The organism is Streptomyces sp. NPDC048288 (genome assembly GCF_043201555.1).
GTDB lineage: Bacteria > Actinomycetota > Actinomycetes > Streptomycetales > Streptomycetaceae > Streptomyces.
On record NZ_JBICZD010000001.1, the window covers coordinates 706484 to 761016 of the forward strand.

Consider the following 54533-nt stretch of genomic DNA (forward strand, 5'->3'; position numbering starts at 1 on the left):
TCGCCGGTGTCGTCCGGCGGTGCCTCGGCGAGCCCGCCGTACGCGCCCTCGCCGACGGCCTGGCCCGCGGTCATCCGCCGGGCCGCGGCCGTCCAGTCCTTCAGCAGCTGGACGAACCCGTCCCGGTCGTCGGTCTTCACGTCGAACGCGGCGAAGTGCAGCCGGTCCTGGACGGCCGTGGCGATCCCCGCCTGGTGGGCGCCGTGGAACGCGACGGCGCCACCGGTCTCGGCGGCGGCCGGGTCCATGTCGTCGCCGGCCTGCGCCATCGCCACCGCGCCCCCGGCCACGGCGGCCCCGAGCGCCAGCCCGGCCCCGCCCCAGCCGATGACCGCCCGGCGCGAGGGAGTCGTGTTCTCGCTCATCTCCCGGCCCCTACTTCACCACGGCCGCGGCGAGCTTCGACAGCGGCTCCGCGAGGGCGTTGACCGCGTCGGACAGCTCCTTCTGCTGCTCCTTGGTGACCTTGTCGTACGACACGAAGTCGTAGGACGTCTTGTCCGTCCGGTACTTGTCGAGCAGCGTGTTCAGCGCGGCGAACTGCTTGTCCAGCTCGGTGGTCAGGGCCTGGTCGTTCTTCTGGGCGACCGGCTTGAGCAGCTCGTACGCCTTCTGCGCGCCCTCGACGTTGGCCTTGAAGTCGCTCAGGTCGGTGTGGGAGTAACGATCCTCCTCACCGGTGACCTTGCCGGTGGCGACCTCGTCGAGGAGTTCCTTGGCGCCGTTGGCCATGGAGGTCGGGGTGATCTCGGCCTTGCCGACCCGCTTCTGCCAGTCCTTCAGGTCGGTGACGAGCTGGTCGGCGAGGGTCGCCTCGGTGGCGCCGATCTTCTTGTCCGCCCACAGGGACTTCTCCAGGCGGTGCCAGCCGGTCCACTTCTGGCCCTCTTCCAGGCCGTCGGCGCGGGTGTCGGTCTTCGGGTCGATGTCACCGAAGGACTCGGCGATCGGCTCGGTGCGCTCCCAGCCGAGCCGCGAGGGGGAGTAGGCCTTCTTGGCGGCCTCCAGGTCACCGGCCTTGACGGCCTTGGCGAAGACCTCGGCGAGCGGGACGGTGGCGTCGGCCTGCTCCTGCGCGTACTCGCGGTAGTCGGCGACGGCCTTGTCGAGCACCGGGTTGCGCTTGGCCACGGTGCCGGAGCCGGTGACGGTCAGCTTCTGCCGCACGCCGTGCCCCTTCATCCCGGGCCGGCAGGCTATCTCGTACGACCCCGCCTTCACCTCGGCGGTGAGCGTGTACTTCGTCCCCGGCCCGATGTTCTCCTTCTCGGACACGATCCGGTCGTCCGGGAAGAGGATCTCGACCTCGGTGGCCTTGGAGCCGGTGTTCTCGATGGCGAGCGTGACGTGCCCGGCGGGAACGGACTTGGTGGACGTCTCGCACTTCGAGTCGGCGGCGGTGACCTTGATCGCGTCACCGTCCTTGGCGTCGCTCTTCGCCGTGCAGGCCGAGAGGGCGGTCAGAGCCGCCGCGGTGGCGGCGGCGGTGACGGTGAGTCGGACGGCACGCATGCGGGCTCCCAGCGAGGGTGATGGTGTGGTGAGGCTGGCCTAACTTACCTGAGGCTTACCTCACTCATACCCGTGCGGGGTGTGATTCACCAGACACAGAAAGATCACAGGCACGGCTTGATCTCGACGGCTCAAAATCGACGCCAAGGAGAGGTAAAGGAAAGGTCAAGCGCGTCGCTTCGGTGCGACGACGACCGCCCCGGTCCGCGGATGCGGGAACACCTCGACCGGCTGTTCGTAGACCTCCGACAGCAACCGCTCCTCGAAGACCTCGGCGGGCGGGCCGACGGCGGCGACCCGACCGGCGCACAGGATCGCGACCCGGTGCGCGTAGGCGGCGGCGAGCGCGAGGTCGTGCAGCACCACGACCACCGCGTCACCGGCGTGCGCCCTGTCCCGGCAGAGCCGCAACACCAGTTCCTGGTGCTTGAGATCGAGCGCGGCGGTCGGTTCGTCGAGCAGCAGCAGCGGCGCGCACTGCGCGAGCACCCGGGCGAGCGCCACCCGGGCCCGCTCACCGCCGCTCAGCGCGGAGAACGGCCGCACGGCGAAGCCGGCCACCTCCGTGGCCGCCATCGCCTCACCCACGGCCCGTTCGTCCTCGTCCGGTGTGGCGGTGACATGCGGCGCCCGCCCCATCCGTACGACGTCCTCGACCGTGAACGGGAACGACAGCACGGCCGCCTGCGGAAGAACGGCCCGCCGCAACGCCAGCTCCGCCACGGTCCACTCCGCGACGCCCCGACCGAACAGCCGCACCTCCCCACCCCCGCCCGCCACATCCCCGGCAAGCGCCCCCAACAACGTCGACTTCCCCGCCCCGTTGGGCCCCACCAACGCCAGGACCTCCCCGGACCGGGCGTCGACATCCACACCGTCGAGGACCGGCCGCCCCCCGAGACTCACCCGCAACTCCGCGGCCTCGACGAGAACTTCACCGGGGGCGGGGCGCGGGGGCGGCACGGGGCGAGAACGGAGGAGTCTCATGAGACAGCCCCTTCGGTCGACGAGAAAAGTGAGCGGCGAACTGCTGACGGCGTGAACTGCAGCGCCCCGTCAGGGGCGCGGGGAACTGCGCGATCGGCCACGACGGCGCGGCACTCGGCGTCCGACCGGAACCGGCAACGGCGCGACCCCGTCGGAATCGGCGTGGGGCTCATGCCCAACCCCCCTGTCGGCGGCGGGTTCTGTGGAGGAGCCAGAGGAAGAACGGGCTGCCGAGGAGGGCGGTGAGGACGCCGAGGGGGAGTTCGGCGGGGGCGGCCACCGTCCGGGCGGCGAGGTCGGCGGCGAGCAGGGTCACCGCTCCCAGCAGCGCACTCCCCGGTATCAGGAACCGATGCCCCGGCCCCGCCGCCATCCGCAGCAGGTGCGGCACGACCAGGCCCACGAAGCCGATGATCCCGGAGACGCTCACCGCCGCCGCCGTGAGGAGGGCGATGACCAGGACCAGGGTGAGCCGCAGGCGTTCGACGTCCACCCCCAGATGACGGGCCGGGCGCTCGCCGAGGGAGAGCAGGTCGAGACGGCGGGCGTACCAGGGGGCCAGGCCCAGACCGAGGACCGCGCACGGCAGTACGGCGAGCACCTTCGGCCAGGTCGCCTGCGCGAGCGAGCCCAGCTGCCAGAACGTGATCTGGCTGACCGCCGCCGTGTCCGCGAAGAACAGGAACAGGCCGATCAGCGCCCCCGCGAACGCGTTCACCGCGATCCCCGTGAGGATCAGCGTGACCACCTCCGTACGGCCCCCGGACCGGGCCGTCGCGTACACCAGCAGCACCGTCCCCAGCCCGGACACGAACGCGAAGACGGACACCGTCCAGTTGCCGAGGAAGTCCACGCCGAAGGCGATCGCGGCCACCGCCCCCACCGCAGCCCCGGAGGAGACCCCGATCACCCCCGGCTCGGCGAGCGGATTGCCGAACACGCCCTGCATCAACGCGCCCGCGCAGCCCAGCGAGGCACCGACGAGCAGCGCGAGCACGATCCGGGGGAACCGCACGTTCCACAGCACGGACTCGGGCACCCGGCCGAGCGCCGTACCGCCGAGACCGACCCGGTGCAGGACCGAGCCGAGGACGTCGGCGGTGGGAACGGGGTACGCGCCCAGGCCCGCCGCCACCGGCACCAGGACGAGCAGGACGACGACCAGCCCCGCCGTCAGCAGCCGGCTCCGACGCGCCGTCACCGCGCGTCCTCCCCGTACAGCTGCGCCACCACCGACCTGAGCACCTGGTCCGTCCGCGGCCCGTAGTTGAGCAGCACCCCGTCCTCGACCGCCACCACCCGCCGGTTCATCCCGGCCGGTGTCTGCGCCACCCCCGGGATCTTCACCAGCCCGTCGATCCCGCCGACCGATTCAAGTCCCTTGGTCATGACGAGGATCGCGTCCGGCGCGGCCTTCGCGAGCGCCTCGGTGGTGATCGCGGTGAAGTCCTTCGACAGGCCCGACTCGGCCCCCGCGTCCACCGCGCCCGCCGCCTCCAGGAGCGAGGTGGCCCCCGAACCCTTCCCGCCGATCAGATACACCGACGCCGAGCCGCGCAGATACAGGAACGCGACCCGCGGCCGCCCGCTCCCGCCCTCCCGCGGAACCTCCTTGCGTACGGCGGCCATCCGCGCCTCGGTCCGCCGTGTCAGCTCCGTCCCCGCCGCCGGGACGCCGAGCGCGCCGGCCACCGCCGCGATCCGCGGGCCCACGTCGTCCAGCCCCTGCGCCGGAGCGACGACCAGCACCGGCACGCCGGCCTCGCGGATCTGGTCCACGGCCTCCTCGGGGCCGGACGTGGTCTCGGCGATCACCAGGTCGGGCTTGAGGGAGAGCACGCTCTCCGCGGAGACGTCGTGGTTGCGGGTGACGACCGGGAGCTTCGCCGCCTGCCGGAAGGTCGCGGTGATGTCCCGGGCGACCACCCGGTCGCCGAGCCCGAGCGTGAACACGATCTCGCTGAGGCTGCCGGAGAGCGGCACGATCCGCCGCGCCTGGCGGACCGTCACCTTCCTGCCGTCGGCGGAGGCGACGGTGACCGGGAGTTCGGGCGCCGGGGTGTCCGTGAGTGGCTCGACGCGGTCGGCGGTGGCCGCCTTCGTCGCCGTGGTCGTGGCCGCCGTCGGTGCCGAGCCCCCGCACGCGGTCGCCGTCAGGGTGAGGGCGAGCGCACAGACCAGTGCTCCCGCCAGTCGAGTGCGCAAACGTCGCACGGTCCCGTCCGTTCCTCTCGGTCGCTGGAGGTCGCCTTCCCGGCGACCCGACGTATAGCTTAGGTTAGCCTTACCTAAACTCGCGTCGTCTCCGGAGGACCCCCATGCCCTCGCGCCTTCGTGCCCTGGTCACCGTGGTGTGCGCGGCCGTACTGGCCGGCCTGCTGCTCCCGGTCACCGCCGCGCACGCCGCGACCCGCACCGTGCAGGGCGGCCGGCTCGACTGGGGCGTGAAATCGTCCTTCCAGAGCTATGTCACCGGGCCGACAGCGAAGGGGAGTTACTCCCTGACCGGCGGCGCGGCGACCGTGGGCAGCAGCCAGTTCCGCTTCCCCTCGGCGACCGGCACCTACGACGGCGCCACCGGCGCGTTCACCGCGTCCTTCGCCGGCGGGGTGCACTTCGTCGGACACCGGGAGAGCGACGGCACCTACCAGCTGGACCTCACCCTCGGCCGCCCCACCGTCCGGATCTCCGGCTCGACCGGCACCCTCTACCTGGACGTCACCAGCAAGGCGAAGGGCACCGGGACGGTCACGACGTCCTCGCAGGTGCCCTTCGCCTCCCTCGCCCTCGGCGGGATCGACATGCGGGGCGGCGGCACCGCCGTCGTCCTGAACGACGTGCCCGCCACCCTCACCTCCCAGGGCGCCAGGTCCTTCGCCGGCTACTACACCGCCGGCACCGCCCTGGACCCGGTGAGCCTGGCGGCGGACGTCGAACCGGCGGCCACGCCGACGCCCACACCGTCACCGACACCGTCCCGTTCGGCCACCCACAAGCCCACCGCGAAGAACTCCATCGAGGACGGCGCCGTCGACTGGGGCGTGCGCCGCACCTTCCGGGAGTACGTCACCGGCGACATCGCCCGCGGCAGGTGGACGCTGTCCGGCGGCGCCGAGGACGGCGGGGCGCTCTTCCGCTTCCCCAAGGGCGAAGGGACCTACGCGAAGGGCGAGTTGACCGCGCGCTTCACCGGCTCGCTCCGCTTCACCGGCGAGCAGGGCCTCGACCTGAGGCTCAGCGCGGTGCGGGCCACCGTGCGGGACGGCGAGGGCACCCTCTACGCCGATGTGGCGAGCGCGGACTTCACCGGCCGGCAGGTCCCCCTGGTCACCTTCACCGCGAAGGGCCTCAAGGCCACCGCCGGCCTGGTGAAGCTGACGGAGGCCCCCGCGAAGCTCACCGCCCGGGGCGCCAAGGCCTTCGGCGGCATGTATCAGGCGGGCACCGCCATGGACCCGGTCTCCCTGGCCGTCGCCCTCACCGCCGACGCCCCGCTGCCCGCCCTGCCCGACCTGGGCAGCGCGGCCGACGAGACGGAGACACCCGCACCGAGCCCCACCTCGGCGCGGCCGGTGGCGAGCGACACCGCGGCCCCCGCCGACGCCGGCACCCCCGTCCTGCCCATCGTCCTCACCACGGGCGCCCTGCTGGCCGCCGCCGCGCTCTTCGCGGTCGCCGTCCGCCGGCGCCGTACCCGACCGGCGGCCGGGCCCGCCCCCGCCGACGAGGACTGACCCACCCGGGGACCCGCCGGGCCCCCGGACCACCCATGAGGAGCCACATGCCCGTCACCACCGCCCCCAGAAAGCTCGCCCTCGCCGCCGCCGTCGCGGTCACCCTGGGAGCCGGCGCGCTCACCGCGGCGACCGCCGCCTCGGCCGCCGGAACACCGCTCAGCGGCTACGAGTTGACCTGGGGCATCAAGCAGTCGTACCGCACCTATGTCACCACCTACGCGGCCGGCACCTTCACCCCGGCGGACGGCGCGAGCCAGGCCGCCGGCAACGGCGCCTTCACCTTCACCCAGGGCACCGGCGGCTACGACTCCGACACCCACACCGTGGACCTCGCCTTCCAGGGCAGCCTGCGCATCGTCTCCCAGGCGCACGGCTTCGACCTCACGCTCTCCGACGTCCGGTTCGACAGCGGCGCGGCGGAGATCACCGCGGACGTGACCAGGAACGGCACCACCACCGACGACGTCCCGCTCGCCACGGTCACCGTCACCCGCGCGATGACGGACATGACGACCACCCTCACCAAGGAGGCGGCGGACGTCTTCGGCAGCGCGAGCTACGAGGGCGCGGCCGGCGACCCGCTCACGGTCGCCCAGAAGACAACGGAGTCGCAGTCCCCGTCGGCCACTCCGTCGACCACCCCGTCGGCGTCCGCGTCCCAGAGCGCCTCCCCGTCGGCCTCGCCCTCCACCTCCGCCTCCGCTTCCACCTCCGCCTCCCCGTCGGCCACCGGGACGGAGCAGACCCCGGCCGAGGGCGACATAGCCGACGGCACCCTCACCTGGGGCGTGAAGGAGTCCTTCCGCACCTATGTCGTCGGCAGCGTGGCCCAGGGGAGGATCACCACCTCGGGCGGGGCGAGCCAGGCCGCCGGCAACGGCGCGTTCACCTTCGCCGACGCCACCGGCGACTACGACACCGACGCCGGCACCCTCTCCGCCGCCTTCGACGGCGCGGTCACCTTCAAGGGCCACGAGAGCAACGGCACCTACGGCCTCGACCTCACCCTCGGCAACATCCGCGCGACCCTCGACGGCGGCAGAGGCGCACTGACCGCCGACGTCACGAGCCTCGGCACCACGACCGAGGACGTCGAACTGGCCGACCTGAAGACCGACTCCGCCGCCCTGACCCCCACGGACGACGTCATCACCCTGGACGACGTCACCGCCACCCTCACCGACGCCGGCGCCAAGGCGTTCAGCGGCTACTACACGGCCGGCACCGCACTCGACCCGCTGGACCTCGCCGTCGCCCTCACCGACGAAGCCCAGCTCCCGTCCGGCGACTCGACCGCCACTTCCACCCCCACCGCCACCACCTCGGACGCCTCCGGCTCTGCCGACGGCGGAGGCACCGGCTCCACGACCGGAGGCACCGGAGCCACCGGCGACGCCCTCGCCTCCACCGGCTCGTCCCTCCCCGCGACCGCCCTGGGCACGGCGGCCGCGGTCACCGTGGCCGCGGGCGCGGGCGTGGTGTACGCGATGCGCCGTCGTCGTACCGAGGGATAGTCCGCCGGATGCTTCAATGCCCCCGTGACTGATTACGACGTGCTGCGGGTCTTCTGCGCGGCGAACGGCGGGTACGGCAACGAGCTGGGCGTCGTCCGGGACGGCTCGGTGCTGCCCGAGCGGGAGGACCGGCAGGCGCTGGCGGCGAAGCTCGGGTTCAGCGAGACCGTGTTCGTGGACGACCCCGAGCGCGGGGTCGTCGACATCTACACCCCCACGCTGCGGCTGCCCTTCGCCGGACACCCCTGCGTCGGCACGGCCTGGCTGCTGGACGTGCCCGAACTGGTCACACAGGCCGGGGTGGTCGGCGCCCGCCTCGACGGGGAGTTCAGCTGGATCGAGGCGCTCCCGGAGTGGGCCCCGCCGCGCACCCTGCGCCAGTACGGCACGGCCGCCGAGGTGAACGCGCTGCCGGTGCCGCCGTCGGGGGAGTGGATCTACGCGTGGGCGTGGGAGGACGAGGCGGCGGGCCGGGTCCGCGCCCGCGCCTTCCCCGGCCGTGGCGACGGCATCGACGAGGACGAGGCGACCGGCGCGGCGGCGCTGCTGCTCACCGCGCAGCTGGGCCGGGCCCTGAACATCACCCAGGGCAGGGGCTCGCAGATCCTCACCGCACCCCAGCCGTACGGCTGGGTGGAGATCGGCGGGCGGGTCCTCCTGGAGGGCGAGGAGCGGCAGCCGGGGGCCGACCGCTGGTGATCAGCTGGTGACCGACTTCTCCTGCTGCCGCCCGCGCTTCACGTAGTACCAGGTCATGTTGGACGACAGCCCCGTCAGCAGCACCCAGACCACACCGATCGGCCAGCTGCCCTGGACGAAGGAGACGACGGCGGCGACGACGGCGAGGACGCAGACGGCCAGGGCGTAGAGGGCGAGGCGGGGCATAGGGGCCGCTTTCTCATGACTGGGGGGACACTGATGGCGTCCACCAGTGTCCCCCATCCGCTCAGACGTCCGTGACGCGGAGCCCGGCGTGTGCCTTGTAGCGGCGGTTGACCGAGATCAGGTTCGCGACCAGGGACTCCACCTGGTGGGCGTTGCGCAGCCGTCCCGCGAAGACACCGCGCATCCCGGGGATCCGCCCGGCCAGCGCCTGCACGATCTCGACGTCGGCCCGCACCTCGCCGAGGACCATCACATCGGTGTCGATCTCCGCGATCTCCGGGTCCTGGAGCAGTACCGCCGAGAGGTGGTGGAACGCGGCCGTGACCCGCGAGTCCGGCAGCAGCGCCGCGGCCTGCTCGGCCGCACTGCCCTCCTCCGGCTTGAGCGCGTAGGCGCCCTTCTTGTCGAAGCCGAGCGGGTTGACGCAGTCCACGACGATCTTGCCGGCCAGTTCCTCGCGCAGCGACTCCAGCGTCTTGCCGTGCCCGTCCCACGGCACGGCGACGATCACGAGGTCGCTGCGGCGGGCGCACTCGGCGTTGTCGGCGCCCTCGACACCGTGCCCGAGCTCGTCGGCGGCGGCCTGCGCGCGCTCGGCGGCCCGGGAACCGATGATCACCTTCTGGCCGGCCCGGGCCAGCCGGTAGGCGAGGCCCTTGCCCTGCGGCCCGGTGCCGCCGAGCACGCCCACGACCAGGCCGGAGACGTCGGGCAGGTCCCAGGGGTCCTTGGCGGGGGCGGGCGCCTTGTCGGCCGCCGGCTGCTGTGCACTGTCGGTAGAGGTCATGGGCCGACTCTACGTCCGGGCCGACGGCCGTACCCGGTCAGGTGAGCCGGTTCACCGGCACCCGCCGGAACGTGATCGTCGTGTACGCGCTGAAGTCGCCCGTCTCGTACAGGAGCCCGACGGTGGCCGCGTCGACCCGGGTCAGATCGGAGTAGGCGGCGGGCAGTCCGTCCACGGTGTACGCGGACCGCCAGGTGGTACCGCCGTCGGCGGAGGCGCGGATCGTCATCAGGGCGCGGGCGGCCGGATCGCCCGGCCCGGAGTACAGCAGCACGTCCGGGTCGCGCAGTTGCAGCACGCTGGCCTCGCACACGGGCGCGGCGAGCCCCGCCTGCGGCCGGAACGGCTTCACCAGCGTCCGCCCGCCGTCCTTCGAGTGCGCGTCGGCCCGGTTCCCCGGCGAGGGGGAGTCGTTGCGGGTGTTGAAGTAGACGCGCCCGTCGGGAAGTTCGGCGGCGGTGGTCTCATTCACATTGACGTACCCGTTGGTGTTCTCGTCGAGGTACCCGAGATACCAGCTCTCACCGCGGTCGTCGCTGAGCAGGCAGTGCCCGCTGTTGTACTTCCCCTCGGTCCCGTTGTCGGTCCCGGCCGGCGGCAGGGTGTGGTTGCCGGGTACGACGACCCGCCCCGACCGCAGCTGCAGGGCGTGCCCCGGGGTGGTGGCGTACCACCGCCACCCGGCCTTCTTCACGGACCTGGTGATCTCCACCGGAGCCGACCAGCTCACCCCGTCGTCGTCACTGTGCTGCACCCACACCCGCCGCCCGTCGGCGTCCGACACCTGCCCGCGCAGGATCGCGTCCTCGGTGGCGGACGCGGCGTTGCGCACATGCACCAGCAGGATCCGGCCGGTGTCGAGCACGACGGGGGCCGGGTTCCCGGCGAGATCCGTCCCGTTGCTCGCCGCGACCTGGAGCGCCCCCCAGGTACGCCCGCCGTCCCCGGACCTCTTCAGCACGACATCGATGTGCCCGTGATCGGCGGCGGAGTCGACCCGCCCCTCACAGAAGGCGAGCACGGTGCCCGCCCGGGAGACCACCACCGCCGGGATCCGGAAACTGGCGTACCCCTCTTTGCCCGCGCGAAAGGGAATGCTTGCTTCTACGTCGCTCATGGGCCGCCTTCTCCCCGGGTCGGGCGAATTCGGGGTGAACTCCGCGTCACGAGTGGTCGATTGCGGCAGTATGCGGGGGCATGGACGCCGTACGGGTCGCGTTGCTGCGTGAAGTGCTCGCCGGGACCGAGTGGTTGGGGGCGACGCGGAGATTCGCGGGCGCACTGCGCGGGTCGGTGGTCGGTCATGGCGGGGGACTGCTGCTGCTGGGCACCCCGGACTACGAGCCGTGGCATCTCGCCGCGCACCTGGTGGACGAGGCGGCGTGGTCCGGTACACCGGAACTGGCGCCGACGCTCGTGCGGCACGGCGCCCGCCCCACCGACCCCGCGCACCTCGCGGTCGGCCCCGGCCGCATCGAGGCGGCCCGCCGGGGTGAGACGCTGCTGGTGGTCGCGCCGGGGGAGACCGAAGCCCTGCTGGAGCGGGTCCACACGGCCCGCCGGGCCGGCGTGACCGTCCTCGCCCTCTCCACCGCCACGGACGACGCGCTCACCGCGATGGCCCACGAGACCCTCGCCGTCCCCGAGGGCGCGGAACTCGACCTCGACACGGTCCAACACCTCGTCAGCGCGGCCACCGGCGAGAACGGCCCCTCCCCCCGAGGCCGCCGCCGCTTCCGAGACCGCCTGACCCGCCTGGCCGAAACAGTGACGGCCCCGCCTCCGCCGCCCTGGTGAGGCAGCCGGCATCCGTGCCCCGCCCCACTCCTCACCTCGCCTCTCCATGAACCGAGTCGGGTGGGTGGGTGGGCGAAAAGGGTTTGCTGGGGTGGAGGGCAGGATTCAACATGGGTCGGCGTGAGTAGCCGTCTTCTGCCCGACCTCGCCCCCTGGCACGCCTCCGCCGACTTCCGGCGGCTGTGGGTCTCCGGGCTCGTCAGCAACTTCGGGAGTTTCCTGACGTTCGTCGCGCTTCCGGTGCAGATCAAGGACCTCACCGGTTCCGCCACCGCCGTAGGAGCCATCGGCGCCGTCGAGCTGCTGCCGCTCATCCTGTTCGGGCTGTACGGCGGCGCCCTCGCCGACGCCCTCGACAAGCGCACGCTGATCGTGTGGACCGAGGCCGGTCAGGGTCTGCTCAGCGCGGGCCTGCTGGTGAACGCCCTGCTGCCGCACCCCGCCGTCTGGCCGCTGTACGCCGTCGCCGCGCTCTCCTCCGCCCTCGGGGCGGTCCAGCGCCCGGCGCTCGACTCGCTCTGGCCGAGGATCGTCGCCCACGACGACCTGCCGGCCGCGGCGGCCCTCAACTCGTTCCGCTGGACGGTCGGCGGCGTCGCGGGCCCCGCCGTCGCCGGCCTGGTCGTGGCGTACGCGGGCCTCGGCTGGGCCTACGGCGCCGATCTCGTCACGTTCCTGGTCTCCGTCGTCCTGATCGTCCCCATCGCCGCGTCCCCCGCCGCCCACGAGGCCGCCCGGCCCTCCCTCCGCTCCATCGCGGAAGGCGCCCGTTACGCCTGGGGCCGCAAGGAACTCCTCGGCACCTACGCCGTCGACCTCGCCGCGATGTTCCTGGCGATGCCGCTCGCCGTACTCCCGTTCCTGGCCGACGACTTGCACGCGGAGTGGTCCCTGGGCCTGATGTACGCGAGCCTTCCGGCCGGGGCGCTCGTCGTGAGCCTCGTCAGCGGCTGGACGTCCCGCGTGCACCGGCACGGGCGGATGGTGGTGCTGGCCGCCGCGCTGTGGGGCCTCGCGATCGCCGCCGCCGGCGCCGTGGCGAACGTATGGCTGGTGCTGCTCTTCCTCACCGTCGCCGGCGGCTGCGACATGGTCAGCGGGATCTTCCGCGGCATCATGTGGAACCAGACGATCCCCGACGAACTGCGCGGCCGGCTCGCCGGGATCGAGCTGCTGTCGTACTCGGTGGGTCCGACCCTCGGCCAGGTCCGGGCCGGTGGCATGGCCGGTTGGCTGGGGGTGCGGGCGTCGGTCGGCGCGGGCGGCCTGTTCTGCACGGGCGCGGTCGGCCTGCCGGCCCTGTGCCTGCCCGCCCTGATGTCGTACGACGCGCGGACCGACGAACACGCCGTACGACTGCGCGCCCGGCGCACCGCCGCGGCGGCGGCCACCACCACCGAAGCCGCCCCCACCCAGTCCTGATCAGTCCTCGTCCGTGGCGTCCCCGGCCGGCGCGTCGTGCCACTTCGGGTCGTTCTCCCACTGGAGGTTGCGCTCGCGCGCGATCTCCATCGCGTGCTCGGCCTCCTCACGGGTGGCGTAAGGGCCGAACCGGTCCTTGGCGGGGCACTCGGGGCCCTCCTCGACCTTCTTGTGCTCCAGGCAGTAGTACCACTCGCCCGCCTTCGCGACGGTCCGCTTCTTGAACAGGGCCATGACCGGCTCCTTTCGCCATCCACCCTGTCTTTCGCGCAGGGTGCCCGGTCCTTCAGGGCCGGGGTGGATACCCGCTCCCGCGGAGCGGAATAAGGATAAGGGAGTCCTCGCCAGGGCGATTCCTCGTTTCCGTGTACAGGCCTGGGGGCGGTCTCGAATGGTTGGCGGTCAGGAGATTCTCTGGGGCGGGTATGTGGGTCACCCTCACGGGTGATGTTGGTCGATTGCGTGCGCGGATGGGGAACGTGGTGGCTAGCTTCGTGGCATGTCGCGTTTCCGGACGTGTCCGACGCCTGTGCAGGCGGAGCACATGCTGCTGCACTGTGCACACGCTCGGTACGTGTGGAATCTGGCGGTGGAGCAGCACGCCCACTGGAAGCCGGGCCGCAGGTCCGCGCCGGGCTTTGCGGAGCAGTGCCGCCAGCTCACTGCAGCCCGGCGGGAGAACGAGTGGCTGGCTGCCGGGAATGCGGATGTGCAGCAGCAGGCCCTGAAAGACTTCGCCACGGCCAGGAACGCCCGTCCGTGTCATCGGCACCGAACGGGTGCCCGAGTATGGGCCGGATGGCCAGCCGAAGCTGAACCCGAAAACCGGTAAGCAGGTCTTGGGCCGCTCCGCGGTCGTGCAGAAGCTGAACCGACGGTGGGCCCAGGTGAAGGTGCCCGGCTGTGGCTGGGTCCGTTTCCGCCTCAGCGCCAAGGGCAAGGGCGGGCGGCTTCCCGCTGCGAAGACGTTCCGGGTGACCTTCCGTAACGGGCAATGGCATGTGGCGTTCGCTGTCATTCCCGAGCGGGTCGATACGTCGGCGGTGACCGGGGTCATCGGCATCGACCGCGGCGTGAAGATCACTGCTGCCCTCTCGGACGGCCGGAAACTGACCTGTCCGCAACTCACGGTCAAGGAGCGGGCACAGATCCGCAAACACGAGCGCCGTGCAGCTCGGGCTCCGAAGGGCAGCGCTCTCAAGGCTGCCGCATACGCGAAGGTCACCGAGCTCAAGGCGCGTGGGGTGAACCGGCGCAAGGACTGGTGCGAGAAGACCAGCACCATGCTCGCCCGGACCTACGAGGTTATCCGGTTCGAGAAACTGAACATCAGGAACATGACCCGCTCGGCGAAGGGAACTGTCGAGCAGCCGGCCAGGAATGTCCGACAGAAGGCGGGGCTGAACCGGGGGATCCTCGCTCAGGGGTGGGGCCTGCTGAGACGGCGCACGGAGCAGAAGGCTCCGGGCCGGGTCGAGGACGTTCCCGCGCCGTACACATCTCTGCGGTGCAGTGCCTGCGGGTGGATCGAGAAGAAGTCGCGCAAGAGCCAAGCCGACTTCGTCTGCGTGTCCTGCGGGTTCACCTGCAACGCGGATGAGAACGCGAGTATCAACGTCGCGGCAGGACAGGGCGGGGTCCCTCGCCCCCGACGTTCAGTCGGTGCCGGAGGGGTGACAGCGGCCACCAGCCGTTCGAGTGCCCGTGAACCTCAACCCACCCGGGTTGGAATCCCCCTCTTTTGAGGGGGAGGATGTCAAATGTTCCCGCATGCGCGCTGGTTAGACTCGCTGGCATGTCTGGCCAGTCGCTGCTCGTACCAGGGGAGCTCTCTCCCACCCGTTCGGTACCCGGAAACATCCGCCGCCCCGAGTACGTCGGCAAACCCGCGCCGACCCCGTACACCGGGCCCGAGGTGCAGACCCCGGAGACCATCGAGGCGATGCGGATCGCCGGCCGTATCGCCGCGCAGGCGATGGAGGAGGCCGCGAGGATCATCGCGCCGGGTGTGACGACGGACGAGCTCGACAAGGTGGCGCACGCCTACATGTGCGACCACGGGGCCTACCCGTCCACGCTCGGCTACCGCGGTTTCCCCAAGTCCCTGTGCACCAGCCTCAACGAGGTCATCTGCCACGGCATTCCGGACTCGACGGTGCTCCAGGACGGTGACATCGTCAACCTGGACGTGACCGCGTACATCGGCGGGGTGCACGGCGACAACAACGCGACCTACCTGGTCGGGGACGTCGACGAGGAGAGCCGGCTGCTTGTCGAGCGGACCCGGGAGTCCCTGGACCGGGCGATCAAGGCGGTCAAGCCGGGCCGGCAGATCAACATCATCGGCCGGGTCATCGAGTCGTACGCCAAGCGCTTCGGGTACGGGGTGGTGCGTGACTTCACGGGGCACGGGATCAACTCGTCGTTCCACTCCGGGCTGATCATCCCGCACTACGACAGCCCGCACGCGACGACCGTGATGCAGCCTGGGATGACCTTCACCATCGAGCCGATGCTGACCCTCGGGACGCACGAGTACGACATGTGGGACGACGGCTGGACGGTCGTCACCAAGGACCGCAGGCGCACCGCGCAGTTCGAGCACACGCTGGTGGTGACGGACTCCGGCGCGGAGATCCTGACCCTGCCGTAGCCCACTGACGCCAGGCCCGCCCGCTCCTCGGGGGCGGGCCTTTTTCAGGTATCTTTTTACCGACACGATGTCGGTAACTTTACCGACGAAGCGTCGGCAAGGCCATTGACTTAGGTAAGGCTTACCTTAGAGGATGTTGCCCATGGACTCGTTCTCGACACTCATCCGCACCGCGTCCCACGAACAGCACGTGGAGGCGGAGACCTCGACGTTCATGAGCGATCTGCTGGGCGGCCGGCTCGGCGTGGCGGCGTACGCCCGCTACACCGAGCAACTCTGGTTCGTCTACGACGCGCTGGAGAGCGGCGCGGCCGGGCTGCTGGCCTCGGACCCGGTGGCCGGGCCGTTCGTGCGGCCGGAGCTGCACCGGCTGGCGGCGCTGGAGCGGGACCTGGCGCATCTGCGCGGGGCCGGCTGGCGGACGGGTCTCACCGCGCTGCCCGCGACGGAGGAGTACGCGGCGCGGGTGCGGGAGTGCGCCGAGCGGTGGCCCGCCGGCTACGTCGCCCACCACTACACCCGCTACCTCGGCGACCTCTCCGGCGGCCAGATCATCCGCGACCGCGCGGAGCGGACCTGGGGCTTCGAGCGGAAGGGCGACGGCGTCCGCTTCTACGTCTTCGAGGACATCGCCAACCCGGCCGCCTTCAAGCGTGGTTACCGCGAACTGCTGGACGCGGTCGACGCCGACGACCTGGAGAAGCAGCGGGTGGTGGCCGAGTGCAAGCGGGCGTTCGCCCTCAACACGGCGGTGTTCCGGGAACTGGGCGAGGAGTTCCCGCTGTCGGCGTGAGGGTCAGCCGGCGGCCGAGCAGTAGTCGTTCGTGCCCTGCCAGAAGCGGTAGAGGTCCTGACCGCAGTACTGCGAGAAGTTGTCGACACCCAGCCCGCGCAGCAGCGCGTCGATCACGTCGAAGAACGCGCTGTTGATCGACGGCACCCACAGCAGCGCGAAGACGAACAGCAGGCCGAACGGCGCGAACGGCTCCACCTGGCGCTTGACGTTGTACGACAGCCAGGGCTCGATCACGCCGTAGCCGTCCAGGCCCGGCACCGGCAGGAAGTTCAGGATCGCGGCCGTGACCTGGAGCAGCGCGAGGAAGGCGAGGGCGAAACGGAAGTCGGCGGGGACGCCGTCCAGCGCGTCCAGCCAGAAGGGGGCGGTGCAGACGCCGGCGAACAGCACGTTCGTCAGCGGACCGGCGGCCGAGATCAGGCTGTGCCGCCAGCGGCCCCGGATCCGGCTCCGCTCGATGAAGACGGCGCCGCCGGGCAGGCCGATCCCGCCCATGATCACGAACAGCACCGGGAGCACGATGCTCAGCAGCGCGTGGGTGTACTTCAGCGGGTTCAGGGTCAGATAGCCCTTCGCGCCCACGGTGATGTCCCCGCCGTGCAGGGCGGTGCGCGCGTGCGCGTACTCGTGCAGGCACAGGGAGACGATCCAGGCCGCCGTCACGAACAGGAACACCGCGACCCCGGGCTGCTCGGCGAACCCGGTCCAGGTGGCCCACCCGGTGACCGCCGTGACGGCGAGGATCCCGACGAAGACGGGACTGATCCGCCGGTCGCTGGGGCGGCGGGCGGTGGTGGCGGTCATGGGCGGGGCTCCTGGAGGGCTGGGGGGTCGACGCGGGTCCGACCGACCGTACCTGGCGCGGCGGAAAAACGCGCCGGGTGCTGGGGAAATACCTCTCGGCGCAAGTGAAAACGGTTCGCGACGGGCGTTCGGTTCCCGGAGGCTGGTGCCATGCCCCTGCTGAAGGTGTTCTACGAGGACTGGCAGATGGAGTGCTGCGGCACCCCGTTCGCGGTGGGCGACGAGGTGTCCTGGGCACTCGTCGCGTACGGCGCCCGGGCCCGGCGGGAGAACGCCGGGTACGGCGCCGAGGCCCGGGTGGAGAACCACGGCGGCCCCGGCCTCCCCACCACCGGCCGGGTGCACGCCCTCGCCCTGGTCCACGAGGAGTTCCGCTTCGACGCCCCCGAGCCGGTGCCGGAAGAGCCGGGGAAGGGGGAGGGCGGCCTCGTCCTGCGGAGCACGGGACGCGGTCTGGAGGCGGTGCCCGGGACCCTCACGACGGTTCCCGCCGACCGCTGCCCGAAGTGGTTCGGCGAGACCGACCTCGGCACGACGGCCGGCGGGCGCCGAGTCCGCCGCACCTGCGGCGCCCTGATCACCCTCGACACCCCGGACACCACCCACGTCCTGCACCCCTGACGCTCCCGGACCGGGCTCCCGACCCTCGCGGGCGGGCTTCCGACCCCCGTGGCCGGGCTCCCGACCCTCGCGGGCGGGCTTCCGACCCCCGCGCCCGGGCTCCCGACCCCCGCGCCCGGGCTCCCGACCCTCGCGGGCGGGCTCCCGTCCCCCGTGGGCGGGCGGCGACACCCCCGTCGGCGAAACCCCGTGACCGTCACCGGCGTCCCCAGGGACAATGGACCCCGTGCGCTACCGGATCCTCGGCACCACCCAGGCACTCCGCCCCGACGGCACGGCCGTCCCCGTGGGCGGGGCGCGGCTGCGTGCCCTGCTGACCGTGCTCGCCCTGCGGGCGGGGCGCGGGGTGCCCGCCGGGCTGCTCGTCGACGAGGTCTGGGGCGACGAGCCCCCCGCCGACGCCAGCGGCGCGCTGCAGGCGCTGGTCGGCCGGCTGCGGCGGGCGCTCGGCGCGGACGCGATCGACTCCACCGAGGGCGGCTACCGGCTCGCCGCCGCCCCCGACGACGTCGACCTGCACCGCTTCGAGCGGCTCACCGGCGAGGGCCTGCGCGCCCTCGCCGACGGCGACCCCGCCAAGGCGGCCACCGTCCTCGACGACGCCCTCGCCCTGTGGCACGGCCCGGCCCTCGCCGACCTGCCCGACCGCACCGCCGAGGCCGCCCGCGTCGACGTCCGCCGCCTGGACGCGCTGCGGGCCCGCCACACCGCCGCCCTCGCCCTCGGCCAGGCCGAGCAGTCCCTGCCCGAGCTGACCGCCCTGTGCGACGCCCACCCCCTGGACGAGCCGCTCCAGGCGCTGCGCCTGCGCGTCCTTCACGGCACCGGCCGCACCGCCGAGGCGCTGGCCGCCTACGACGCCGTACGCCGTCTGCTCGCCGACCGGCTGGGTTCCGACCCCGGTCCTGAGCTGCGGTCGCTGCACGCCGAGCTGCTGGACCCGGCGCCCGCGGTGGCCGCCGAGGCCCCGGCCCGGCCCGGCAACCTGCGGGCCCGGCTCACCTCCTTCGTCGGGCGCGAGGCCGACATCGAGGCCATCCGGGGCGACCTCGGCTCCGCCCGCCTGGTCACGCTGCTCGGGCCCGGCGGGGCCGGCAAGACCCGGCTGTCGCAGGAGGCCGCCGAGACCGTGCGGTACGCCGCCCGGGACGGGATCTGGCTGGCCGAGCTGGCCCCCGTCGACGACCCGGCCGCCGTCCCCGAGGCCGTGCTCAGCGCGCTCGGCGCCCGCGAGACCGTGCTGTACGGCGCCGGCGCCGAGGGCATGCGGGCCGCCGCCGACCGGCACGACGACCCGGTCGGGCGGCTCGTCGAGCACTGCGCCCGGCGCCGGATGCTGATCGTCCTCGACAACTGCGAGCACGTCGTGGACGCGGCCGCCGACCTCGCGGCCCAGCTCCTGGAACGCTGCCCGGACCTGACGATCCTCGCCACCAGCCGCGAACCCCTCGGCGTGCCGGGGGAGTTGCTGCGCCCGGTGGAGCCGCTGCCCGGGCCGAAGGCGCTCCGGCTGCTCGCCGACCGGGGCGCCGCGGCCCGGCCCGGCTTCACCGTCGACGCCGACGAGGAGACCGCGGCGGCCTGCGCCGAGATCTGCCGCCGCCTGGACGGACTGCCCCTCGCCATCGAACTGGCTGCCGCCCGGCTGCGGATGCTCACCCCGCGCCAGATAGCCGACCGGCTCGACGACCGCTTCCGCCTGCTCACCTCCGGCAGCCGTACCGTGCTGCCCCGCCAGCAGACCCTGCGCGCGGTCGTCGACTGGTCCTGGGACCTGCTCGACGCCGGCGAACGGGACGTCCTCGGCCGGCTCTCCGTCTTCGCGGGCGGCTGCGACCTGGCCGCCGCCGAGGCCGTCTGCGGCCCCGCCGCCCTCGACGCGCTCGGCTCCCTGGTCGACAAGTCCCTGGTGGTGGCGGCCCCTTCGGCCGGGAACGGCGAGATGCGCTACCGGCTCCTGGAGACCGTCGCCGAGTACGCCGGCGAACGCCTCGACGAGAGCGGTGAACGGGCCGCCGCCGAGCGCGCCCATCTGACGTACTACCGCGAACTCGCCCGCACCACCGACCCGTTGCTGCGCGGCCCCGGCCAGCGGGCCGCCATCGCGCGGTTCCAGCTGGAGTACGAGAACCTGCGCACCGCCCTGCGGCACGCGGTGGCCGTGCGGGACGAGCAGGAGGGGCTCTGCCTGCTGCACTCCCTGTTCTGGTACTGGCAGTTGCACGACCAGCGCATCGAGACCCGCACCTGGTGCGCCGACGTGATGACCCTCGGCCCCGACCCCTACGCGGCACCGCTCCGCCGCGCCGAACCGGTCTGGCGGCGCTGCACCGAGGCCCCGCCGCCGTACACCGGCGAGGTCCTCGAAGAGGCCCGGCGCGGTCTCCATCTGGCCCATCTGGCCTGCATGGACACGGAGCTGGACATCTGGCAGACCCCCGAGGCGCAGGCCAAGCTGCGGGCCGTCACCGAGGCCTACGAGCCCGGCCTGCCGCAGACCTGCCGGGCCCCCGGCATGTTCTGGATCTTCGCCGTGATGCTGACCGGCGGCCTGGACCGGCTGCGGACCGTCCTCGACGCCGCCGTCGACACCTGCCGGCGGACGCCCGGCTACGACTGGGAGCTGGCCGCCTCCCTCGCGATGCGCGGCAACCTGCTCGCCAACCACATGGCCTGGGCGGGAGACGCCACCCGCGACGCGGACGAGGCACTGGAGCTCTTCGAGCGCCTCGGGGACGACTGGGGCGCCGCCGAGGCCTTCTCGGCGCGGGCCGAGTCCCGGGAGCGCCGGGGCGAGTACCCGGCGGCGGCCGCGGACTACGAGGCCGCCATCGAGCACGCCGCCCTGCTCGGCGCCCGCTCCCAGGTCGCCGTGCTCAACGCCCGCCTCGGCAGCGTGCTGATCGAGTCGGGCGAGAGCGAGCGCGGCGAACGGCTGCTGCGCGAGGTCATCGCCGAGAACGACGTGCTGAGCAACGAGGCGATGCCCGCCGCCCGGCTCTTCCTCACCTCGTGGCTCCTGCTGAACGGCCACCTCGACGACGCCCGCGAGCAACTCCGGCTGCTGCGCCACGAGTTCAAGATCGCGCACTTCGTCGTCTTCGACGCCCTGATCCTCACCCAGGAGGCCTGGGCGGACGCCCTCGACGGCCTCTCCGGGGCGGCCCTGGACAAGATCCGGCAGGCCCTGCTGCTCGCCGCCGACCCGCTGAGCGAGGCCATCACCCCGCATCTGCCGTCCGTCTGCATGACCGTCGCCGCGGTCGCCCTGGCCGGTGCCGACGGGGGCACCCGGGCCCGGGACGCCGCCCGCTGCCTGGGCGCCGCCGCCGCCCTGGTGCCGGCCGGCCATGTCGCCGTCGGCATGGAGCGCACCACCCGCGAACGGGCGGAGGACCGGGTCCGGGCCGCCCTCGCCGACGACGGGGCCTACGCGTCCGCGTACGCCGAGGGCGGTGACCTCTCCCTCGTGGAGGTCACCGCCCTGATCTGACGAGTGTGCCGGTGAACGTCAGCTCTTCGTGCGGAACTTGTGGATCGCGTACGGTGCCGCCACCGCCGTGATCGCCACCGACCAGCCCAGCGTCACCCACAGGTCGTGCGCGACCGGGCCGCCCACCATCAGTCCGCGCGCCGCGTCGGCCAGCGTGGACAGCGGGTTGTAGTCGGTGAAGGCCTGCAGCCAGCCCGGCATCGAGTTCGTCGGCGCGAAGATCGACGAGCCGAACTGCAGCGGAAACAGCACCAGGAACCCCATCGCCTGCACGGACTGCGCGTTCTTCAGGATCACGCCCAGGGTGAGGAACACCCACATGATCGACGAGGCGAACACCGCGGACAGGCCCACCGCGGCGAACAGCCCGGCCCAGTGGGTGATGTGGAACCCGACCAGCACGGCGACGATCATCAGCACGGCCGTCGCGAACAGCATCCGCACCAGCTCGACCGAGATCTTCGCGAACAGCACCGAGCCGCGCCCGATCGGCAGCGACCGGAACCGGTCCATCACACCGGAGTTGAAGTCCTGGCTGAAGCCGGTGCCGACCCCCTGCGAGAGCGTCATGCTCATCATCGCGATCATGCCCGGGATGACGTACTGGACGTACCCGTCCTGACCGCCGCCGAGCGCCTGCCCGATCGAGCCGCCGAAGACGTACACGAACAGCAGCGTGAACACGACCGGCATCAGGATCGCGTCGAACATCGACTCGGGGTCCTGCCGGATCCACAGCAGGTTGCGGCGGATCAGGGCCCCGGTGTGCCGCAGGTGCCCGCGTAGCGGGATACGGCCGTCCGCGGCATGGGGGGCGGTTGCGGTGGCGGCGCTCATACGGCGACCTCCTGGCGGTCGTCGGCGGGCGTGGCGTCCTGCGGGGCACTGGCGCGGTGGCCGGTGAGGGACAGGAACACCTCGTCCAGGCTGGGCAGTTCGGTGGTGATGGAGCTGATGGTGATGCCGCGCGCGGTGACGGCGCCGACCACGGCGGTCAGCTGCTCGTCGCTGAGGATCGGCACCAGCAGGGTGCCGCTCTGGGTGTCCACGGTGGTGGAGGCGAGCCCGGTGATCCCCAGCTCGTCGATCATCGCGGCGAGCGGCCGCATCTGCAGCGGATCGACCGGCCGGACGCGCAGCGTCCGCCCCCCGACCTTCGCCTTCAGCTCCTCCACCTTGCCGTTCGCGATGACCTTCCCGTGGTCCACGACGGTCAGTTCGGTGGCGAGCTGCTCGGCCTCCTCCATGTACTGGGTGGTGAGCAGCACGGTCACCCCCTCGCCGACCATCGTCTTGACCTCGGCCCACACCTCGTTGCGGGTGCGCGGGTCGAGACCGGTGGTCGGCTCGTCCAGGTACAGCACCTGGGGGTGGCCGATCATCGAGGCGGCGAGGTCGAGCCGGCGCCGCATACCGCCGGAGTAGGTGGAGGCCGGCCGCTTGGCGGCGTCGGTCAGCGAGAACCGCTCCAGCAGCTCGTCGGCGCGGGCCCGGGCGTCCTTGCGCGGCAGGTCGAGGAGGCGCCCGATCATGTACAGGTTCTCCCAGCCGGGCAGCTTCTCGTCGACCGAGGCGTACTGCCCGGTCAGGCCGATCACCCGGCGCAGCTGGCGGGGCTGGCGCAGCACGTCGTACCCGGCGACGGTCGCCTCGCCGGCGTCCGGCTTCAGCAGCGTGGACAGGATGCGCACCAGGGTCGTCTTGCCGGCCCCGTTGGGTCCGAGGACCCCCATCACGGTGCCCTCGCGGACGTCCAGATCAACTCCGTCGAGCGCCTTGGTGTCGCCGTAGTGCTTCACCAGCCCCCGAACGGTCACGGCGTTGTTGTCGTTTCGCGTCATGGGAAGAACCGTGCCAGGCCGTACCGACAAACCGCCGACAGCCCGCCTACACCCCGGCCGACAGCCGCCGACAGCCCGGCGACACGGACGGGGGCGTACCTTTCACGGCGTGACCACACTCGCGGCCCAGGCCATCACCACCGACCGGCTCGACCTGCTGCCGCTGCGCGTCGACCACGCCGAGGAGATGGCCGCGGCGCTCCGCGACCCGGCCCTGCACGCCTTCACCGGCGGCACACCGGACACCCCCGAGGCCCTCCGCTCCCGCTACCGGCGCCTCACCACCGGCTCCCCCGACCCCGCCGTCTCCTGGCTGAACTGGGTGATCCGCCTCCGCCCCGACTCCTGCCTCACCGGCTACGTCCAGGCGACGGTCGACGGCCCCGTCGCGGAGATCGCCTGGGTGGTCGGCACCCCGTGGCAGGGCCGGGGCATCGCCACGGAGGCGGCCCGCGCCCTCACCGACTGGCTCACCCGGCAGCACGTGCCCACGGTCATCGCCCACATCCACCCCGACCACCACGCCTCGGCCGCGGTCGCCACAGCCGCCGGCCTGCTCCCCACCGACATCCGCCAGGACGGCGAACTCCGCTGGACCCGACCCGCACCCCACTGACCCCGAACGGCAGCCGGCCCGCCGACGGGGGAAGATCGGCGGGCCGGCCTCGGTGTTTCCACAGTGGCTCTGGACAGCACCCCGAAGGACACGCCCCGAAGGACGCGCCCCGAAGGACGCGCCCCGTAGGGGCGCGGGGAACTGCGCGACCAGCCACGACGAAGCCGTCAGCCGAAAGACGGCCCATCGCGGCTCTACCTCAACGGCGTGCTCAGTGGACGGAGTGCTCCTCCAACGGGAACCCCCCGCCCACGACGTCCTCGGCGTACGCCCTCGCCGCGTTGCCCATGACCTCGCGCAGGTCCGCGTACTTCTTGACGAACTTCGGCACCCGGCCCGAGGTCAGGCCCAGCATGTCGGTCCAGACGAGAACCTGCGCGTCGGTGTCGGGACCGGCGCCGATGCCGACCGTCGGGATGTGCAGCACCCGGGTCACCTCGGCCGCCAGCTCCGCCGGAACCAGTTCGAGGACGACCGCGAACGCGCCCGCGTCCTGGATCGACTTCGCGTCGCGCAGCAGCTGCTGGGCCGCCTCCTCGCCGCGGCCCTGCACCCGGTAGCCCATGGCGTTGACGGACTGCGGGGTCAGGCCGATGTGCGCCATCACGGGGATGCCGGACTCGACGAGGAGCCGGATCTGCTCGTGGGAGCGCTCGCCGCCCTCCAGCTTGACGGCGCCCACGCCGGCCTCCTTCACCAGCCGGGTCGCCGAGCGCAGCGCCTGCACCGGGCCCTCCTGGTAGGAGCCGAAGGGCAGGTCGCCGACGATCAGGGCGCGCTGGGTGCCGCGGACCACGGCCGCCGACAGCATCGTCATCTCGTCGAGGGTGACGGGCACCGTCGACTCGTACCCGAGGTGGCAGTTGCCCGCCGAGTCGCCGACCAGGAGGACCGGGATCCCGGCCTCGTCGAAGACGGAGGCGGTCATCGCGTCGTACGCGGTGAGCATGGGCCACTTCTCGCCGCGTTCCTTGGCGAGGGCGATGTCGCGGACCGTGATGCGGCGCGTGCCCTTACCCCCGTACAGCGTCCTGCTGCCGTCGGAGGGGCTGTTCTGCACAGTCTGGGCAGCCGAAAGCTGCGTCATGACAACGGCTCCTAACAAGTCATCTCGAGGCACCCTCACGGTGTCCCCGGACCGGTTCCATGGTGGCACTTCGTGCCCTCCTCGGCCAGGGGACCTCCGTGTGATCCATCGGTCATCGACGTTCGGCCACGGTGGCCCCGGCATGTCGCGTTGCGTAAGGTCTGGGTAAAGGAATTCAGATACGAGACGGTGCCGTATTGAAATGGGCCTAGGCTCGTCGGCATGACAACTCCTGCCGACCACGCTCCGCCGGGCCCCCGGATACCCGAGGCGGTGCACCGCCGCCGCTGGGCCATCCTCGGCGTGCTCATGCTGAGCCTGCTGATCGTGGTGCTCGACAACTCGATCCTGAACGTCGCGGTCAAGACCATCTCCACCCCGGCGCCGACCGGCCTCGGCGCCACCCAGAGCCAGCTGGAGTGGGCGATCAACGCCTACACCCTGGTCTTCGCGGGCCTGCTGTTCACGGCCGGTCTCGTCGGTGACCGGCTCGGCCGCAAGAAGGTGCTGATCGGCGGCATCGTCGTGTTCGGCATCGGGTCCGCGCTGGCCGCCGAGTCCGGCTCGGCGGACCAGCTGATCGGCTACCGCGCGCTGATGGCCCTCGGTGCCGCCTTCGTGATGCCCGCCACCCTCGCCGTCCTGATGAACGTCTTCGAGCGGCAGGAGCAGCCCAAGGCCATCGGCATCTGGGCCGGCGGTGTCGGCCTCGCCATCGCCATCGGCCCGATCACCGGCGGTGTGCTGCTCGACCACTTCTGGTGGGGCTCGGTCTTCCTCATCAACGTCCCGATCGTGATCATCGCCCTGGTCCTGATGATCTGGCTGGTGCCCGACTCGCGCGACCCGCGCCCGGGCCGCCTCGACCCCGTCGGCGTGGTGCTCTCCGTCGTCGGTCTGGTGCTGCTCGTCTACGGCATCATCAAGGGCGGCGAGCTCGCCGACTTCACCGACGCCAAGGTGCTCGCGACCATCTTCGCCGGCGTCGCGGTCCTCGCCGGCTTCGTGATCTACGAGAAGCGCAGCGACCACCCGTCCCTGGACGTCACCTACTTCAAGAACAAGGTCTTCTCGGCCGCCATGGCCGCCATCGCGCTGGTCTTCTTCGCGCTGATGGGCGTGACCTTCTTCTCCGTCTTCTACACCCAGAGCGTGCGCGGCTACTCGCCGCTGCAGTCCGGTCTGCTGCTGCTCCCGCTGGCCGTCGCGCAGATCATCTTCGCGCCGCGGGCCCGGCTGGTCGTCGACCGGATCGGCAACAAGGCCACCACCACGGGCGGCCTGGTGCTGATCGCCGCCACCCTGGGTGCCTTCGCCACCTTCGAGGCCGACACGCCGATCTGGATCCTGGAGGTCGTCTTCTTCCTCATGGGCCTCGGCATGGCGCACATCATGACGCCGACCTCGGTCGTCATCATGCAGGCGCTGCCCCGCGAGAAGGCCGGCTCCGCCTCCGCGCTCAGCAACACCTTCCGCCAGGTCGGCGGCGCCCTCGGCATCGCCGTGCTCGGCTCGGTGCTCTCCACGTCGTACCGCAACGGCATCGAGGGCAAGCTCGGCGCGCTGCCGCCCGGGCTGCGCGACACGGCCGGCGAGTCCATCGAGGCCACCCTCGGTGTCGCGAGCAGGCTCGGGGCGCAGGGCAAGGCCCTGGTCACGCCCGCCAATGACGCCTTCCTGCACGCCATGCACCTCACCGCCCTGTGCGGCGCGGGTGTGGCGCTGATCGGCGCCGTGGTCGTGGCCCTCTTCCTGCCGGGCCGGCCGCCGGCCGGTCAGCAGGGCGAACGGGAGCAGGAGTTGGTCGTCGCGGCGGAGTGAACCGCCGCGCGGTGACGGGGGGGATCGACGGGGATCGACGGGGGATCGACGGGGGATCCACGGGGGGAGGCTTCGGCTGCGGGAGAATCACCCGCAGCCAGTGAGAGGACGGTATGACGTGACGCTTGCCGACAGCGGCCCGCGGTCCGTGGGTCCGGCCAGGGGCCGCCCCCGCAGCGAGGCGGTGGAGATCGCCATCCTGGAGGGGGTGATGAAGCTCCTGGAGGACGGCGTTCCGCTCGGTGAGCTGTCGATCGAGCGGATCGCGCGGACCGCCGGCGTCGGCAAGGCCACCATCTACCGCCGCTGGAACGGCAAGGACGAGCTCTTCGTCGACGTGATGCGCGCCGCCGAGCCCCCCGACCCCGAACTCCCCGGCACCTCCATGCGCGACGACCTCGTCGTCCTGCTCGAATCGCTGCGGCAGCGCGGGCTGATGAACCGTTCGTCGGCGATCCTGCACAACGTCTACGCCCAGATGAAGAGCAGCCCCCGCATCTGGAAGGCCTACCACACCAACGTGGTGAACCCCCGCCGCGAACTGGGCCGGCAGGTGCTGATGCGCGGCCAGCGCAACGGCGAACTCCGCGCCGACATCGACATCGACCTGGCCAACGACATGTTCACCGGCCCGATGCTGCTCAGGGCCGTCCTGCGCCCGGACGCGGAACTCCCCGAGGGCCTGGCCGAGCAGATCGTGGACGAGGTGCTGGCCGGCCTACGGCCCGTCAGCACGCCCACCGGTACGGCCGTCGGCACACCGGAAACGCCGGCGGAGCCGTGAGCGGGAGTGTGCGCGTTTCGTCACAGTGCTGGCCGGACCGCCGGTAACCGGAACCCCGACCATCGGCTTGTTCGTCCTCGTCTTCCGTACGGCCGTCATGGGACGGCGGGAACGGAGCCGATCATCCCCTAGGGTCGTATCCCGGGGGACGACGGTGTGCACGGCAGGTTGTGAGGCAGACGGTATGGCGCAGCAGGCGTACATGACGGAGACGGACAACGGCGGCTCGGGACCCGAGCGTCGAGGAGACCGGTTCCGGCGCCTGGTGAACCGCTTGCTGTCCGGCTGGCGCGACGATCCGCGGATCTGGCGCCGGGGCATCGTCACCGGCGCGGTGGCGCTGCTGCTGGCCGGTGTGCTGCTGCTGCACTCCCGCATCCCCAACGCCGTCGGCAACCTCGGCAGTCTCACCGAGACGTTCCTGCCGTGGCTGGGCCTGCTGATCCCGGTGCTCTTCCTGATCGGCGTGGTGCGCAAGTCGGCGACGGCCCTGATCGCCGTGCTGCTCCCGTTCATCGTCTGGCTGAACATGTTCGGCGGACTACTCACCGACAAGGCCGGCACCGGCGGCGACTTCACGGTGGCCACGCACAACGTCAACGCCGAGAACCCCGACCCGGCCGGTACGGCGACGAGCCTCGCCGCCTCCGGGGCCGACGTGGTGGCCCTGGAGGAACTGAAGGCGTCGGCCGTACCGACGTACGAGAAGGCGCTGGCGTCGACGTACAAGTACCACGCGGTCGAGGGCACCGTCGGGCTGTGGAGCAAGTACCGGCTGACCGGGGTGAAGGCCGTCGACATCAAACTGGGCTGGGTACGGGCCATGCGCGCCACGGTCGCCACGCCGGACGGCCCGCTCGCGGTGTACGTCGCCCATCTCCCCTCCGTCCGCGTGAAGATGAACGCCGGGTTCACCGCCCGGCAGCGGGACAAGAGCGCGGACGCGCTGGGCGAGGCCATCGCCGACGAGAGCCTGCCGCGGGTGATCCTCCTCGGCGACCTCAACGGCACCATGAACGACCGCTCCCTCAACGCCGTCACCTCGCAGCTGCGTTCCACGCAGGGCGCGGCGGGCAGTGGGTTCGGGTTCAGCTGGCCGGCCTCGTTCCCGATGGCCAGGATCGACCAGATCATGGTCAGGGGCGTGGAGCCGGAGAGCTCCTGGACCCTGCCGCGGACCGGCAGCGATCACCTGCCGATCGCCGCACGTGTGAACCTGACCACATCGGGTTCGTAAAACCCGCTGGTCAGCGAGGCGTCTTCGCCCTTGTAAGGACAATCGGACACCGGGTCGTAACCTGCCGGAATACTGGAGCTGGGACACTTTGTTCCGTAGCTGAACTTAGAAAGCACGGAACCCCGCGAACCCCGCTCCCCGAAAGGCAAAGCCCTTCATGCCCCTGGCCCTGCTCGCCCTGGCCGTCGGCGCTTTTGGTCTCGGCACCACCGAATTCGTGATGATGGGGCTGCTGCCCGACGTCGCCGACGACCTGCACATCTCGATCCCGACCGCCGGCCACCTGGTCTCGGCGTACGCGCTGGGCGTCGTCATAGGCGCCCCGCTCCTGGCCGCGCTCACCGCGCGCCTGCCCCGCCGCACGGTCCTCGTCTCCCTGATGGGCCTGTTCGTGGCCGGCAACGCGCTCTCGGCGCTGGCCCCCGGCTACGACTCCCTGCTCGCCGCCCGTTTCCTCAGCGGCCTCCCGCACGGCGCGTTCTTCGGCGTCGGCGCGGTCGTCGCCACCGGCCTGGTGGCCCCGGAGCGCAAGGCCCGCTCGGTCTCCCTGATGTTCATGGGCCTGACGGTCGCCAACATCGCGGGCGTCCCGGTCGCCACCCTCATGGGCCAGCACCTCGGCTGGCGGGCCACCTTCCTCGGCGTGAGCCTGATCGGCGTCGCGGCGATGGCCGCGGTGTACTTCCTGATCCACCCCACGCACACCCCGGCCCCCGCCTCCGGCCTGCGCGGCGAACTCACCGCCCTGCGCTCCCTGCCGGTCTGGCTGGCCCTCGCCACCACGGTGGTCGGCTTCGGCGCCCTCTTCTCCGCGTACAGCTACATCACGCCGATGCTGACCCACTCCGCCGGTTACGCCGAAGGCAGCGTCACCCTCCTCCTCGCCCTCTTCGGCGTCGGCGCCACCATCGGCAACCTCGTCGGCGGCCGCCTCGCCGACCACGCGATGCGCGGCACGCTCTTCGGCGGCCTCGCGTCCATGGTCGCCGTCCTGCTCCTCTTCCCGGTCCTGATGCGAACGGAGTGGAGCGCGGCCCTGGCCGTCGTCCTGTTGGGCATCGCGGCCTTCATCACCGGCTCGCCCCTCCAGCTCATGGTCATGGAGCGCGCCGCCGCGGGCCCCTCCCTCGCCTCCTCCGCCAACCAGGCCGCCTTCAACCTCGCCAACGCCGGCGGCGCCTGGATCGGCGGCGCCGCCCTCGCCGCAGGCTTCGGCGCCACCTCCCCGGCCCTGGCGGGCGCCGCCCTCGCGATCCTCGGCCTGGGCGTCGCCGCCGTGGCCTTCGCGGTGGACCGCAGCCGGACGATTCCGCCCACCGGCCGCGAACGCGTGATCGCCTCGCACGTCCCGGAGGCCGCGGAGCCGGTGCACTCCTCCTGACGGCCGCATCCCGGCCGGGTCGCCCATGCGCCCCGGCCGTCAAGGCGCAGGCGGGATGTTCACCTTCGGGTGAAGCCGTTCGGACGGGCCGCCGACGATCCGATCAGCCCACGATGATGCTCTCGACGTCCGCCCCCGGGAGACACGCCATGCCCGCCGAAGTCATCGAGCAGCCCTCCGACGACCGATTCTTCTCGCTCGCGGCCATCGCCGACGAGATCATGGAACGGCATCCGGGCTACCGAGTCGAGATCATCGGAGGCCACCTCCTCGTCACCCCGTTGCGGGATGCTCGGCATGCCTGTGTCCTGACCGACCTCATGTGCCTCTTCATCGCGGCGGGGCTGCACGATGGCGACGCCGAGGTCCTCCAGAACGTCGGCCTCTGGCTGCCCACCGGAGCCGAGGACTACGCCATCCCCGACCTCGCGATCGTGGACGCCGACATCGACGACCACCTCGTCGAGAACAACGCCTACGACCCGGTCTGCTTCCGTCTCGTCCTGGAGGTCACCTCCAGCAACTGGAAGGACGACCTGAAGACCAAGGCCTTCGCCTACGCCCAGGCCAAGGTTCCGGTCTACGTCATCGTCGACCGCAAGCACCAGCGCGTCCACGTGCTCACCGATCCCAGCGGCGAGCAGTACGAGCACCACCGTCCGTGCTCGCCCGGCGAGACCGCCACGCTGCCCGCGTCGATCGGTGCCCAGGTCACCCTCGATGTCGACCAGATCCTCAAGGCCGCACAGAAGAAGGCCGACTGACCGTCGGCCGCGTCGGCTCAGCTCGCGTCGGCGTGCCGCAGCGTCTGCCGGGCCTCGTCGAAGACCTTGGTGAAGGCGCGCAGCTTGTCGTCGTCGCCGGTCAGGCCGGCCCGGTTGGCGCGGGCCCGCTCCCAGTACCGGCGCCCCTCCTCGGCGGCCAGCAGCGCCGAGGCCTGTGCGTGGAGCTGGTGCCGGGACATGGCGCCGATGCGCCACTGCAGCTCCCAGGCGGTCACCTGCGCCTCGAAGAACAGGTGCCGGCGCGCCTCTTCCCCCTCCGAGCCGCCGAACTGCGGCCCCGCCGCGGCCCGGGCCAGCTCCGGATCGGCCGCGGCGGCCTTCAACAGCTCCACCTGCGTCTGCAGCAGAGTGGCCCGCAACGTCTCCCGGTGCTGCTCGCGGCGCTGCACCGACAGCATCAACAGGACAGCCACCCCGGCGGCCGCCAACAGAGCGAACAGAATCGGCACGACAACTCCCCCCGGAGCAACGGCAATTGCGCCGATACTCCAGGCCGCCCCCACCGACGGCAACCAGAGTCCCGCTTCCTTCCCCGAACCCTCACAACCGTGTGCCCGCGCCGGTCCCGTCGTCGTAGCCCGTCCTCTGGCCAGGCGCAGGCGTGTGGCCGCATCATGCCTTCATGGCCGCCAGACGTCTCCGGTTGTTCGCATCCAAAGCCCTGTCGATCTGGGCTGCCTGCCTGGCGGGGGTCGCTTTGGCCGACGGAATCTACTGGGTCCGGCATCACCACCTCCCCGACGCGTTGACCATCCGCATCTCGATCGCCGGGTCGGCACTCGTGGCCGTCGTGGGCACCGTGAGCGCCATACGTCGCATGAACCGCAGGGACCGCGCCTGAAGAATCGGCGCCGCCGCCCGGGCCCCCTTCGTCGCCTCCCTCAAGTGGCGCAACGCAAAGGGGCGTGAGGCCCTGTGCGGACCTCACGCCCCTTCGTTCAGCGGGTCAGTGCTTGGTGTTGCGGTACGAGGTGACGTAGCCGCCGGCCGGGGTGCCGACGCCGGTGACGTCGTCGTAGCCCTTGACCGCGGACAGGGAGCTGTCCTTGCCGAGGCTGCGGACCGAGGTCAGCAGGCCGTCGGTGGCGTCGTAGCCGTTGGCGAAGTCGACGCGGGCGACGGCGAGACCGGAGCCGGTCGGGTTGTCGGTGACGTCGTGGTAGGCCTTGGTGCCGTACTTGGAGTAGATCAGCGGGTTGGCGAAGCCGATCGCCTTGCCGCCGCGCGCCTCCTGGGCCAGGGCCTGGACCGCGGCGATGACCGGCGCGGCCAGCGAGGTGCCGCCGATGCGGTACTCGCTGTACGCCTCGGTGCCGTCCGCCTGGGTCTGGGTCTGGCCGACCTTGAAGCCCGTGTTGGGGTCGGCGATCGCCGAGATGTCCGGGACCACGCGGTTGCCGGTGGTGCTGTTGGCCTTCGCGAGGGAGTCCGGGACGACGCCCTTCTGGTAGTACGGCTCGGTCACCGTCTTGCTGGTGCCGCCGCCCGCGCCCGAGGTGAACGCGCCGGGGAAGTTGGTCCAGCTCTTGCCGTCGGTGGACAGCGAGGCCTTCTCGGTGCCCCAGCCGGTCTCCCACAGGTACTTGTCGCCCTTGCCGACGGCCAGCGAGGTACCGCCGACCGCGGTCACCCAGGCGGAGTTGGCCGGGGTGTCGACCTGCTTCGTACCGGTGTTGGCGACCTCGTCGCCGTTGTCGCCGGAGGAGAAGTAGAAGCCGATGCCCTGCACCGCGCCCAGCTGGAAGACCTGGTCGTAGGCGGCCGCGATGTCGGGGGTCTCGTTGCCCTCGATGTCGCCCCAGGAGTTGGAGACGATGTCGGCCAGGTGGTTGTCGACGATCTTGCTGAGGGAGTCCAGCAGGTCGCTGTCCATGCAGGACGCGGCGCCCACGTAGGTGACGTCGGCGTCCGGCGCGACCGCGTGCACGGCCTCGACGTCGAGGGTCTCCTCGCCGTACCAGCCGGAGGCGTCGCACTCGTCGGCGCCGGTGTTGGTGTAGTTCGCCGGGAGCACCTGGTGCAGCTGGCTGGTCTTCCAGGCCGCGTCGCCGTGCGCCTTGGCGTAGGTGCCGGCGTCGTAGGCGATGGTCGGCGAGGCGAACGCGTCGGTGATCGCGACGCGCACGTGCTTGCCGGTGTAGGAGCCGGCGCCGTAGGCGGCCCGCAGCTGCTTGCCGGTGTAGCCCTGGACGGCGTACGGGATCTTCGAGCCGTACGCGCTCGGCAGCGAGGTCGCGACGTTCGAGCCGTAGTACGACGAGAACGGCCCGGAGTTCTTGAACACGCCGGCCGGGGGAGGCAGCGTGTCGTCGTGGGTCGCCTTGTGCGGCGCGTTGTCCAGGCCGGTGACGGTCAGGACGGCGGAGCTGACGGAGGCCGGCACCGACGCGGTCTTCGCCGGGGCGCGGTACGTCTTGGAGCCCTTGGCGTAGTTGTGCAGCTGGGTGCCGAACGCCTGCTCGACGGCGGAGACGTCGCCGGAGACGGCGATGTAGTGCTGGGTGACCTCGGTGACCGTCAGGCCGGAGGCGGTCAGCCAGGACTTGACGGCCTTCACCTGGGCCTTGGTGGCGCCGTAGCGGGCCTGCACCTGCTGGGCGCTGAGGTACTTGCCGTACAGCGGCGAGCTCGGGTCGGACACCGCCTTCGCGTAGGCCGCGAGGCCCTTGGCGTCCTGGCCGGCCAGGTAGACCCGGGCCTTGACCTGCGCGCTGTTGCTGGTGGCGCCCTTGTCCGCCTTGGCCGTGGCCCAGGTGGGCTTGGTGCCCTTGAGGGTGTCACGGGCCGGGTTGTCCGCGGCGTGCGCCGCGGGTATGCCGAGCGCGAGCGCGCCGGCGATCATCGGCAGTGTCGCTGCCATGCTCACGCTGGCCCGCACCTTGGCACGGTTGGATCTCATACTGCCCCCTGCTATGCGGTTCGTCGCATGGAGTGGTCGGTCGCGCGTGATCACCAGGAGGCCAGCGGCGGAACGGCCCGTGAATCGATCACGCGGTGGACGTCACTCTTTCGGTGAACTGTTCATGCCAGGGGAATGAAAGAGCCAAGGAAACCCCAAGTGGGCCTTTATTGGGGGTCTTTGGCCGGTTTTCGGTCGCACGCCGAACGTTACGGATTGATTGCGATTGTCGGCAGGCCCTTGCGGTGCCGTTAAGTCGACAAATCCCCCCGGTTGTACGGCCGTTGTGCGCCCGTTCAGTCGCGCGGCTTCGCGCCCCGCTCCTTCAGCATCTGCTTCATCGTCGCCAGCTCGGACTGCTGCGCGTCCACCATGCCCTGCGCGAGGTTCTTCTCCACCTCGACGGTGCACTTGGCCACGCATCCCTCGGCCATGTGGATGCCGCCCTTGTGGTGGTCCGTCATCAGCTGCAGGTAGAAGATCTCCGCCTGCTTGCCGTTCAGGGTCCCGAGCTTCTTCAGCTCCGTGTCGGTCGCCATGCCCGGCATCAGCGAGCCGTCCCCGCGCTCGGGCATGTCGCCCATGCCCATCCAGGACATCGGCGGCTTCGCCGACACCTTCGGCAGGTCCCACAGGTCCAGCCAGCCCAGCAGCATGCCGCGCTGGTTGGCCTGCGTCTGCGCGATGTCGTAGGCGAGCCGCCGTACGTCCGTGTCCGTCGTGCGGTCGCGGACGATGTACGACATCTCCACGGCCTGCTGGTGGTGGACCGCCATGTCCCGCGCGAACCCCGCGTCGGCCCCGTCCGCGCTCGGCACGCCCTGGCCGGAGCCGCCCCCGTCCTCGGCGACCGCGTAGGTGATCGCACCGGCCGCGACCAGCACGGCCGCCGTGGTCCCGGCGATCCAGCCGATGTGCTTCCTCACGTCACATCGTCCCGCCGGTGCAGGAGGCGCCCGGCTCCGGGGTCTGCTTGCCCTGTACGTACGTCTCGAAGAACTTCGCGACCTTCGGGTCGTCGGCGCTCGTCACGCTCAGCTGGTGGCCCCACGCCGACAGCTCGATCGGGGAGGTCTGGTTCGTGTACGGGCTCATCAGCGAGTACGGCGTCTGCTTCACCTTCGCCGCCAGCGTGTCCACGTCGGACTTCTTCGCCTTGTCGGTGTACGTCACCCAGACCGCGCCGTGTTCGAGCGCGTGCACGGCGTTCTCGTCCTTCACGGCCTTGGTGTAGACGTTGCCGTTGCAGTTGAGCCACACCGGGTTGTGGTTGCCGCCGACCGGCGGGTGCATCGGGTACTTCACGGTCCCCGTGACATGGGTGCGGGAGAGCTTGCCCGACCAGGTGCGCACGCCGTCGCTGCCGGTGGTGAAGTGCCCGGAGTCCCCGGAGCTGCCCTTCGCGTCACTGGAGCTGTCGCTCTTGTCCGACTGCGAGTTGACGAGCACCACACCGCCGACGACGAGACCGGCCACGACCACGACGCTCGCGCCGATCGTCAGCATCCGGTTGCGCCGCTCACGGGCCTGCTCCGCGCGACGCATCTGCTCTATGCGCGCCTTGCGTTCGGCGCCGGCGGCCTTGTTCTTCGCGGAACCCATGAGGTGTGTCCTTCTGGGGGAAAGGGACGTGGACGGTGGGGCTCGCTGATCGTAATGGGGGAGATGGGGCCAGTCGTAGGGAGGGCACAGGAAAGAGCTGGAAAGACCTGCGAATCGACAGGAAACCGATAATTTGAATCACGGATGCGCATTACCTACGCTGGCCGTCATGAGGCTGTTGCGCTCCACCGACCTGGCTCTGCGTCTCCTGATGCGGCTCGCCGTAGCGGGCGAGTCCAGCCCGACGACCCGCGAGGTCGCGGCGGACATGGACGTGCCGTACACGCACGCCGCGAAGGTGGTCGCCGAACTGCAGCACCTCGGGCTGGTCGACGCCCGGCGCGGCCGGGGTGGCGGGCTCACGCTGACCGAGAAGGGGCGTACGGCCTCGGTGGGGGCGCTGGTGCGGAGGTTCGAGGGCGACGGTGACGTCGTCGACTGCGACGGCACCGCGACCAACGCCACGCCCTGCCCGCTCAGCTCCGCGTGCCGGTTGCGCGGGGCGCTGCGGCGGGCCCAGGAGGCGTTCTTCGCCTCGCTGGACCCGGTGACGGTGGCGGACATGGTGGGGGAGCCGACGGGGGCTTTGCTGCTCGGTATTTCCAGGCGGCCGGGGTTGGTCTAGCGCCTGCCGGGGTGCCGCGGTCTGCCGTCTGGCGGGTGCGGCGCCATCGTGGTTTCTCGCGCAGTTCCCCGCGCCCCTGGCGGGGCGCCGAAGCTTACGCCGCTGCCAGCCAGAGGTCCGGGCCGAACACCTCGTAGTGGATGTCGGCCGGGGAGACGCCCTTTTCGATCAGTTGGGTGCGGACCGCGCGCATGAAGGGGAGTGGGCCGCACAGGTACGCGCGGGTGCGGGGTGCGATGTCGATGTCGGTGAGATCGACCAGGCCGGTGCGGGTGCCGGGCTCGGCGTCGCGCTCGTAGAAGAGGTGGACGGCGGTGTCCGGGAGCTTCGTGGCGTAGGTGTCGTGGTCCGCGCGCAGGGCGTGGTCGGCGGGGGAGCGGTCGCCGTGCACGACCGTCACCGGGGCGTCGTGGCCGTCGGCCGCGAGCGCGGCCAGCATCGCGACCATGGGGGTCACGCCGATGCCGGCGGAGGCGAGCAGCAGGGGGCGGTCGCCGCTGTCCTCGATGACGAGGTCGCCGTACGGCTCCGACAGCTCCACGACGTCACCTTCGCGCACGTGTGCGTGCAGGTGCCGGGAGACCTCGCCGTCCACCTTGACGCTGAACTGGCGGACCGACTCGCCCGGCGCGCCGGAGAGGCTGTACTGGCGTATCTGGCGGGCGCCGTCGGGAAGGGCGACGCCCACGGAGACGTACTGCCCGGCGCGGAAGCCGCGCACCGCAGCCCCGCCGTCCGCCGGCCGCACCCGGAAGGTCACGACGTCGGCGGTCTCCACGACCCGCTCGACGACCTCCCAGGGCCGCAGGCCGGGCTCGCCGCTCTCCTCGTACAGCCGCTTCTCGATCGCGATGAGCGCGTTCGCCATCAGCCAGTAGACCTCGTCCCAGGCGGCCGCGACCTCGGGGGTGACGGCCTCGCCGAGCACCTCGACGATGGCGGCGAAGAGGTGCTCGTGGACGACGTCGTACTGCTCGGGGGCGACCCCGAGGGAGGCGTGCTTGTGGGCGATGCGCCCGAGCATCGCGTCGGGTCGCTGGTCCGGGTGGTCCAGCAGGTGCGCGGCGAACGCGGCGATGGAGCCGGCGAGCGCCTGCCGCTGGGTGCCGGCGGCCTGGTTGCCGCGGTTGAAGAGGTTCTTCAGCAGGTCGGGGTGGGCGGCGAAGAGCCGGGCGTAGAAACGCTCGGTGATCTCGCCGATGGCCGCGCCGACGGCGGGGAGGCTGGCGCGGACGGTGGCTGCGGACGGCTCGGACAGCATCGGGGCTCCTTGTGGCTCGACCGAACGGATCGGCTGGTGTCCACGCTAGTAAAACTTGCATCTGAGATTCAAATTTAAGAGCCGTGGCGTCCGTCACCAGGAACTGGGATCGGCCATTACGGATACGGCCGCGAGCAGGCAAGATGGGCGGCAGAGCGGTACACCTGCCGTACGGGAGCCGTTCAGGCCGAGGACGCCGGTGCGATCAAGGTCCGCAACGCGCATGAAATGCTGTTGTGGTGTGATGCTCGGGTGCCCGACCGCTCTCCCGTGGGACCGGGAGCAGGCGGCCTGACCAGCAAGGATGGGGAAGCGGAAGATGGACAAGCAGCAGGAGTTCGTGCTCCGGACCTTGGAGGAGCGCGACATCCGGTTCGTACGCCTGTGGTTCACGGACGTGCTGGGCTTCCTCAAGTCCGTCGCCGTGGCCCCGGCCGAGCTGGAACAGGCCTTCGACGAAGGCATCGGCTTCGACGGCTCGGCGATCGAGGGCTTCGCCCGGGTCTACGAGTCCGACATGATCGCCAAGCCGGACCCGTCCACGTTCCAGGTGCTGCCGTGGCGCGCCGAGGCCCCCGGCACGGCCCGGATGTTCTGCGACATCCTGATGCCCGACGGCTCGCCGTCCTTCGCGGACCCGCGGTACGTCCTGAAGCGCGCCCTGGCCCGCACCTCGGACCTCGGCTTCACCTTCTACACCCACCCCGAGATCGAGTTCTTCCTCCTGAAGGACCGCCCGCTCGACGGCTCGCGCCCCACCCCCGCCGACAACTCCGGCTACTTCGACCACACCCCGCAGAACATCGGCATGGACTTCCGCCGCCAGGCGATCACCATGCTGGAGTCGATGGGCATCTCGGTCGAGTTCTCGCACCACGAGGGCGCGCCGGGCCAGCAGGAGATCGACCTGCGGTACGCGGACGCGCTCTCCACGGCCGACAACATCATGACGTTCCGGCTGGTCATGAAGCAGGTGGCGCTGGAGCAGGGCGTCCAGGCGACGTTCATGCCCAAGCCGTTCTCCGAGCACCCGGGCTCGGGCATGCACACCCACCTCTCCCTCTTCGAGGGCGACCGCAACGCCTTCTACGAGTCGGGCGCGGAGTTCCAGCTCTCCAAGGTCGGCCGGTCCTTCATCGCGGGCCTGCTGAAGCACGCCGCCGAGATCTCGGCGGTCACCAACCAGTGGGTGAACTCCTACAAGCGCATCTGGGGCGGCTCCGAGCGCACGGCGGGCGCCGGCGGCGAGGCCCCCTCGTACATCTGCTGGGGCCACAACAACCGCAGCGCGCTGGTCCGCGTCCCGATGTACAAGCCCGGCAAGACCGGCTCGGCCCGCGTCGAGGTCCGCTCCATCGACTCCGGCGCCAACCCGTACCTGGCCTACGCCCTCCTCCTCGCCTCCGGCCTCAAGGGCATCGAAGAGGGCTACGAGCTCCCGCCGGGCGCCGAGGACGACGTCTGGGCCCTCTCCGACGCCGAACGCCGCGCCATGGGCATCGAGCCCCTCCCGCAGAACCTCGGCGAGGCCCTCACCCTCATGGAGCGCAGCGACCTGGTCGCCGAGACACTCGGCGAGCACGTCTTCGACTTCTTCCTGCGCAACAAGCGCCAGGAGTGGGAGGAGTACCGCAGCGAGGTCACCGCGTTCGAGCTGCGGAAGAACCTGCCGGTGCTGTAAGGGCAGGTCAGGGCGGGTCTTGTTAATGCGACACGCAGGGCCGACGGTCACGGCACCGTCGGCCCTGTCTTCGTCTCGATGACTCTGGGCCGTGCGTGGGCCGTGAGCCTCGGCAGTACTGCGCGACCGTCGCCTTCGGCTCGCGTGTGGCGGCGTGTGCGCAGAGACCCCGTCGAGTCTCTGGCTTGTATGGAGCGCACGCCGGCGCCGCGAAACGCGAGCACGTTTCCGCGCCCCCCGCCGCAGGGAACATTACGCCAGGAGTGTAGAGCGTTGGGGGTTGAGTGGGAACGCTTATTTTCGGGATTATAGCGTCGGCGGCGGCGCTTGCGACGATCCTGTTTTCTGCGCTGCAAACCAGGTCATTAATCCAGCAGACGGAAATTAACAACGGGATTTCTGCCGCATCGGCTATCTATAACAGCATTGAACGACTGCATAATATCGGCAGTCTCCTGTTTCAAGATCCTGGCATCGTGAAATATTTCCATGAGGGCGCCCCTATGCCTCCTGAAGGTGATGAAGAGCGGGCCAGGGTACTGATTATTGCCCGCATGTATGCTGATTGCATGGATTACGGGTTGATGATCAAAAATCTCGCACCAGAAGTAGGCGCTTACGACTGCTGGGACGCGTACGTACAAGGGCGACTAGCTTCATCGCCTGCTATCACTTACGTGGTTTCCAAGGACAGGGCGTGGTGGCCCACGCTGGCGTCGTGTGTCCAGCACCTATTGCCACCCGGCCCATAGCATCTATGTGGCGGCCCAGAGGTTCAGTAACCCCGGATTCGTTGCACATCCGGGGTTACTGGTTTCATAGGGCGCGGCATTATTTCGAGTAGATTGCGCCTCGGTCCCCTATCGCAAACTGTCAGGTGCCGTCCGTCCGAGGCCGTCGCGTGCTGGAATGGCGCCTTCGTAAAGGCCGTCCACGGCTGTCCGGGCTCGTGCATCACTGCTGGGCATGAGGTGTGTGTAGACCCGGAGCGTGAATCCCGGATCGTTGTGTCCGAGGTAGTTACTCAGGGCCTTGACGTTCTCGCCAGCGTCCAGCAGGACCGAAGCATAGAAGTGCCTGAGCGCGTGCATGCCGTGCTCCCGAGCGGCCTGATGGCGCTCGCCCGGCTTCGGCTCCGGTATCACCCCGGCCGCGACGAGAGCGGGCTTCCAAGCGCGGTCGTTGAAGTCGGTTCGCCGTACCGCGCCCGCACCGTCAAGGCGGGTGAACAGCAGCTGCCGCGTCACCCGGCGGCCGTCCTTCCGGAGCCACGGCAGGGTGACCGAGACCGGCGGGAATGCCTTCACGTGGCTCTTGAGGACGTCCGCCACGCGATCGGGCAGGGGAACGTCACGGAGCTTGTTCCGCTTCGGCGGACCGAACACGAGACCTCCGGTCGTCACCTTGACCTGGTTCACGATGTGCAGCCATCCGGAATCGAAGTCGATTTCGTCGACGGGTAGCCCGAAGATCTCCCCTTGCCGCAGGCCGCATCCCGCCCCGAGGTCGACCGCTGCGCGGAAGCGCTCCGGCAGTGCCTCCCGGATGCCGAAGACGCGCTCAGCCGTCCACGGCACTACCCGGCCGGTTCCCGGCGCAGGAGGGCGTACGGACTGCGCACGACACGGGTTCTTCAACAGGTGACCGTCATCGACGGCCGCATTGAGGATCGTCGACACGTTGTTGTAGATCACCCGCCGGTACGACGACGCGGGTACGGCCCGTTCCAGCTCACTCAGCCAGTCCCGAATGTGTTCCGGCTTGAAGGAACCGAGAGGGCGCGTCCCGATATAGGGGATCGCATGACCGCGAACCGCAGAGGTGACCGTCTCGCGGGTCGTCAGGTCGGTGGTCTGGGTGCTCAGCCACTTCTCGGCGTACTGCCCGAATGTCGTCCGGCCGGCGGCCGGGTCCACGTAAGTGCCGCTGTCCATATCGGCTTCCGTCTTCGTCAGCCATTTTTCGGCGAGCCGCTTCTGTCCGTCGGGGAAGCTCTTGGACTTCTCGGTGCCGTCGGGGCCGATGTACCGAGCCCTGTAGCGCAGACCGGTGCCGTAGCGGTCGCTTTTGACCTTGAACTCTTTGCCGTTCGCGTCTTTCTCGGTCTTGTACCAGCGGTCTTGGATGTGGCCTGCCATGTGGCGGCGGTCCTTTCTCGAAACGCAGCAGGGAGAGCCGGGGGCCCTCCCTGCTGCGTGCGGTGATTGTTCGGCTATGCGGCTTCGTGCTCGGCGTTTTTGCGCTGAACGATGTAGGCGCGGACGTCGGCGGGGTCGTAGCGGACGTGCTTGCCGATGCGGAATCCGGGCGGACCGGTGCGCTTCTTGCGCCACTGGTAGACGGTCTCTTTGGGCACCTCGAACATCTCGGCGATGTCGTCGGGGGTGAGGTACCGGTCCGGAAGTCCGCCGCGAAGGGTGGCGCGCGGGTCGGCCGGGGGAGGGGCGGTCGCGCTCACGGGGCCCTCCGTGAGTTGGAGTGACATTGCTCTGAGACGTGACTCATCGCGACTCAGAGCGGGGTGGTGGGGGCGTGAGTCGCGATGAGTCACGACTCAGGCCGATGTGGTTCGGAGACGTTCAGCGTGATTCCGGTGTAGATGGCCACCTGCCGGCCGTACGCGTCCCGGGGGCGGGTGCGGTTGAGCTGCGGGATGACGGACAGGAGGTTGCGGCCGAAGACCTGTTTCGTGCCAGCCTTGACGCCGTTGTCCTCGGCCCAGTCCCGCCAGACCGCCCACAGCGTGTCCACGGGGACGTTGCACGTGGGTCCGGTGGTGCAGCGTTCGCGGACGAACGCGCTGGTGGGCGATGCGGTGTCCTGCATGGTGGTGACCGCTTCCCGGCTGCACAACGGTTCCGTGATCCGGCCCTTGGCCTGGAGCCGGGCAAGTCCGTCCAGGGCCCAGTTCAGGATCCCGGGCATCTCCGTGATGAGCCGGTCGAACAGCGTGGGGTCCTCCTTGCCCAGCCACGACACGGTCATGTTGAGCACCACGAACCTGCGGGCGATGACCCCGGATGAGTCGCCGAAGTACGGCAGTTCGTTGGACAGGATCATCAGCCGGGTGGGGAGCTTGCCGGTCCACACCTCGCGGTACTTGCGGTCCACGTCGATGGTGTCCTCGCCGGAGATGGTCAACAGCCGTTCTACGACCTGGCTGTTGTCGTTGCCGGACAGACGGGCGTCGGAGATGACCGCGAGGGGCTTGCCGACGAGGGTGGACAGACCGAAGTTCGTGCCGAGTCCGGCGAGGGTGGGCCCGGCGAGGTTCTCCTTGCCGATCAGCTGTTTGAGGACGCGAGCGATGGTGCCTTTGCCGGAGCGGGACGGGCCGACCATGAGCAGGATCTTCTGTTGGTCGGTGCGGCCGGAGAGCACGTAACCGAACCACTCCTGTACGGCCTGGATGGCGTCGGGATCGTTGGGCCAGATCTGCGCCAGGAAGCGTTCCCAGGTGGGTGCGCTCGCGGTGGGGTCGTAGGCGAAGGGGACGGAGACGAGGTTGAAGAAGTGCGGGCCGTGCGGCAGAAGCGCGCGGTCCCGGATCCGCAACAGCCCGTTCCCACAGGCCACGATCGGGCCCTCGCTCGCCGCGTCCACCATGCCGCCGTCGGTGTCGAGCCAGGCCGGCGCGTCGGTGTCGGTGGGCAGCAGGGTGATGGATCCGAGCGCGTCGAGCAAGTTGCTGATCTTCGGTTTCGTCGGCGCCCAGTCGCGTTCCTCGGGTTCCCCGTCCTTGCCGGGGGCGAGGAAGACGGCATGTTCGAGCCGCTCGTACATGGCCTTGCGTACCTGGGCTTCGTCCAGCTCGCGCCAGCAGGTTCCGTTCCAGCGCATCCATGAGGCACGCCAGCGCCGGTACATCATCCGTCCGTCGTCGGTCTGCCAGTCCGGCAGCAGACGGCGGGCGACAGCCATCGGGTGAGTGGGCGGGGGGAGTTCTTCCGCGTCGGTCACGCTGCGACTCCCAGTCCGTTGCCGACGGCCCGGCGGGCGTACGCCTCGGGGACCCCGACGGCGACGGCGGCCGACACGATCTCCTCGGCGAGCACCTCCAGGCCGCAGGGGCCGGGGCAGTCGGTGTGCTGCACGGCGACGAACCGGGCCACGCCGAACGCCTGCGATCCGGCGCCGGATTCGGTGCGCTCGCGGACGAGGGCGAGACCGTGTTCCAGGCCGGTGCGCACGAACCGTTCCGTGTGGCGGCACCCGGTGGCGACTGACCGGTCCCACACGGCGCGGGCGGGGGTGGAAGAGACCACCTCCCAGCGGGCGGGGGTGGTGTCTTCCCGTTCGGCCAGTGCGCGGACGGCGGGCGGCAGGGCGGCCATGGTCCCGGTGCCGGGGCCGAGCCAGCGGGCGTAAGCCATGAGGGACTTGACGTCGACGCCGGGCCGCACGGCGTTGTGCGAGGGCATGGCGCCCTGGTAGATCCAGTGCTCGCCGCGTGTCGTAGCCACGATGCGGGTGGCGGGCAGGGTCCCGCGGGCCCATGCGACGGCCGCCGGGTTGTCGAGGTCCACCACGGTCAGCCGCGTCCCGCCGGGGTGGTAGCCGACGCACACCGCCTGCTCCCATGCCGCCGCCCACAGCGGAGACACGATGATGTCCCGGTCGGTGGTGGCAGCGGCCCACGCGTGGCAGGGTGCGGGGCAGCGGCAGGGGCCGGGATCCTTCATGTTCGGCCGTCCGCCGCAGGTGTTCTTGGCGCACGCACGGCAGTTCCCGAACGGCACCTTCCCCGCCCGCACGGGCAGCACGGGCACGCCGCGCACGGCGAGCGCGAGGGCGGCTCGCAGATGGCCGCCGGGGGCGCTTGGACGCCGGGGGGTGCGCTCTCGCGCGGTGTCGGCGAAGTGAGGCATGCTGGGAGTTCTCCTGGTTCCTTGGAGGGACAGGGAGGAACCGGGGTGGGTGCAGGCTTTGGCGAGACGGCACCCACCCCGGGCGTATCTAGAACGGGGGCTCGTCGCCCGTCGACGGTGTGCCCCACCCGGCCGGGGCCGGGGTGCTGGCGGGGGTTCCCCATCCGCCGTTGGACGGCCCGGCGCCGTTGCTGTTGCGCTGGACGCGGGTGACGTCGGCGGTGGCGAACCGCAGGGACGGGCCGATGTCGTCGACCTCCAGCGCGAGCATCGAGCGGTTCTCTCCCTCTGGGGTCTGCCAGTTGTGCTGACGCAGACGGCCGGTGACGACGACGCGGGTGCCCTTGGCGAGGCTGTCGGCGATGTGCTGGGCGAGGTCGCGCCACGCGGTGCAGCGGATGAACATGGCCGTGCCGTCCTGCCACTGGCCCGAGGTCTTGTCGTAGGCGCGCGGGGTGGAGGCGACGGAGAACTTCGCCATGGCCGCGCCGCTGGGGGTGAAGCGGAGTTCGGGTTCGTCGGTGAGGTTGCCGACGAGGGTGAGCGGGGTCTCTCCCACGGACATGCGGATCACTCGCTTTCGGTGGACGTGCCGTTGGTGTGGTGGTTGCGGTGGTCGGCCGTGAAGTACAGCCGGGTGCGTCGGCCGTCGCGGGTGGGGTACTGCCGGGCCGGGCCGGTGTCGAATGCGGCGGCCACGGCGGCGCTGATGCGGTCGGTGTCGTCCGGCTCGCAGATGACGCGGATCTCGAACACGCCGCTCCTCTCGTCAGCCGAGGTGGTGGGTCATGGCGCCGGGGGCGTCGCCGGCCAGGCGGCGGGCGACGGCATCGAGCTTGGCGGTGAGATCGGCGGCCGGGGCGGCGGTGAAGGAGTGCAGGGCGACGGTGGCGGCGATGATGACGTCACACAGTTCCTCGGCGACGTCGGCCGTGGTGTGGGTGATGTTCTTCCGGGGGTTCTGACCGGTCATGCCGATGTAGGCGGCGGACGCTTCTCCGGCTTCCTCTGTGACCTTCATCAGCCGCATGGCCGTCTCGTGTTCGGCGGTGCCGTTGGCGGCGTTCAGCGCGGCGGCGATGCGGGCCGCGACGGGCATCAGGAGGGCGCTCACAGCGTGTTCCTTTCGGCGGTGTCGGACGCCATGTCGTCGATCTGCAAGAGCAGGTCCCCGAGGTGGCGGCGGGTGATGTCCCGGGTGTAGGTCGCGGGCAATCCGTCGTTGTCCCAGCGCAGTTCGACGGTGACGATCTCGTCGGGGTCGATGTCCATGCGTGTGCTCCTGTCTGCTCAGCCGTTGAAGGTGCTGCGCTTGATGACGGCCTTGCGGATGTGGACCGTGCTGCCGCGCCGTCCGTCGGTGAGCGCGCGGGCGGGCATGCGCCAGGCGAGGACGGCGAGGGCGATCCACATCGCGGCGCCGGAGCCGAACCCGGCGGCGGCGTTGATGACTTCGCCGATGCCGTAGCCGGTCCCGGCCGCCAGTGCCCCGCCCCCGAGGCCCGCGCCAAGGAAGCGCTGAGCGAGGGGGTCCAGCAGCGGCAGCGGGGTCAGGTCGCGCGGCTCCGGCATGGCCATGGGCGGCGGGGCAAGGTGCTTGGGCATGGGGACCATGCGCCCGTAGGCGTCGGGCACCCACACCACCGGGCCGCGCTCGGCGGACAGTTCCACGGCCGCCGGGGCGGACGGGTACAGGTCGAGCGTCACCGGGTCGTACGCCGGGGCGGCCGGTACGCCCGGCCGTACGGCGGGAAGGTGTGCGTTCACGGGGCCGCTCTCCTCTCAGTTGCCGAGCTGGCCGAGCGAGTCGGCAGCGGCCTGGACGAGGTTGTGGATCGGCTCGTACGCGCCGGTCCCGGCGGCGAAGAACCCGAACAGGAAGAGCACGGTGGCGGCGAAGCCTCCGGCGGACTTGGTCTTGATGGCGAACGCGGACGCGGCGCCGAACAGCAGCACGGCGGAGACGGTGAGGGTCATCGGGTGCCTTCCGGGCGGGGGGTGTCGGTTCCGGCGCGGTAGGTGCGCGCGGCGCGGTTGTAGAGCCAGCGGCCAGCGCGGATGCGCTTGCCGTGGCCCCTGCAGCGGCGACAGGTCTTGCCGCGCTTGGGCCGTCCCTTGCGGTCGGTGGTGACGGCGAAGCCGAAGCCGTTGCACTTGCGGCAGGTGCCGAACGGGCTCGCCGCACACACCGACATGTAACCGAACGTGACTATCAGTAGGAGCGTGACAGCGAGCAGGATCGGAGTCACAACGGGCCTCCCAGGGCGGTTTTCGAGGGTTTCCGCAGGTGGGCCGCTATCGGCTAGCGGCCTGATCAAAGCCCGTATGGGCCGCTAGCGGGACCTCTAGCGCTAGAGGGTCGGCCCCCTAGCGCTAGAGGCCGCTCGGCGTCAGCCCGCGTCCCGGTTTCGGTCACGCTCCGCAATCACAGTGACGATGTGGGAGCGCTCGAACCCGGTGCGGTTGACGGTCTTGCCGTTGATCCGGCGGGCCACCTGCCCGGTGCTCACGCCGTACGGCTTGAGCGCGGTGGTGAGCTGACGCGCCTTGTCCGCCGGGGCCATCTCGCCCCACGGCCCGTACTTCTCCGGCCGCAGCTCGGCGAGCCGGTCGACGGTGACGTCGTTCCACGGCTTGGCCTCATCCGCCGCAACGACGGCGAGGATGTCCTCCAGCAGCGGATCCGCCGCCGCCCGCCGCTCCGGTTCCTGGCCTGCGGCGATCCCGCGCAGCGTGCCCGCCTCGATGCGGGCCTTGCGGGCGCGCTCGCAGATGGCGTCGGCGGCCGGGTTGTCGAGGTAGTAGCCGCGTACGATCTGCGGCTCGTCGGCGGCGCCGACCAGGTAGCCGATGCCCTTGTCGGACCTGGTGAACGAGGTGGCGCGGATGCCGTTCTTGTAGTTCGACGTGCCCAGGATCATGTCGTTCTCGATCTGGCCCATGACCCGCAGGCAGAACCGCGTGCCCACGTTCGCACTGATGGCCGGGGGCAGCGACTCCTTGTCGGGGCGCTGCGTGGCCAGCAGCAGGATGACCCCGAGGGCCCGGCCGCGCTTGATGATGGCCGTGCACAGGGCCCCGGCTTCCTTGCCGAACTTCTCGTGGGCGAACAGCTCCTGGCACTCGTCGATCGCCAGCACGAGCGGGTGAAGCCCGAGCGAGCGGTTCGCGGCGAGCGCCGGAGTGACCTTGTTCTCCGGGCACTTGTCCTTGGGCAGGGAGCTGATGACCTTGGCCCGGCGCTCCAGGTCCTTGTAGACGTAGCGGATCGAATCGAGCGCCGCCGCTGCCGTCTCGTCGTCCGGGCCGGAGCCGTAGTCGGCCGCCACCTTCCGCAGCGGGTCCAGGTCACCGGTGCCCTTCAGCTCCCACACCAGCAGCTCGGCGAGCACGTCCAGCGCCGCCGCGAGCAGCGGGGTGCGCAGGCTGAACGTCTTGCCCATGCCGGGCATGGCGCCGATCAGCACGTTGTCGTACATCAGCGTCAGGTCGACGTTACGGCCGCGCTGGTCGGTGCCGAACGGCAGCGGCTTGAACAGCGACGCCGTACCCGACTTGGCCAGCGGCCACGTGGGCGAGGGCACCTTGTTCAGCGCCCGGTCCCCGACCCACAGCACCATGCGGCCGGCGTGCTCGTCGGTGACCGGCTCCGGCCACACGCACCCCAGCGGGCGGCGCAGGCCGGACGCGAGCTTTTCGCGCCGGTCGAGGATGTCCGGCACGGTCACGCCGTACGGAAGGTCGACGTCCGCGCGCCAGCCGGGGCCGTCGCGGGTGATCGGGGCGGGGAACTTGATGCCCTCCCCGCCCTTCGCCAAGGCCTTGTTGATCTCGGCGATACCGAGGGCGCCCAGGGCGCGTTCGACGATGCCGGAGGTGAGCCGTTCCACCTCGGTCGTGACGACCGCGCGGGAGATGACGGGCTTGTCGGCCGGTGCCCCCGCGAATCCGAACCCGGCCGTCAGCAGCGCGAGCGCCAGGACTTCCATCCAGGCCGGGGCGAGCACGAACAGCACGACGGCCAGGACCGGGCCGACGATGACGGCGAGCAGCAACAGGATGCTGCGCAGCTTGACCCGGTTGTCGCGCTGCCGGGACAGCTTCAGGTACTCCTCGACGTTCTCGCGCCGCGCGGCGACCTGCCGCAGCGGGTCGCCCTCGGTGTCGGCGACCCACCGCAGGGTGCCGCCGACGAACTTCGCCACCCCCGCGGGGGCCTGGAAGGTGAGGCGGAGGGAGTACCAGGGCAGGCGCACCGCGTGGAAGGCGGTGGTGTGCCAGGCGTAGCCCCCGAGCCAGCCCAGCGCGGTGACGAACTCCGGCCGGGACTTCGCCCACCCGGGGACCACCTCCCGCCGCTGACCCGACCGGAGCCGGTCCATCAGGCCGACACCGGCGGGGGCCGGACCGTCGACCATGACCGTCGGCCGGTCGTCGCCATCGTCGTCGGCCGAGTCGGCCGACCGGTCGGCGCTCGGGTCGGCCGACTCGGTCGGCCGGGAGTCGGGGGCGGGGTCGGCCGACTCGCCGCGCGCCGATCGGGCCTTGTTGAGGTCGACTACCTCGGCGCCGGAGTCGGCGGTCATCTCGGCTTCGAGCCGGTTGAAGAGTTCGTTGTCGTCGGGGTGGTTCACTGAGAGTTCCTTCTCTCTGGGAGGGATGACGGGGCCCGGCCGCTGTCTTGGCGGGCAAGGCCAGGCCCCGTGCTGGGGTGCACCGCGAGGCTTTCGCGGCAGAACTCTGCGGACCAGGGACAAGACCCATTACTCGGCGGCGGGTAATGGAGCCGGAGTGGTGGGTTTCGTCCTAGTCCGATGGATGTCAAGCCCCCGCAGGGGTGACATCCATGTCCGGGCTATTCGGTCAGAGGTCGAACAGGCCCGGCGGATCGTCGGCGGGCGCCATGGCCCGTTGCTTCTTCGCAAGCCGGGCGGCGGCGGTGTGGCAGTCGGCGCACCACGCACGCAGCTCACTCGCCGGAAGGGCGGCGGCAACGACATCGGTGGTGAGCGGGTCGGCGGGCGCGGCCATGAGGCGTACCCGGCGGCCGTGCTTGCTGGTGTAGTGGTCGTGCTCGCGCGGGCAGCGTCCGCCGTCCTTGGCGTGGGGGTTGCCGCACTGGCCGCTGCACTGGCAGCGGTAGCCGGCCGCCTCCATGACGGTGTTGAACAGGGCGGCGCCGACGAGGGGCTGTGACTTCACGCCGCTGCCCTCCCCCACGCGCGCGGGTCGGTCCGCTCCAGCAGGATCCGCAGCGCGGCGACGGCCTGGGGCCAGACGACGCCGTTGCCCAGGGCCTTGAGCTGTGCGGTGCGGGACAGGCCGGGAACGCCGGTGACGTGGCCGGAGGGCAGGGCCATGAGCCATTCGACGAAGGGCGGGTTCAGCCGTCCCAGAGCGTCAACTGGCCCGGGGGCGGGGCGGCCGATGACCGTTTCCCACCTGCGGACCGCTCCGGCGTACTCGCCCCAATCCGGTGCGCGGCCGACGGAAGGGTCAAGTCCCCCTTGCCCCGGCGCTGGTTCGGTCCGCCGTTGCTGCCGTCCGTCGCGCACGGCGTCGGCAGCAGCGAGCCCACCTCGGCGGCCAGGCTCTTGCCGTGCGTCCCGGCTTCCTGCGACGGCGAGCGTTTCGTCTGCCGGTTCTCGTTCTCCGACGCGCGAGGAGTCGGCAGCAGTGCCCCGCTGAACGTCAGGTCCGTCAGTGTCGGTGAACTGCTGCGAGGGTTCGGCGCGGTCGCCTGACGGGCGCCCTTGGAGTCCCCGACCACTGGTGTCGGCAGCAGCGAGACGACGTGCCGCAGGTTCATCCCGCCCTGCGCCGCGTGCCCCGCCCCCGTCGCCTCCGAGGTCGACGGCGTCGGCAGCAGGGAGGTCACGGCGGTGGGCAGCTGTCCTCTCTGCCCACCCCCGCGCCAGTCCCTCGCCGCCGGAGTCGGCAGGCCACGCGATGACGAAAAGCCGGTTGCGCTGGTGCGCGGCGCCGATGTCCGACGCGCGTACACAGCACCAGTCCGCATCGAACCCGATGGCGGCAAGGTCGCCAAGGACGGTGTCGAATCCGAGAGAAAGGTGTCCTGCGACGTTCTCAAAGACCGCGAGCCGGGGTCGTAGAACGCCAAGGGCGCGGGCGATGTGCGGCCAGAGGTGCCGGGCATCCTTGGTTCCCTTCCGCTTGCCGGCGGTGCTGAACGGCTGGCACGGATACCCGCCGATGTAGATGTCGACCGGTTCGACCTCGTGCCAGTCCAGGGCCGTGATGTCCCCGAGGTTGGGCACCTCTGGGTGGTGGTGGGCGAGGATGAGCGCGGCGCCGGGGTCGTTGTCCGCCACCCACGCCAGCTCCCCGCCGAACACCGCCTGTACGGCCATGTCCAGCCCGCCGTAGCCCGTGCACACCGACCCGATCCGCAGCCCCGTCATGCCGCCACCCCGACAACCGGAGCGTCGGCGCGGGCGCCGGTCCGGCCGGAGCGGCGCCCGGTGACGGTGGCGAACAGCCGCCCCAGTCCCGCGCGGCGGGTTCCGGTGTGGCCTTGCTTGGCCGCGTACATCGCCTCATCCGCCCGCCGCAGCAGACCCGACAGGTCATCGGCGGGGAAGTCCGCCGCGCGCACCCACCCGAGGGACACCGTGGTGCGTACCGCCGGGTCCTGCCCGTCGACGGGGCGGCCGAGCACGCCGTGAAGGACGGCGAGCAGATCGGCGGCGCTCCCGTGGTCGTCGAGGAGGACGGCGGCGAACTCATCGCCCCCAAGCCGTCCGGCCACCCCGGAGCGGCCGACGTGGTGGGCGAGGCGGTCGCCAGTGGCCTTCAACAGGGCATCGCCGGCCGCGTGGCCGTACGTGTCGTTGATGTGCTTGAACCTGTCGATGTCGGCGAGGACGACGACCGCCCGCGGGTCCTTCAACAGGGCGGTGGCGCGGCGGGTGAAGCCGTCGCGGGTGCGTAACCCGGTGAGCGGGTCACGGCGGGCGGTGTTCAGGCAGCGGTGCAGCCAGCGCACATGCGCCGCCCACCCGCACGCCAACGGCAGCACGGAGAGCAGGAGGGTGGCCAGGGTGTTCACGCGGCCACCCCCTCAGCGCCGTCGTCGGAGCCGTCCACGGGGTGCAGGGCGCGGCCGTCGGCCCGCTCGGCGAGCAGTACGTCACGCACCTGCCGCGCCGGGCCGGAGCCGCACCGCAGCGCCTTGCGCAGCGCCTCGGCGTTGACCGTGGCATCCGTCCACCCGGCGGTGACCGTGCGAGCCTCGGCGAGCAGGTCCGGCAGGGAGCGCGGTGGTGTCTTCGCCCTGGGCTTGGCCGGGCGCTTGCGCGGCGGCCGGGCCGCCTCCGGCTTCGCCTCTTCCGGGGCCTGCTGCGGCTCCGGCTTCGGGTCCTCGGCGACGGTCGCGGCGGCCGGGGCGAGTTCCCCCAGGCGCAGCAGGACGCGTTCGCGGCGCGGGGTCTTGTGCCGCCAGCCACGGCCGTACTGCTCACGCAGATCCGCACGGGCCAGCAGCCGCTCACGCTCCAGCGCGAGCGCATCCGCGTAAGAGGTGACCTCCCACAGCGTCATCCGCCGCCACAGCGCGAACGTCGACACCGGAGCCAGGAACCAGCGGGAAACCCGGATCTTCTCCATCCGCCGGCCGGTGACCGCACCGATCCGCACGGCGTAGACGTGGGCGCCGATCTCGGAAAACACCACCCACAGCAGCGGCATCGTGCCGTGCGCCACCTTCGCCGACAGCGAGTGCCCGGCAGCGATGTTCAGCCAGCACGTGACCAGGGTGAGCACCCAGGGCACGAACCGGACCCATCCCAAGGCCATGTCCAGCCGGATGAGCAGCAGGTTGGCCAGCGTGAACACCGGGATGGCCACGTCAATGGCGATGGGGAGGGTGTGCGGGTTGCTGAACCCCCAGCGCGCTGCGGCAAGCGACACCGCGTCGAAGGAGGAGTACAGCCCCAGCGCGCCGACCGCAGCAGCGGCGAGCGCCCCGAGACCGGCAAGCCCCATCTCCGGGCGGGTCAGCGGCGGCACGGCCGGACGCTCGACGGCCTGCGTCGTCATGCCGCACCCCCGTGCGCATCGGCCACATCGGTGTAGCCGTGCAGGTGCACTTCCGCACCCGCGTAGTCGGTTGTCGCCTTCAGCACGCGCGTGAAGCCGCCGACTTGCACCCCGTGCGTCACCTTCTCCGGCGGAATGGCCAAGGCCTCCCGCCATGCCTCGAACGCGTGCAGACCCTCGTGAAAACGCAGGGTCAGCCGGTCGGGGTAGATACGGGTCAGGTCGACGTCCGGGGCGGGCAGATGCCCGAAGTCAGCGGCCAGCAGCCGCAGCACACGCAGCGGCACGGCCAGCCCGTCCAGCGTCAGCAGCTCACTCATGCCGCTGCCCCCTTCCGGGAGGACCGACGGCGCCCGGTCGCCGGCCGGGCGAGCGGGACGACGTTGAACAGCTGCGGGCCGTGCGCCTCGATCACCTCGGCGACCACGCGGGTCACGTCGTCCGGCAGGCCGGGGTTGTCGGCGAGGATGTCGCGGGCCGCGTCCAGCCGGGCCGCCCGCTCCGCCTCGCTCTCGCCGTCCACCCCGAGCCACAGTTCAGCCGGGGTGCCCAGCGCCAGTTCGATGAAGTCGTTCACGGAGACGGCCTGATGAGGGCCGACGTAGGTGTGCATAGGGGGCTCCTGAATCGGAGGGACAGGAAGCCGGAGCAGTCGCAGGCCTTTGGCGAGACGGCGGCCACTCCGGGGCCCCGGCCGCAGACGCGGCGGGGGCGAGTGCCCCGGGCCGGATTCGATCCGGCGCCCTTCACGGCTGGATGCCGGGGCTGTAGGTGAGCGGGTGTTACCGGGGTTGCTCGGTCAGGTGCGCCGCGTCCTCGTAGGCGGTGCGGATCTCCTGCTGCTGCCAGGCCCGCTCAGCCGCGACCGGGGCGGGGTCCTGCTGTCCGAGGTCGGAAGCCCACGCGTCCGCGCTGGTTTCCAGGTGCCATGCCGCTGGATCGGTCGCCATCAGCACACCCCCGCGTGCGGGTGCGGACGCGGCGGACGGACGGGAAGCGGCGGCTTGGTCTTCTCGTGTTCGGCACTGGCCATCAACGGCCGCCCCGGGCACGGGTGTTGTCCTCGCTGCGCTTGTTCGCCTCGGCGTTCTTCCGCGACAGGTCGTCGCGTTCCTTGTCTGTCAGACTCGTCACCACAGGTGACCTCCACATCAGGCGCCTGTACGCGGTCCCCGGGGTGCCACCCGGGGACCGCTCTCGTGTCGAGCCGGTAGGTCTCCGGCTCCCCGCGCCCCCGCCCGTCCGGCTCCGCAGCAGCGGGCCGTACGGGCGGGAGAGGCAGCCGGCCGCAGCGTGAGTGCTGCGAAGCCAGGAAACGGACCGGAAAGGTTGGACGGGTGCCGCCGACCGGTCCGGTTCGGGGGCACCCCTGGTATGTCGTCGGTTCACACCGACCTCCCGCAGAACGCAGGGACACGGCTTCACCGGTACTCCGTTGCCACGGAGTACCGGCCCCGAGCCGGGAACGTCGGGCGCGTCATCATCACTGCTCTGACGCCAGCAGGGCGGCGCGTATCGGGTGGCAACCCCGGGGTTGACCTCCAGTAATGAAGGGATGATCGCCAGGGCTGTTCTCCAGAGCCGGTACGCGGGGCAGGACGGGTTCGCCTGCCACGAAGTGGCCGCCGACGACCATCACCCCGGCCGTCACAGGGGACAGGGACTCACACCCCGTCAACTTCAACCCACTGTTGAGTTCTCAACCAACTGCCGCTTCCTTCGTACTCACCCCTTGCGGGGCTTTCCTCCGGGCGATGCAGTACCTGTTTTACAGGTACTGCATAGGGGTCCGTCAAGTACAGCCACGGAACTTCTTGGTTCTGCGCCGGGACGTCTTGGCGCACCATCAGAATCGCCGCAGCTCAGGGGAGTCGGTCACCCCATGCGTGGACAGCTCTGGGAGATCTGGCTACCTTCAAGAGGTCCCTAGACGTCCCATCGGGGGTGCAGATGTCCAACGAACGCTTGCGGTCGGCTCTGTTAGCGCGGGGCATGACCGTTCAGGGCTTGGCCGAAGCCATCGACGTCAACCCGAAGACAGTCGAACGCTGGATCACACAGGGCAAGGTCCCGTACCGCCGACACCAGTACGCGACGGCCGCAGCGCTCAAGGTCGACGTGACGACCCTGTGGGACGACGCTCGCACGGTCGACAGCGCGGCGGACCTGACGAAAGCCGAGATCGGGACCGTATACCCCCGTCGACACACGGTCCCGTCCGGTCTGTGGCGTGAGATCTACGCCAGGGCACAGAAGACCCTCGACGTGCTGGTGTACTCCGGCTTGTTTCTGTCGGAGGATCCCCTGTTCCACGACCTGCTCAAGGCGAAGGTCGCGGCGGGCGTCCAGGTCCGCATCCTGCTGGGTGACCCCGACTGCGCGGCTGTCCGGCAGCGCGGCATAGACGAGGGTCACCAGATCATGGACGGCAAGATTCGCAACGCCCTGGTGCTCTACCGTCCGCTCATGAGGAGTCACCCGGACGTCGGGTTCCGGCTGCATGACTCGACTCTCTACAACTCGATCTATCGGTCTGATGACGAGATGCTCGTGAACCCGCACGTCTACGGCATCGGCGCCTATATGGCCCCTGTGCTGCACCTGCGCCGCGTGGCGGACGGCGGGTTGTTCGACACCTATGCGAATAGCATCGAACACACCTGGGAGAACGCACGCCAGATCACGGATGCCGACTTCGCGAGTATCAAGGGAGCCTGACCATGGGACGCATTGACTACCTCCACGACCCGGATGCCCCGCCGGCCAACTCGGTCGTGCCGTCCGTAGTCGCGTTCGTGCAGAACGACGCGGGAGACGTGCTGATGATCCGGCGCTCCGACAACGGCCGTTGGGCGCTCCCAGGCGGGGGGCACGACGTGGGTGAGTCCATCAGTGACACCGTCGTGCGAGAGGTCTGGGAAGAGACCGGCATCAAGGCGGAAGTCGTCGACATGTCCGGGATCTACACCGACCCGGGCC

The 54533-nt window shown here is 70.9% G+C and carries 60 protein-coding genes (2 of these 60 running past the window's edge); 23 read left to right on the forward strand and 37 right to left on the reverse strand.

What is annotated here, in order from left to right:
• The 5 genes from efeB to ACGFZS_RS03085 all read right to left on the reverse strand — a co-directional run.
• Positions 1 to 365, reverse strand: the 5' end (the start) of a protein-coding gene (gene efeB, locus ACGFZS_RS03065; RefSeq protein ID WP_365680004.1) for an iron uptake transporter deferrochelatase/peroxidase subunit. It extends 880 nt beyond the left edge of the window; only the first 365 of its 1245 coding nucleotides appear in the window; it begins with the start codon at positions 363 to 365; its stop codon lies beyond the left edge, outside the window.
• Between the two features lie 10 nt (positions 366 to 375).
• Entirely contained in the window at positions 376 to 1512 is a 1137-nt protein-coding gene (gene efeO / locus ACGFZS_RS03070; RefSeq protein ID WP_393793647.1) for an iron uptake system protein EfeO, read from the reverse strand.
• Between the two features lie 165 nt (positions 1513 to 1677).
• The gene (locus ACGFZS_RS03075; RefSeq protein WP_393793648.1) at positions 1678 to 2499 is read right to left on the reverse strand and encodes a heme ABC transporter ATP-binding protein; all 822 of its coding nucleotides are present in this window, start codon (positions 2497 to 2499) and stop codon (positions 1678 to 1680) included.
• A 169-nt stretch (positions 2500 to 2668) separates the two neighbouring features.
• A complete protein-coding gene (locus tag ACGFZS_RS03080) occupies positions 2669 to 3700 on the reverse strand; it encodes a FecCD family ABC transporter permease (protein WP_393793649.1) in 1032 nt (343 codons plus the stop codon).
• Positions 3697 to 4704: a hemin ABC transporter substrate-binding protein gene (locus ACGFZS_RS03085; protein WP_393793650.1), complete on the reverse strand. Its 1008-nt coding sequence runs from the start codon at positions 4702 to 4704 to the stop codon at positions 3697 to 3699. The genes ACGFZS_RS03080 and ACGFZS_RS03085 overlap by 4 nt, the downstream gene beginning before the upstream one ends.
• 113 nt (positions 4705 to 4817) lie before the next feature.
• On the opposite strand from ACGFZS_RS03085, the gene ACGFZS_RS03090 reads away from it, so the two are divergent.
• From ACGFZS_RS03090 to ACGFZS_RS03100, 3 genes are read left to right on the forward strand one after another with little or no spacing between them, the layout of a single operon-like run.
• Positions 4818 to 6233 carry an HtaA domain-containing protein gene (locus tag ACGFZS_RS03090; RefSeq protein WP_393793651.1) on the forward strand — a complete coding sequence of 472 codons (1416 nt, stop codon included), beginning with the start codon at positions 4818 to 4820 and terminating at the stop codon, positions 6231 to 6233.
• A 47-nt stretch (positions 6234 to 6280) separates the two neighbouring features.
• On the forward strand, positions 6281 to 7750 hold the full coding sequence (locus tag ACGFZS_RS03095; protein WP_393793652.1) for an HtaA domain-containing protein: 1470 nt from the start codon (positions 6281 to 6283) through the stop codon (positions 7748 to 7750).
• Between the two features lie 24 nt (positions 7751 to 7774).
• A complete protein-coding gene (locus tag ACGFZS_RS03100) occupies positions 7775 to 8449 on the forward strand; it encodes a PhzF family phenazine biosynthesis protein (protein WP_393793653.1) in 675 nt (224 codons plus the stop codon).
• Here ACGFZS_RS03100 and ACGFZS_RS03105 read toward each other — a convergent pair whose 3' ends face one another.
• The 3 genes from ACGFZS_RS03105 to ACGFZS_RS03115 form a co-directional block, all read right to left on the reverse strand.
• Entirely contained in the window at positions 8450 to 8635 is a 186-nt protein-coding gene (locus tag ACGFZS_RS03105; RefSeq protein WP_365680018.1) for a hypothetical protein, read from the reverse strand.
• 61 nt (positions 8636 to 8696) lie between these two features.
• Entirely contained in the window at positions 8697 to 9422 is a 726-nt protein-coding gene (npdG, locus tag ACGFZS_RS03110) for an NADPH-dependent F420 reductase (protein ID WP_362660079.1), read from the reverse strand.
• 37 nt (positions 9423 to 9459) lie between these two features.
• Positions 9460 to 10539 (reverse strand): exo-alpha-sialidase, encoded by a 1080-nt coding sequence (locus ACGFZS_RS03115; RefSeq protein ID WP_393793654.1) that lies wholly within the window; start codon positions 10537 to 10539, stop codon positions 9460 to 9462.
• 80 nt (positions 10540 to 10619) lie between these two features.
• Here ACGFZS_RS03115 and ACGFZS_RS03120 point away from each other — a divergent pair, with 80 nt between their 5' ends.
• Positions 10620 to 11219, forward strand: coding sequence for a hypothetical protein (locus tag ACGFZS_RS03120; RefSeq protein WP_365680024.1), 600 nt, complete (start codon positions 10620 to 10622; stop codon positions 11217 to 11219).
• Positions 11220 to 11339: 120 nt separating this feature from the next.
• Positions 11340 to 12641 (forward strand): MFS transporter, encoded by a 1302-nt coding sequence (locus ACGFZS_RS03125; protein WP_393793655.1) that lies wholly within the window; start codon positions 11340 to 11342, stop codon positions 12639 to 12641.
• Here the strand turns inward: ACGFZS_RS03125 and ACGFZS_RS03130 are convergent, their stop codons facing one another.
• Positions 12642 to 12875, reverse strand: coding sequence for a hypothetical protein (locus tag ACGFZS_RS03130; protein WP_393793656.1), 234 nt, complete (start codon positions 12873 to 12875; stop codon positions 12642 to 12644). It abuts the gene before it with no gap.
• A gap of 310 nt (positions 12876 to 13185) precedes the next feature.
• Here ACGFZS_RS03130 and ACGFZS_RS03135 point away from each other — a divergent pair, with 310 nt between their 5' ends.
• The 4 genes from ACGFZS_RS03135 (at position 13186) to ACGFZS_RS03150 (ending at position 16087) form a co-directional block, all read left to right on the forward strand.
• Positions 13186 to 13473 (forward strand): hypothetical protein, encoded by a 288-nt coding sequence (locus tag ACGFZS_RS03135; protein ID WP_393794111.1) that lies wholly within the window; start codon positions 13186 to 13188, stop codon positions 13471 to 13473.
• Entirely contained in the window at positions 13421 to 14386 is a 966-nt protein-coding gene (locus tag ACGFZS_RS03140; RefSeq protein WP_393793657.1) for an RNA-guided endonuclease InsQ/TnpB family protein, read from the forward strand. The genes ACGFZS_RS03135 and ACGFZS_RS03140 overlap by 53 nt, the downstream gene beginning before the upstream one ends.
• 50 nt (positions 14387 to 14436) lie before the next feature.
• Positions 14437 to 15294: a type I methionyl aminopeptidase gene (gene map / locus ACGFZS_RS03145; protein ID WP_393793658.1), complete on the forward strand. Its 858-nt coding sequence runs from the start codon at positions 14437 to 14439 to the stop codon at positions 15292 to 15294.
• Between the two features lie 142 nt (positions 15295 to 15436).
• Positions 15437 to 16087: a heme oxygenase (biliverdin-producing) gene (locus tag ACGFZS_RS03150; protein WP_393793659.1), complete on the forward strand. Its 651-nt coding sequence runs from the start codon at positions 15437 to 15439 to the stop codon at positions 16085 to 16087.
• Between the two features lie 3 nt (positions 16088 to 16090).
• On the opposite strand, the gene ACGFZS_RS03155 is transcribed toward ACGFZS_RS03150, so the two are convergent.
• A complete protein-coding gene (locus ACGFZS_RS03155; RefSeq protein ID WP_393793660.1) occupies positions 16091 to 16894 on the reverse strand; it encodes a site-2 protease family protein in 804 nt (267 codons plus the stop codon).
• A 150-nt stretch (positions 16895 to 17044) separates the two neighbouring features.
• Between ACGFZS_RS03155 and ACGFZS_RS03160 the strand changes: the two genes are divergently transcribed.
• Together ACGFZS_RS03160 and ACGFZS_RS03165 are read left to right on the forward strand one after the other, a co-directional pair.
• Positions 17045 to 17515 carry a DUF6578 domain-containing protein gene (locus ACGFZS_RS03160; RefSeq protein ID WP_393793661.1) on the forward strand — a complete coding sequence of 157 codons (471 nt, stop codon included), beginning with the start codon at positions 17045 to 17047 and terminating at the stop codon, positions 17513 to 17515.
• Positions 17516 to 17732: 217 nt separating this feature from the next.
• Positions 17733 to 21008: a BTAD domain-containing putative transcriptional regulator gene (locus tag ACGFZS_RS03165; RefSeq protein ID WP_393793662.1), complete on the forward strand. Its 3276-nt coding sequence runs from the start codon at positions 17733 to 17735 to the stop codon at positions 21006 to 21008.
• 18 nt (positions 21009 to 21026) lie between these two features.
• Here the strand turns inward: ACGFZS_RS03165 and ACGFZS_RS03170 are convergent, their stop codons facing one another.
• Both ACGFZS_RS03170 and ACGFZS_RS03175 read right to left on the reverse strand, forming a co-directional pair.
• A complete protein-coding gene (locus ACGFZS_RS03170) occupies positions 21027 to 21845 on the reverse strand; it encodes an ABC transporter permease (protein ID WP_365680040.1) in 819 nt (272 codons plus the stop codon).
• On the reverse strand, positions 21842 to 22849 hold the full coding sequence (locus ACGFZS_RS03175) for an ATP-binding cassette domain-containing protein (protein ID WP_393793663.1): 1008 nt from the start codon (positions 22847 to 22849) through the stop codon (positions 21842 to 21844). The genes ACGFZS_RS03170 and ACGFZS_RS03175 overlap by 4 nt, the downstream gene beginning before the upstream one ends.
• 109 nt (positions 22850 to 22958) lie before the next feature.
• On the opposite strand from ACGFZS_RS03175, the gene ACGFZS_RS03180 reads away from it, so the two are divergent.
• Positions 22959 to 23465 carry a GNAT family N-acetyltransferase gene (locus ACGFZS_RS03180; RefSeq protein WP_393793664.1) on the forward strand — a complete coding sequence of 169 codons (507 nt, stop codon included), beginning with the start codon at positions 22959 to 22961 and terminating at the stop codon, positions 23463 to 23465.
• Between the two features lie 211 nt (positions 23466 to 23676).
• On the opposite strand, the gene panB is transcribed toward ACGFZS_RS03180, so the two are convergent.
• Entirely contained in the window at positions 23677 to 24552 is an 876-nt protein-coding gene (gene panB / locus ACGFZS_RS03185) for a 3-methyl-2-oxobutanoate hydroxymethyltransferase (protein WP_393793665.1), read from the reverse strand.
• A 222-nt stretch (positions 24553 to 24774) separates the two neighbouring features.
• Between panB and ACGFZS_RS03190 the strand changes: the two genes are divergently transcribed.
• The 5 genes from ACGFZS_RS03190 to ACGFZS_RS03210 all read left to right on the forward strand — a co-directional run bounded on the left by ACGFZS_RS03190 (position 24775) and on the right by ACGFZS_RS03210 (position 30539).
• Positions 24775 to 26373: an MFS transporter gene (locus ACGFZS_RS03190; RefSeq protein ID WP_393793666.1), complete on the forward strand. Its 1599-nt coding sequence runs from the start codon at positions 24775 to 24777 to the stop codon at positions 26371 to 26373.
• 118 nt (positions 26374 to 26491) lie between these two features.
• Complete coding sequence (locus ACGFZS_RS03195; protein ID WP_393793667.1) at positions 26492 to 27157, forward strand: TetR/AcrR family transcriptional regulator; 666 nt, start codon at positions 26492 to 26494, stop codon at positions 27155 to 27157.
• A gap of 184 nt (positions 27158 to 27341) precedes the next feature.
• A complete protein-coding gene (locus tag ACGFZS_RS03200; protein WP_393793668.1) occupies positions 27342 to 28394 on the forward strand; it encodes an endonuclease/exonuclease/phosphatase family protein in 1053 nt (350 codons plus the stop codon).
• Positions 28395 to 28551: 157 nt separating this feature from the next.
• Positions 28552 to 29775: an MFS transporter gene (locus ACGFZS_RS03205; protein ID WP_393793669.1), complete on the forward strand. Its 1224-nt coding sequence runs from the start codon at positions 28552 to 28554 to the stop codon at positions 29773 to 29775.
• Between the two features lie 149 nt (positions 29776 to 29924).
• Positions 29925 to 30539, forward strand: coding sequence for a Uma2 family endonuclease (locus ACGFZS_RS03210; RefSeq protein WP_393793670.1), 615 nt, complete (start codon positions 29925 to 29927; stop codon positions 30537 to 30539).
• A gap of 17 nt (positions 30540 to 30556) precedes the next feature.
• Here ACGFZS_RS03210 and ACGFZS_RS03215 read toward each other — a convergent pair whose 3' ends face one another.
• Positions 30557 to 31009: a DUF6082 family protein gene (locus ACGFZS_RS03215; protein WP_393655024.1), complete on the reverse strand. Its 453-nt coding sequence runs from the start codon at positions 31007 to 31009 to the stop codon at positions 30557 to 30559.
• Between the two features lie 173 nt (positions 31010 to 31182).
• Here ACGFZS_RS03215 and ACGFZS_RS03220 point away from each other — a divergent pair, with 173 nt between their 5' ends.
• Positions 31183 to 31401, forward strand: a complete 219-nt coding sequence (locus tag ACGFZS_RS03220; protein WP_393655026.1) for a hypothetical protein — start codon at positions 31183 to 31185, stop codon at positions 31399 to 31401.
• A gap of 105 nt (positions 31402 to 31506) precedes the next feature.
• Here the strand turns inward: ACGFZS_RS03220 and ACGFZS_RS03225 are convergent, their stop codons facing one another.
• The 3 genes from ACGFZS_RS03225 to ACGFZS_RS03235 form a co-directional block, all read right to left on the reverse strand.
• Positions 31507 to 33459, reverse strand: coding sequence for a protease pro-enzyme activation domain-containing protein (locus tag ACGFZS_RS03225; protein WP_393793671.1), 1953 nt, complete (start codon positions 33457 to 33459; stop codon positions 31507 to 31509).
• Between the two features lie 296 nt (positions 33460 to 33755).
• On the reverse strand, positions 33756 to 34385 hold the full coding sequence (locus ACGFZS_RS03230) for a DUF305 domain-containing protein (protein ID WP_393793672.1): 630 nt from the start codon (positions 34383 to 34385) through the stop codon (positions 33756 to 33758).
• 1 nt (position 34386) lies between these two features.
• On the reverse strand, positions 34387 to 35061 hold the full coding sequence (locus ACGFZS_RS03235; RefSeq protein ID WP_393546592.1) for a DUF3105 domain-containing protein: 675 nt from the start codon (positions 35059 to 35061) through the stop codon (positions 34387 to 34389).
• Positions 35062 to 35230: 169 nt separating this feature from the next.
• Here ACGFZS_RS03235 and ACGFZS_RS03240 point away from each other — a divergent pair, with 169 nt between their 5' ends.
• Positions 35231 to 35686, forward strand: a complete 456-nt coding sequence (locus ACGFZS_RS03240; RefSeq protein WP_393793673.1) for an Rrf2 family transcriptional regulator — start codon at positions 35231 to 35233, stop codon at positions 35684 to 35686.
• A gap of 94 nt (positions 35687 to 35780) precedes the next feature.
• Here the strand turns inward: ACGFZS_RS03240 and ACGFZS_RS03245 are convergent, their stop codons facing one another.
• Entirely contained in the window at positions 35781 to 36947 is a 1167-nt protein-coding gene (locus ACGFZS_RS03245) for a globin domain-containing protein (protein ID WP_393793674.1), read from the reverse strand.
• 319 nt (positions 36948 to 37266) lie between these two features.
• Between ACGFZS_RS03245 and glnA the strand changes: the two genes are divergently transcribed.
• Together glnA and ACGFZS_RS03255 are read left to right on the forward strand one after the other, a co-directional pair.
• Complete coding sequence (gene glnA, locus ACGFZS_RS03250; RefSeq protein WP_393793675.1) at positions 37267 to 38628, forward strand: type I glutamate--ammonia ligase; 1362 nt, start codon at positions 37267 to 37269, stop codon at positions 38626 to 38628.
• A 284-nt stretch (positions 38629 to 38912) separates the two neighbouring features.
• Positions 38913 to 39380, forward strand: coding sequence for a hypothetical protein (locus ACGFZS_RS03255; RefSeq protein WP_393793676.1), 468 nt, complete (start codon positions 38913 to 38915; stop codon positions 39378 to 39380).
• 108 nt (positions 39381 to 39488) lie between these two features.
• Here ACGFZS_RS03255 and ACGFZS_RS03260 read toward each other — a convergent pair whose 3' ends face one another.
• The 19 genes from ACGFZS_RS03260 to ACGFZS_RS03350 all read right to left on the reverse strand — a co-directional run bounded on the left by ACGFZS_RS03260 (position 39489) and on the right by ACGFZS_RS03350 (position 52504).
• Positions 39489 to 40766: a tyrosine-type recombinase/integrase gene (locus ACGFZS_RS03260; protein WP_393793677.1), complete on the reverse strand. Its 1278-nt coding sequence runs from the start codon at positions 40764 to 40766 to the stop codon at positions 39489 to 39491.
• Between the two features lie 74 nt (positions 40767 to 40840).
• Positions 40841 to 41113, reverse strand: coding sequence for a helix-turn-helix transcriptional regulator (locus ACGFZS_RS03265; RefSeq protein WP_393793678.1), 273 nt, complete (start codon positions 41111 to 41113; stop codon positions 40841 to 40843).
• 62 nt (positions 41114 to 41175) lie between these two features.
• Complete coding sequence (locus tag ACGFZS_RS03270; protein WP_393793679.1) at positions 41176 to 42588, reverse strand: phage/plasmid primase, P4 family; 1413 nt, start codon at positions 42586 to 42588, stop codon at positions 41176 to 41178.
• Positions 42585 to 43496, reverse strand: a complete 912-nt coding sequence (locus tag ACGFZS_RS03275; protein WP_393793680.1) for a bifunctional DNA primase/polymerase — start codon at positions 43494 to 43496, stop codon at positions 42585 to 42587. Before ACGFZS_RS03275 ends, ACGFZS_RS03270 begins: the two co-directional genes overlap by 4 nt.
• A gap of 88 nt (positions 43497 to 43584) precedes the next feature.
• Complete coding sequence (locus ACGFZS_RS03280; protein ID WP_393793681.1) at positions 43585 to 44061, reverse strand: single-stranded DNA-binding protein; 477 nt, start codon at positions 44059 to 44061, stop codon at positions 43585 to 43587.
• 5 nt (positions 44062 to 44066) lie between these two features.
• Positions 44067 to 44252, reverse strand: coding sequence for a hypothetical protein (locus ACGFZS_RS03285; RefSeq protein ID WP_393793682.1), 186 nt, complete (start codon positions 44250 to 44252; stop codon positions 44067 to 44069).
• A gap of 13 nt (positions 44253 to 44265) precedes the next feature.
• Positions 44266 to 44610 (reverse strand): MazG-like family protein, encoded by a 345-nt coding sequence (locus ACGFZS_RS03290; protein WP_393793683.1) that lies wholly within the window; start codon positions 44608 to 44610, stop codon positions 44266 to 44268.
• Complete coding sequence (locus ACGFZS_RS03295) at positions 44607 to 44768, reverse strand: hypothetical protein (RefSeq protein ID WP_393793684.1); 162 nt, start codon at positions 44766 to 44768, stop codon at positions 44607 to 44609. Before ACGFZS_RS03295 ends, ACGFZS_RS03290 begins: the two co-directional genes overlap by 4 nt.
• Before the next feature lie 18 nt (positions 44769 to 44786).
• Positions 44787 to 45263: a hypothetical protein gene (locus tag ACGFZS_RS03300; RefSeq protein WP_393793685.1), complete on the reverse strand. Its 477-nt coding sequence runs from the start codon at positions 45261 to 45263 to the stop codon at positions 44787 to 44789.
• A gap of 15 nt (positions 45264 to 45278) precedes the next feature.
• Positions 45279 to 45473, reverse strand: a complete 195-nt coding sequence (locus ACGFZS_RS03305; RefSeq protein ID WP_393793686.1) for a hypothetical protein — start codon at positions 45471 to 45473, stop codon at positions 45279 to 45281.
• Complete coding sequence (locus ACGFZS_RS03310) at positions 45470 to 45745, reverse strand: hypothetical protein (protein ID WP_393793687.1); 276 nt, start codon at positions 45743 to 45745, stop codon at positions 45470 to 45472. The genes ACGFZS_RS03305 and ACGFZS_RS03310 overlap by 4 nt, the downstream gene beginning before the upstream one ends.
• A gap of 141 nt (positions 45746 to 45886) precedes the next feature.
• On the reverse strand, positions 45887 to 48130 hold the full coding sequence (locus ACGFZS_RS03315) for a cell division protein FtsK (protein ID WP_393793688.1): 2244 nt from the start codon (positions 48128 to 48130) through the stop codon (positions 45887 to 45889).
• Between the two features lie 229 nt (positions 48131 to 48359).
• Complete coding sequence (locus ACGFZS_RS03320; protein WP_393793689.1) at positions 48360 to 48698, reverse strand: hypothetical protein; 339 nt, start codon at positions 48696 to 48698, stop codon at positions 48360 to 48362.
• Complete coding sequence (locus ACGFZS_RS03325) at positions 48695 to 49918, reverse strand: DNA cytosine methyltransferase (RefSeq protein ID WP_393793690.1); 1224 nt, start codon at positions 49916 to 49918, stop codon at positions 48695 to 48697. Before ACGFZS_RS03325 ends, ACGFZS_RS03320 begins: the two co-directional genes overlap by 4 nt.
• Positions 49915 to 50565, reverse strand: a complete 651-nt coding sequence (locus tag ACGFZS_RS03330) for a GGDEF domain-containing protein (RefSeq protein WP_393793691.1) — start codon at positions 50563 to 50565, stop codon at positions 49915 to 49917. Before ACGFZS_RS03330 ends, ACGFZS_RS03325 begins: the two co-directional genes overlap by 4 nt.
• The gene (locus tag ACGFZS_RS03335) at positions 50562 to 51554 is read right to left on the reverse strand and encodes a DUF2637 domain-containing protein (RefSeq protein WP_393793692.1); all 993 of its coding nucleotides are present in this window, start codon (positions 51552 to 51554) and stop codon (positions 50562 to 50564) included. Before ACGFZS_RS03335 ends, ACGFZS_RS03330 begins: the two co-directional genes overlap by 4 nt.
• Positions 51551 to 51874, reverse strand: coding sequence for a hypothetical protein (locus ACGFZS_RS03340; RefSeq protein WP_393793693.1), 324 nt, complete (start codon positions 51872 to 51874; stop codon positions 51551 to 51553). The genes ACGFZS_RS03335 and ACGFZS_RS03340 overlap by 4 nt, the downstream gene beginning before the upstream one ends.
• A complete protein-coding gene (locus ACGFZS_RS03345) occupies positions 51871 to 52167 on the reverse strand; it encodes a hypothetical protein (protein WP_393793694.1) in 297 nt (98 codons plus the stop codon). The genes ACGFZS_RS03340 and ACGFZS_RS03345 overlap by 4 nt, the downstream gene beginning before the upstream one ends.
• Positions 52168 to 52336: 169 nt before the next feature.
• The gene (locus ACGFZS_RS03350) at positions 52337 to 52504 is read right to left on the reverse strand and encodes a hypothetical protein (RefSeq protein ID WP_393793695.1); all 168 of its coding nucleotides are present in this window, start codon (positions 52502 to 52504) and stop codon (positions 52337 to 52339) included.
• A 1000-nt stretch (positions 52505 to 53504) separates the two neighbouring features.
• Here ACGFZS_RS03350 and ACGFZS_RS03355 point away from each other — a divergent pair.
• Together ACGFZS_RS03355 and ACGFZS_RS03360 are read left to right on the forward strand one after the other, a co-directional pair.
• Positions 53505 to 54272 (forward strand): XRE family transcriptional regulator, encoded by a 768-nt coding sequence (locus ACGFZS_RS03355; RefSeq protein WP_393793696.1) that lies wholly within the window; start codon positions 53505 to 53507, stop codon positions 54270 to 54272.
• 2 nt (positions 54273 to 54274) lie between these two features.
• On the forward strand, positions 54275 to 54533 hold the 5' portion of the coding sequence (locus ACGFZS_RS03360; protein ID WP_393793697.1) for an NUDIX domain-containing protein. Its footprint extends 215 nt past the window's final position; only the first 259 of its 474 coding nucleotides appear in the window; its start codon is at positions 54275 to 54277; its stop codon lies beyond the right edge, outside the window.

Coding starts and splice junctions, on each gene's coding strand:
- efeO (WP_393793647.1), bottom strand. CDS start 1,512: ATGCGTGCCGTCCGACTCACCGTCACCGCCGCCGCCACCGCGGCGGCT.
- ACGFZS_RS03075 (WP_393793648.1), bottom strand. CDS start 2,499: ATGAGACTCCTCCGTTCTCGCCCCGTGCCGCCCCCGCGCCCCGCCCCC.
- ACGFZS_RS03090 (WP_393793651.1), top strand. CDS start 4,818: ATGCCCTCGCGCCTTCGTGCCCTGGTCACCGTGGTGTGCGCGGCCGTA.
- ACGFZS_RS03095 (WP_393793652.1), top strand. CDS start 6,281: ATGCCCGTCACCACCGCCCCCAGAAAGCTCGCCCTCGCCGCCGCCGTC.
- ACGFZS_RS03105 (WP_365680018.1), bottom strand. CDS start 8,635: ATGCCCCGCCTCGCCCTCTACGCCCTGGCCGTCTGCGTCCTCGCCGTC.
- npdG (WP_362660079.1), bottom strand. CDS start 9,422: ATGACCTCTACCGACAGTGCACAGCAGCCGGCGGCCGACAAGGCGCCC.
- ACGFZS_RS03115 (WP_393793654.1), bottom strand. CDS start 10,539: ATGAGCGACGTAGAAGCAAGCATTCCCTTTCGCGCGGGCAAAGAGGGG.
- ACGFZS_RS03120 (WP_365680024.1), top strand. CDS start 10,620: ATGGACGCCGTACGGGTCGCGTTGCTGCGTGAAGTGCTCGCCGGGACC.
- ACGFZS_RS03130 (WP_393793656.1), bottom strand. CDS start 12,875: ATGGCCCTGTTCAAGAAGCGGACCGTCGCGAAGGCGGGCGAGTGGTAC.
- ACGFZS_RS03135 (WP_393794111.1), top strand. CDS start 13,186: ATGCTGCTGCACTGTGCACACGCTCGGTACGTGTGGAATCTGGCGGTG.
- map (WP_393793658.1), top strand. CDS start 14,437: ATGTCTGGCCAGTCGCTGCTCGTACCAGGGGAGCTCTCTCCCACCCGT.
- ACGFZS_RS03150 (WP_393793659.1), top strand. CDS start 15,437: ATGGACTCGTTCTCGACACTCATCCGCACCGCGTCCCACGAACAGCAC.
- ACGFZS_RS03155 (WP_393793660.1), bottom strand. CDS start 16,894: ATGACCGCCACCACCGCCCGCCGCCCCAGCGACCGGCGGATCAGTCCC.
- ACGFZS_RS03160 (WP_393793661.1), top strand. CDS start 17,045: ATGCCCCTGCTGAAGGTGTTCTACGAGGACTGGCAGATGGAGTGCTGC.
- ACGFZS_RS03165 (WP_393793662.1), top strand. CDS start 17,733: ATGGACCCCGTGCGCTACCGGATCCTCGGCACCACCCAGGCACTCCGC.
- ACGFZS_RS03170 (WP_365680040.1), bottom strand. CDS start 21,845: ATGAGCGCCGCCACCGCAACCGCCCCCCATGCCGCGGACGGCCGTATC.
- ACGFZS_RS03175 (WP_393793663.1), bottom strand. CDS start 22,849: ATGACGCGAAACGACAACAACGCCGTGACCGTTCGGGGGCTGGTGAAG.
- panB (WP_393793665.1), bottom strand. CDS start 24,552: ATGACGCAGCTTTCGGCTGCCCAGACTGTGCAGAACAGCCCCTCCGAC.
- ACGFZS_RS03190 (WP_393793666.1), top strand. CDS start 24,775: ATGACAACTCCTGCCGACCACGCTCCGCCGGGCCCCCGGATACCCGAG.
- ACGFZS_RS03200 (WP_393793668.1), top strand. CDS start 27,342: ATGGCGCAGCAGGCGTACATGACGGAGACGGACAACGGCGGCTCGGGA.
- ACGFZS_RS03205 (WP_393793669.1), top strand. CDS start 28,552: ATGCCCCTGGCCCTGCTCGCCCTGGCCGTCGGCGCTTTTGGTCTCGGC.
- ACGFZS_RS03210 (WP_393793670.1), top strand. CDS start 29,925: ATGCCCGCCGAAGTCATCGAGCAGCCCTCCGACGACCGATTCTTCTCG.
- ACGFZS_RS03220 (WP_393655026.1), top strand. CDS start 31,183: ATGGCCGCCAGACGTCTCCGGTTGTTCGCATCCAAAGCCCTGTCGATC.
- ACGFZS_RS03225 (WP_393793671.1), bottom strand. CDS start 33,459: ATGAGATCCAACCGTGCCAAGGTGCGGGCCAGCGTGAGCATGGCAGCG.
- ACGFZS_RS03235 (WP_393546592.1), bottom strand. CDS start 35,061: ATGGGTTCCGCGAAGAACAAGGCCGCCGGCGCCGAACGCAAGGCGCGC.
- ACGFZS_RS03240 (WP_393793673.1), top strand. CDS start 35,231: ATGAGGCTGTTGCGCTCCACCGACCTGGCTCTGCGTCTCCTGATGCGG.
- ACGFZS_RS03245 (WP_393793674.1), bottom strand. CDS start 36,947: ATGCTGTCCGAGCCGTCCGCAGCCACCGTCCGCGCCAGCCTCCCCGCC.
- glnA (WP_393793675.1), top strand. CDS start 37,267: ATGGACAAGCAGCAGGAGTTCGTGCTCCGGACCTTGGAGGAGCGCGAC.
- ACGFZS_RS03260 (WP_393793677.1), bottom strand. CDS start 40,766: ATGGCAGGCCACATCCAAGACCGCTGGTACAAGACCGAGAAAGACGCG.
- ACGFZS_RS03265 (WP_393793678.1), bottom strand. CDS start 41,113: ATGTCACTCCAACTCACGGAGGGCCCCGTGAGCGCGACCGCCCCTCCC.
- ACGFZS_RS03275 (WP_393793680.1), bottom strand. CDS start 43,496: ATGCCTCACTTCGCCGACACCGCGCGAGAGCGCACCCCCCGGCGTCCA.
- ACGFZS_RS03280 (WP_393793681.1), bottom strand. CDS start 44,061: ATGTCCGTGGGAGAGACCCCGCTCACCCTCGTCGGCAACCTCACCGAC.
- ACGFZS_RS03295 (WP_393793684.1), bottom strand. CDS start 44,768: ATGGACATCGACCCCGACGAGATCGTCACCGTCGAACTGCGCTGGGAC.
- ACGFZS_RS03305 (WP_393793686.1), bottom strand. CDS start 45,473: ATGACCCTCACCGTCTCCGCCGTGCTGCTGTTCGGCGCCGCGTCCGCG.
- ACGFZS_RS03325 (WP_393793690.1), bottom strand. CDS start 49,918: ATGACGGGGCTGCGGATCGGGTCGGTGTGCACGGGCTACGGCGGGCTG.
- ACGFZS_RS03335 (WP_393793692.1), bottom strand. CDS start 51,554: ATGACGACGCAGGCCGTCGAGCGTCCGGCCGTGCCGCCGCTGACCCGC.
- ACGFZS_RS03340 (WP_393793693.1), bottom strand. CDS start 51,874: ATGAGTGAGCTGCTGACGCTGGACGGGCTGGCCGTGCCGCTGCGTGTG.
- ACGFZS_RS03345 (WP_393793694.1), bottom strand. CDS start 52,167: ATGCACACCTACGTCGGCCCTCATCAGGCCGTCTCCGTGAACGACTTC.
- ACGFZS_RS03350 (WP_393793695.1), bottom strand. CDS start 52,504: ATGGCGACCGATCCAGCGGCATGGCACCTGGAAACCAGCGCGGACGCG.
- ACGFZS_RS03355 (WP_393793696.1), top strand. CDS start 53,505: ATGTCCAACGAACGCTTGCGGTCGGCTCTGTTAGCGCGGGGCATGACC.